This is a genomic window from Planobispora longispora (assembly GCF_016863135.1).
In the GTDB taxonomy this organism is placed as follows: Bacteria; Actinomycetota; Actinomycetes; order Streptosporangiales; family Streptosporangiaceae; genus Planobispora; species Planobispora longispora.
Genome location: NZ_BOOH01000061.1, coordinates 1 through 45,675, shown reverse-complemented (window position 1 = coordinate 45,675; position 45,675 = coordinate 1). Strand labels below are relative to the sequence as shown.

Annotated in this window: 45 protein-coding genes and 1 pseudogene; 26 read left to right on the top strand and 20 right to left on the bottom strand. The window is 71.4% G+C overall.

All coding sequences use genetic code 11. The features are described from left to right. Window positions 1-306 precede the first annotated feature (306 nt). Together Plo01_RS34850 and Plo01_RS34845 are read left to right on the top strand one after the other, a co-directional pair. Window positions 307-732, top strand: coding sequence for an ATP-binding protein (locus Plo01_RS34850; protein WP_373871752.1), 426 nt, complete (start codon window positions 307-309; stop codon window positions 730-732). Beyond that, window positions 729-1,529, top strand: a complete 801-nt coding sequence (locus Plo01_RS34845; RefSeq protein ID WP_373871751.1) for an RNA polymerase sigma factor SigF — start codon at window positions 729-731, stop codon at window positions 1,527-1,529. Before Plo01_RS34850 ends, Plo01_RS34845 begins: the two co-directional genes overlap by 4 nt. A gap of 10 nt (window positions 1,530-1,539) precedes the next feature. Here Plo01_RS34845 and Plo01_RS34840 read toward each other — a convergent pair whose 3' ends face one another. After that, complete coding sequence (locus Plo01_RS34840; RefSeq protein ID WP_203895030.1) at window positions 1,540-1,935, bottom strand: hypothetical protein; 396 nt, start codon at window positions 1,933-1,935, stop codon at window positions 1,540-1,542. A gap of 119 nt (window positions 1,936-2,054) precedes the next feature. Here Plo01_RS34840 and Plo01_RS34835 point away from each other — a divergent pair, with 119 nt between their 5' ends. Both Plo01_RS34835 and Plo01_RS34830 read left to right on the top strand, forming a co-directional pair. After that, window positions 2,055-3,008: a diacylglycerol/lipid kinase family protein gene (locus Plo01_RS34835; RefSeq protein WP_203895029.1), complete on the top strand. Its 954-nt coding sequence runs from the start codon at window positions 2,055-2,057 to the stop codon at window positions 3,006-3,008. A 280-nt stretch (window positions 3,009-3,288) separates the two neighbouring features. Beyond that, window positions 3,289-3,543: a WhiB family transcriptional regulator gene (locus Plo01_RS34830; RefSeq protein ID WP_203895028.1), complete on the top strand. Its 255-nt coding sequence runs from the start codon at window positions 3,289-3,291 to the stop codon at window positions 3,541-3,543. A gap of 60 nt (window positions 3,544-3,603) precedes the next feature. Here Plo01_RS34830 and Plo01_RS34825 read toward each other — a convergent pair whose 3' ends face one another. Then, complete coding sequence (locus tag Plo01_RS34825; RefSeq protein WP_203895027.1) at window positions 3,604-5,091, bottom strand: PAS domain-containing sensor histidine kinase; 1,488 nt, start codon at window positions 5,089-5,091, stop codon at window positions 3,604-3,606. A 68-nt stretch (window positions 5,092-5,159) separates the two neighbouring features. Here Plo01_RS34825 and Plo01_RS34820 point away from each other — a divergent pair, with 68 nt between their 5' ends. The 5 genes from Plo01_RS34820 (at window position 5,160) to bioB (ending at window position 9,491) form a co-directional block, all read left to right on the top strand. After that, window positions 5,160-6,314 carry an 8-amino-7-oxononanoate synthase gene (locus Plo01_RS34820; RefSeq protein ID WP_239317667.1) on the top strand — a complete coding sequence of 385 codons (1,155 nt, stop codon included), beginning with the start codon at window positions 5,160-5,162 and terminating at the stop codon, window positions 6,312-6,314. A gap of 81 nt (window positions 6,315-6,395) precedes the next feature. After that, a complete protein-coding gene (locus tag Plo01_RS34815) occupies window positions 6,396-7,115 on the top strand; it encodes a GntR family transcriptional regulator (RefSeq protein ID WP_203895025.1) in 720 nt (239 codons plus the stop codon). Window positions 7,116-7,189: 74 nt separating this feature from the next. Further along, a complete protein-coding gene (locus Plo01_RS34810; RefSeq protein ID WP_203895024.1) occupies window positions 7,190-7,525 on the top strand; it encodes a hypothetical protein in 336 nt (111 codons plus the stop codon). A gap of 94 nt (window positions 7,526-7,619) precedes the next feature. Beyond that, a complete protein-coding gene (gene bioD, locus Plo01_RS34805) occupies window positions 7,620-8,336 on the top strand; it encodes a dethiobiotin synthase (RefSeq protein WP_203895023.1) in 717 nt (238 codons plus the stop codon). A 159-nt stretch (window positions 8,337-8,495) separates the two neighbouring features. Continuing rightward, window positions 8,496-9,491 carry a biotin synthase BioB gene (gene bioB / locus Plo01_RS34800; RefSeq protein ID WP_203895022.1) on the top strand — a complete coding sequence of 332 codons (996 nt, stop codon included), beginning with the start codon at window positions 8,496-8,498 and terminating at the stop codon, window positions 9,489-9,491. 112 nt (window positions 9,492-9,603) lie between these two features. Here the strand turns inward: bioB and Plo01_RS34795 are convergent, their stop codons facing one another. Continuing rightward, on the bottom strand, window positions 9,604-10,215 hold the full coding sequence (locus Plo01_RS34795; protein ID WP_203895021.1) for a hypothetical protein: 612 nt from the start codon (window positions 10,213-10,215) through the stop codon (window positions 9,604-9,606). Window positions 10,216-10,348: 133 nt separating this feature from the next. Between Plo01_RS34795 and Plo01_RS34790 the strand changes: the two genes are divergently transcribed. Together Plo01_RS34790 and Plo01_RS34785 are read left to right on the top strand one after the other, a co-directional pair. Further along, window positions 10,349-11,317 carry a thermonuclease family protein gene (locus Plo01_RS34790; protein ID WP_203895020.1) on the top strand — a complete coding sequence of 323 codons (969 nt, stop codon included), beginning with the start codon at window positions 10,349-10,351 and terminating at the stop codon, window positions 11,315-11,317. Window positions 11,318-11,415: 98 nt separating this feature from the next. Beyond that, a pseudogene (locus tag Plo01_RS34785) lies at window positions 11,416-12,735 on the top strand (AfsR/SARP family transcriptional regulator); the annotation flags it as partial. A 201-nt stretch (window positions 12,736-12,936) separates the two neighbouring features. Here the strand turns inward: Plo01_RS34785 and Plo01_RS40690 are convergent. From Plo01_RS40690 to Plo01_RS34775, 3 genes are all read right to left on the bottom strand, one after another. Further along, window positions 12,937-13,812 (bottom strand): NAD(P)-dependent oxidoreductase, encoded by an 876-nt coding sequence (locus tag Plo01_RS40690; protein WP_239317665.1) that lies wholly within the window; start codon window positions 13,810-13,812, stop codon window positions 12,937-12,939. Between the two features lie 233 nt (window positions 13,813-14,045). Further along, a complete protein-coding gene (locus Plo01_RS34780; RefSeq protein ID WP_203895018.1) occupies window positions 14,046-15,734 on the bottom strand; it encodes a carotenoid oxygenase family protein in 1,689 nt (562 codons plus the stop codon). 128 nt (window positions 15,735-15,862) lie between these two features. Beyond that, window positions 15,863-17,047: an IS30 family transposase gene (locus tag Plo01_RS34775; protein ID WP_203895017.1), complete on the bottom strand. Its 1,185-nt coding sequence runs from the start codon at window positions 17,045-17,047 to the stop codon at window positions 15,863-15,865. Window positions 17,048-17,243: 196 nt separating this feature from the next. Here Plo01_RS34775 and Plo01_RS34770 point away from each other — a divergent pair, with 196 nt between their 5' ends. Next, a complete protein-coding gene (locus tag Plo01_RS34770; protein WP_203895016.1) occupies window positions 17,244-18,890 on the top strand; it encodes an acetolactate synthase in 1,647 nt (548 codons plus the stop codon). 141 nt (window positions 18,891-19,031) lie between these two features. Here the strand turns inward: Plo01_RS34770 and Plo01_RS34765 are convergent, their stop codons facing one another. After that, entirely contained in the window at window positions 19,032-20,792 is a 1,761-nt protein-coding gene (locus Plo01_RS34765; RefSeq protein ID WP_203895015.1) for a serine/threonine protein kinase, read from the bottom strand. 243 nt (window positions 20,793-21,035) lie between these two features. Beyond that, entirely contained in the window at window positions 21,036-21,218 is a 183-nt protein-coding gene (bsaP, locus tag Plo01_RS34760) for a biotin synthase auxiliary protein BsaP (protein ID WP_203895014.1), read from the bottom strand. Between the two features lie 23 nt (window positions 21,219-21,241). Between bsaP and Plo01_RS34755 the strand changes: the two genes are divergently transcribed. After that, a complete protein-coding gene (locus Plo01_RS34755; RefSeq protein WP_239317662.1) occupies window positions 21,242-21,622 on the top strand; it encodes a thioesterase family protein in 381 nt (126 codons plus the stop codon). 59 nt (window positions 21,623-21,681) lie between these two features. Here Plo01_RS34755 and Plo01_RS34750 read toward each other — a convergent pair whose 3' ends face one another. The 7 genes from Plo01_RS34750 to Plo01_RS34720 form a co-directional block, all read right to left on the bottom strand. Beyond that, complete coding sequence (locus Plo01_RS34750) at window positions 21,682-21,894, bottom strand: biotin/lipoyl-binding carrier protein (RefSeq protein WP_203895012.1); 213 nt, start codon at window positions 21,892-21,894, stop codon at window positions 21,682-21,684. 108 nt (window positions 21,895-22,002) lie between these two features. Next, complete coding sequence (locus Plo01_RS34745; RefSeq protein WP_203895011.1) at window positions 22,003-23,367, bottom strand: acetyl-CoA carboxylase biotin carboxylase subunit; 1,365 nt, start codon at window positions 23,365-23,367, stop codon at window positions 22,003-22,005. Window positions 23,368-23,506: 139 nt separating this feature from the next. Then, window positions 23,507-24,769, bottom strand: a complete 1,263-nt coding sequence (locus tag Plo01_RS34740) for an HD-GYP domain-containing protein (RefSeq protein WP_373871753.1) — start codon at window positions 24,767-24,769, stop codon at window positions 23,507-23,509. A 61-nt stretch (window positions 24,770-24,830) separates the two neighbouring features. Continuing rightward, window positions 24,831-26,174 carry an HD-GYP domain-containing protein gene (locus Plo01_RS34735; RefSeq protein WP_203895010.1) on the bottom strand — a complete coding sequence of 448 codons (1,344 nt, stop codon included), beginning with the start codon at window positions 26,172-26,174 and terminating at the stop codon, window positions 24,831-24,833. A gap of 247 nt (window positions 26,175-26,421) precedes the next feature. Beyond that, entirely contained in the window at window positions 26,422-27,366 is a 945-nt protein-coding gene (locus Plo01_RS34730; RefSeq protein ID WP_203895009.1) for an NAD-dependent epimerase/dehydratase family protein, read from the bottom strand. 74 nt (window positions 27,367-27,440) lie between these two features. Next, a complete protein-coding gene (gene rsrA / locus Plo01_RS34725) occupies window positions 27,441-27,707 on the bottom strand; it encodes a mycothiol system anti-sigma-R factor (RefSeq protein ID WP_203895008.1) in 267 nt (88 codons plus the stop codon). 67 nt (window positions 27,708-27,774) lie between these two features. Beyond that, complete coding sequence (locus tag Plo01_RS34720; RefSeq protein ID WP_239317656.1) at window positions 27,775-28,311, bottom strand: sigma-70 family RNA polymerase sigma factor; 537 nt, start codon at window positions 28,309-28,311, stop codon at window positions 27,775-27,777. A gap of 353 nt (window positions 28,312-28,664) precedes the next feature. Here Plo01_RS34720 and Plo01_RS34715 point away from each other — a divergent pair, with 353 nt between their 5' ends. Continuing rightward, the gene (locus Plo01_RS34715) at window positions 28,665-29,405 is read left to right on the top strand and encodes a class I SAM-dependent methyltransferase (RefSeq protein ID WP_203895006.1); all 741 of its coding nucleotides are present in this window, start codon (window positions 28,665-28,667) and stop codon (window positions 29,403-29,405) included. Between the two features lie 129 nt (window positions 29,406-29,534). Here the strand turns inward: Plo01_RS34715 and Plo01_RS34710 are convergent, their stop codons facing one another. Together Plo01_RS34710 and Plo01_RS34705 are read right to left on the bottom strand one after the other, a co-directional pair. After that, entirely contained in the window at window positions 29,535-29,867 is a 333-nt protein-coding gene (locus Plo01_RS34710) for a TraR/DksA family transcriptional regulator (RefSeq protein ID WP_203895005.1), read from the bottom strand. A gap of 165 nt (window positions 29,868-30,032) precedes the next feature. Continuing rightward, entirely contained in the window at window positions 30,033-30,803 is a 771-nt protein-coding gene (locus tag Plo01_RS34705) for an SOS response-associated peptidase (protein ID WP_203895004.1), read from the bottom strand. 111 nt (window positions 30,804-30,914) lie between these two features. On the opposite strand from Plo01_RS34705, the gene aroA reads away from it, so the two are divergent. Further along, window positions 30,915-32,201 (top strand): 3-phosphoshikimate 1-carboxyvinyltransferase, encoded by a 1,287-nt coding sequence (aroA, locus tag Plo01_RS34700; RefSeq protein ID WP_203895003.1) that lies wholly within the window; start codon window positions 30,915-30,917, stop codon window positions 32,199-32,201. After that, complete coding sequence (gene rsgA, locus Plo01_RS34695; RefSeq protein ID WP_373871750.1) at window positions 32,171-33,265, top strand: ribosome small subunit-dependent GTPase A; 1,095 nt, start codon at window positions 32,171-32,173, stop codon at window positions 33,263-33,265. Before aroA ends, rsgA begins: the two co-directional genes overlap by 31 nt. Window positions 33,266-33,271: 6 nt before the next feature. Here the strand turns inward: rsgA and Plo01_RS34690 are convergent, their stop codons facing one another. Then, window positions 33,272-33,715, bottom strand: coding sequence for a DUF4442 domain-containing protein (locus Plo01_RS34690; protein ID WP_203895002.1), 444 nt, complete (start codon window positions 33,713-33,715; stop codon window positions 33,272-33,274). Window positions 33,716-33,858: 143 nt separating this feature from the next. Here Plo01_RS34690 and hisN point away from each other — a divergent pair, with 143 nt between their 5' ends. Beyond that, window positions 33,859-34,662 (top strand): histidinol-phosphatase, encoded by an 804-nt coding sequence (gene hisN, locus Plo01_RS34685; protein ID WP_203895001.1) that lies wholly within the window; start codon window positions 33,859-33,861, stop codon window positions 34,660-34,662. A gap of 21 nt (window positions 34,663-34,683) precedes the next feature. Here the strand turns inward: hisN and Plo01_RS34680 are convergent, their stop codons facing one another. Then, complete coding sequence (locus Plo01_RS34680) at window positions 34,684-35,487, bottom strand: fructosamine kinase family protein (RefSeq protein ID WP_203895000.1); 804 nt, start codon at window positions 35,485-35,487, stop codon at window positions 34,684-34,686. Window positions 35,488-35,759: 272 nt separating this feature from the next. On the opposite strand from Plo01_RS34680, the gene Plo01_RS34675 reads away from it, so the two are divergent. From Plo01_RS34675 to Plo01_RS34640, 8 genes are all read left to right on the top strand, one after another. Beyond that, the gene (locus Plo01_RS34675; protein ID WP_203894999.1) at window positions 35,760-38,351 is read left to right on the top strand and encodes an ATP-binding protein; all 2,592 of its coding nucleotides are present in this window, start codon (window positions 35,760-35,762) and stop codon (window positions 38,349-38,351) included. 198 nt (window positions 38,352-38,549) lie between these two features. After that, a complete protein-coding gene (locus Plo01_RS34670; protein ID WP_203894998.1) occupies window positions 38,550-39,560 on the top strand; it encodes a PstS family phosphate ABC transporter substrate-binding protein in 1,011 nt (336 codons plus the stop codon). Further along, window positions 39,560-40,501: a phosphate ABC transporter permease subunit PstC gene (pstC, locus tag Plo01_RS34665; RefSeq protein ID WP_203894997.1), complete on the top strand. Its 942-nt coding sequence runs from the start codon at window positions 39,560-39,562 to the stop codon at window positions 40,499-40,501. The genes Plo01_RS34670 and pstC overlap by 1 nt, the downstream gene beginning before the upstream one ends. After that, window positions 40,501-41,391, top strand: a complete 891-nt coding sequence (gene pstA, locus Plo01_RS34660; protein WP_203894996.1) for a phosphate ABC transporter permease PstA — start codon at window positions 40,501-40,503, stop codon at window positions 41,389-41,391. Before pstC ends, pstA begins: the two co-directional genes overlap by 1 nt. A 29-nt stretch (window positions 41,392-41,420) precedes the next feature. After that, window positions 41,421-42,317, top strand: a complete 897-nt coding sequence (gene pstB, locus Plo01_RS34655) for a phosphate ABC transporter ATP-binding protein PstB (protein ID WP_203895032.1) — start codon at window positions 41,421-41,423, stop codon at window positions 42,315-42,317. A 119-nt stretch (window positions 42,318-42,436) separates the two neighbouring features. Beyond that, complete coding sequence (locus tag Plo01_RS34650; RefSeq protein WP_239317654.1) at window positions 42,437-43,099, top strand: response regulator transcription factor; 663 nt, start codon at window positions 42,437-42,439, stop codon at window positions 43,097-43,099. 211 nt (window positions 43,100-43,310) lie between these two features. Beyond that, window positions 43,311-43,565, top strand: coding sequence for a hypothetical protein (locus Plo01_RS34645; RefSeq protein ID WP_203894994.1), 255 nt, complete (start codon window positions 43,311-43,313; stop codon window positions 43,563-43,565). A 112-nt stretch (window positions 43,566-43,677) separates the two neighbouring features. Beyond that, a complete protein-coding gene (locus Plo01_RS34640) occupies window positions 43,678-43,872 on the top strand; it encodes a hypothetical protein (protein ID WP_203894993.1) in 195 nt (64 codons plus the stop codon). 246 nt (window positions 43,873-44,118) lie between these two features. Here Plo01_RS34640 and Plo01_RS34635 read toward each other — a convergent pair whose 3' ends face one another. Next, complete coding sequence (locus tag Plo01_RS34635) at window positions 44,119-45,006, bottom strand: phenylalanine 4-monooxygenase (RefSeq protein ID WP_203894992.1); 888 nt, start codon at window positions 45,004-45,006, stop codon at window positions 44,119-44,121. A 139-nt stretch (window positions 45,007-45,145) separates the two neighbouring features. On the opposite strand from Plo01_RS34635, the gene Plo01_RS34630 reads away from it, so the two are divergent. Beyond that, the gene (locus Plo01_RS34630; RefSeq protein ID WP_203894991.1) at window positions 45,146-45,613 is read left to right on the top strand and encodes an Lrp/AsnC family transcriptional regulator; all 468 of its coding nucleotides are present in this window, start codon (window positions 45,146-45,148) and stop codon (window positions 45,611-45,613) included. Window positions 45,614-45,675 lie beyond the last annotated feature (62 nt).

The following is a 45,675-nucleotide window of genomic DNA, read 5'->3' as shown; positions in this document are numbered from 1 at the left end:
CCGAGAAACGCCCGCAGCGAAGCGAGGACGTGACGAGGGCGGAAGCCGGTTACCAGCCCCCGAGCCGCCGTGCGCAGCACGGCCATCGACACAGCCGCCCTGTGAGGAGTGCGACCTCACAGGGCAGCTGTGTCTTCCGGCGTCACTCCTGCTTGGCCCGTCGTTGACCTGCGGCCGGGGCGTGCTTGACCCGCGCTTGGGGAGGCGGCTGTAAACCGGCTGGAAATCCCTCGCATCGCGCGTCCAACCGGGCCATGGACCGCTCCGGAGCGGTAGGTTGCAGTGAGCGACTCTGCGAGGAGGAACGTGACCGAGCACACCGAGGCGCCTACGGTCGGTATGGGCGGGATCCGCGACGTGGTGAGCATCCGGCTACCTGCCGTTAGTGCCTATCTGTCCGTGTTACGTACGGCCACTGCCGGTTTGGCCGCACGGCTGGACTTCACGCTCGACGAGATCGAGGATCTGCGGATCGCGGTCGACGAGGCGTGCGCGATGTTGTTGACCCAGGCCGTCCCCGGCACCGACCTGACTGCCGAGTTCGAACTCACCGGTCAGGAGATGCAGGTGCGGGTGGAGGTCAGCACGGTGGGGAGCTCCCCGCCGAAACGCGATGAGTTCGCCTGGATGGTGCTCACGGCCCTGGCCGACGACGTGGACGCGGTGACCGACTCCCCTGACCGTATGGCGATCGTCCTGCGCAAGCGTCGAGGCGCGGCGAGGCCGGCGTGACGGAAAGGACTCGTGCCATGGCCACCAGCGATCACGCGGTGCCCGACAGGGTTCGCGCGCGCACGCTCTTCGGTGAACTGGCGGAGTTGCCCCCCGACGATCCGCGACGCCAGCGCATCCGCGACGAGCTCGTCGAGCTCCATCTGCCCCTGGTCGAATATCTCGCCCGCCGGTTCCGCAACCGGGGCGAGTGGCTCGACGACCTGACCCAGGTCGCCACCATCGGCCTGATCAAGTCGATCGACCGCTTCGACCTCGGCCGGGGTGTGGAGTTCTCCACCTACGCCACGCCGACGATCGTGGGCGAGATCAAGCGTCACTTCCGCGACAAGGGCTGGGCGGTCCGTGTTCCGCGCCGCCTGCAGGAGCTGAAGCTCTCGCTCACCAAGGCGATCAGCGATCTGTCCCAGCGCGAGGGCCGCGCGCCCACGGTCGCCGAGCTGGCGGCCTATCTGAAGATGAGCGAGGAGGAGGTGCTGGAGGGTCTGGAGTCGGCCAACGCCTACTCCACGGTCTCCCTCGACGCCCCCGACTCCGGCGACGACGACGCGCCTGCGGTGGCCGACTCCCTCGGCATCGTGGACGACTCCCTGGAGGGCGTCGAGTACCGCGAGTCGCTCAAGCCGCTGCTCGAACGGCTCCCGCCGCGCGAGAAGCGGATCCTGCTGCTGCGGTTCTTCGGCAACATGACCCAGTCGCAGATCGCCACCGAGCTGGGCATCTCGCAGATGCACGTCTCGCGCCTGCTGGCCAGGACGCTGACCCAGCTCCGCGAGGGCCTGACCGCCGAAGACTGACGGCCGGCCCCTAAGCCCTGGCCGACGGCTCGTCCCCGTAGAGGGCGCGGGTCGTCGGCGGGGCGAGCAGCGCGACCAGTCCGGCCACGACCGCGGCGGCCAGAGGCACGCCGAGAAGGGCCTGGCCGGACTGGAACAGCGTGACGGTGACCGGGATCATGAAGATCTGCGTCAGCACGCCCGGGCTCCGGGCCCACTTCTCGGCCTTCAGCAGGCCCCAGGCCACCCGGAGCAGCAGGCCGCCGACGAGGAGCCCGAACCCGGCGACGAACAGGGAGCTCATCACGTCGTCCGGCTTCCCGATCACGGTCGCGACGCCCACGTAGCCGCCGAGCAGCAGCGCGGTGACACCCTCCAGGGCGAGGACGGCGGCGGCGACGACGAGGGTCGGCGGACGGTTCGGCACAGGCCAACCCTATAACCGCGGGCCGCCGGTCGGCCCGACCCGGCCGAGTTCTGCGGCCCCGTACCAGTTAGTCGGCTCTACGCCTCCTATGTACCGATATCGGTGGATACGCTGACGCTATGCGTGCGATGCTCCTGGTGAACCCGACGGCCACGACCACCAACCACCGGACGCGGGACGTGCTCATCAGGGCACTGGGCGCCACCATGGACCTGACCATCGAGGAGACGGGGTACCGGGGCCACGCGGCCCATCTCGCCCGTACGGCGCACTCCGCCGGATTCGACGTGGTCGCGGTGCTCGGCGGCGACGGCACGATCAACGAGACGGTGAACGGCCTGCTCGACGCCGAGGGCGCCGGGATCGGCGAGACGGCGGCCGACCGGCCGGCCCTGCTGGTGATCCCGGGCGGGAGCGCGAACGTCTTCGCGCGCGCGCTCGGCCTGCCCAACGACCCCGTCGAGGCGACCGGGATGATCCTGGAGGCGGTGACCCAGAACCGGCGGCGGACGGTCGGCCTCGGCCAGGCGGTCTGGAACGGCGAGAGCCGCTACTTCACGTTCTGCTGCGGCCTGGGCTACGACGCCGAGGTCATCCGGGCGGTCGAGGGGCTGCGCGGCACCGGGGTCAAGGCCACCCCCGCCCGCTACGTGAACACCGCGCTGCGCCACTACCTCTCGACCGACAAGAAGCATGCCGCGATATCCCTGGAGGGCCCCGGGGTGCCCGCGGCCGAGGGCATCTTCATGGCGGTCGTCTCCAACACCTCGCCCTGGTCCTACGTCGGCCCCCGGCCCGTCTGCCCGACCCCCTGGGCGAGCTTCGAGACCGGCCTCGACCTGCTGGGGCTGCAGCGGCTCGGCCTGCCCGCGATGGCCCGCCTGCTCTCCCAGATCATCGGCCTCCGGGAGACCCTGCCGACCGGGCGGAACCTGGTCCAGCTCCACGACGAGAAGGAGTTCACCCTTCACGCGGAGCGGCCGGTGGCGTTCCAGATCGACGGCGACTACCTGGGAGAAGTCGAGCGGGCGACATTCCGGTCTATCCCTAATGCGTTACAAGTATTGGTCTGAGCGGTTACATCCCGTCATGGTGTGACGCATCCGACACGGCCAACGAGAAAAACGTCGTTCCCACCCTCTTGCGTGCGCTCAGCGTGACTGACAATCTCAACATTGACGTCGGAACGTAGGACCTTTAAGCGGCCACCATCGCTTTCAGGCCACCGGCGATCAATCGAACGCACCCCGGACCGACCCCGGCCCGGGACACCGTTCGGTCTGGTTAGTGAAACTCTTCACAAAGTACGCCGATGGAGCCACAGCGAGGGCTCCTCTCCCGAAGGAGTGACGCATGGACTGGCGCCACCGAGCTGCCTGCCGTGACGTGGACCCCGAGCTGTTCTTCCCGATCGGCAACACCGGTCCGGCCCTCATGCAGATCGAGGAGGCCAAGCAGGTGTGCGGTACGTGCACCGTGAGCGAGGCCTGTCTGAAGTGGGCGCTGGAGTCCGGCCAGGACGCCGGCGTGTGGGGCGGTCTGAGCGAGGACGAGCGCCGCGCCTTCAAGCGCCGCACGGCCCGCGCCCGCGCCCGCGCCGCCGTCTGATCGACCTCCCGCCGCACCCCGCCGCCCGGCAGGGCACGGGTGCACCGCTCCCCCGGCCGGCTAGGCCGGGGGGAGGGGGATGCCCACGGTGACCTCGGTCCCCCCGCCCTCCCTGGGCTCGATCGACAGGCGCCCGGACAGCTCCCCCACGACCAGCGTGCGCACGATCTGCAGGCCGAGGCTCGTGGACGCGTCCAGGTCGAACCCCTCGGGCAGACCGGCCCCGTCGTCGGAGACGATCACGTCCAGCCGGTCCGCGCTCCGGCACACCTTCACCTGAAGCCTGCCCGGACGGTGCGCCAGCCCGTGCTGGACCGCGTTCTGCAGCAGCTCGGTGAGGACCATCGCCAGCGGGGTCGCGATCTCCGAGCGCAACACCCCGAAACTCCCGACCCGGTGCGGCACGACCTGCGCCTCCGGGGCCGACACCTCGCTCGCCATCGCGATCACCCGGTCCGCGATGTCGTCGAAGTCCACCTGCTCCTCGGGCGTGTGGGACAGGGTCTCGTGCACGATCGCGATCGACCCGACCCGGCGCACCGCCTCCTCCAGCGCCTCCCGGCCCTCCGGCACCCGCAGCCGCCGCGCCTGCAGACGCAGCAGCGCCGCCACGGTCTGCAGGTTGTTCTTCACCCGGTGATGGATCTCCCGGATCGTCGCGTCCTTGGTCATCAGCTCCCGCTCGCGCCGCCGCAGCTCGGTCACATCGCGGATGAGCACCAGCGCGCCGATCCGCCCGCCCCCGACGACCAGCGGGATCGCCCGCAGCTGCACGACCGTGCCGCCCGCCTCCACCTCGGTCTCCCGGGGCTCCTTGCCGCTCGCCACGACCATCAGGTTCTCGTTGATGGGCTCGTCCGAGTAGCAGAGCAGCGCCGTCGTACGGCCCAGCTCCGCGCCGACGAGGTCGGCGGTGAGCCCCAGCCGCCGGTAGGCCGAGAGCGCGTTCGGCGAGGCGTAGGTGACCCGGCCCGCCCGGTCCAGCCGGAGCAGCCCGTCACCGACGCGGGGCGAGCGGACCAGGATCGGCTCGGCGCCGGAGAACGGGAAACGCCCCTCGGCCACCATCTGCGCCAGGTCGGAGGCGCTCTGCAGGTAGGTGAGCTCCAGCCGGGACGGCGTGCGCGCCGACGACAGGTTCGTCGAGCGCTGGATCACCCCCAGGTAGCGCGGCTCGGACGACGATCCGCCGGGGTCCGCCCGCCGTACCGGGATCGTCTCCTCCCGCACCGGAACCCCGCTGGACCAGTCGGGATCTCCCTCGCGGCAGATGCGCCGCTCCGCCCACGCCGTGTCGATGAGCTCGCGCTCGCCCTTGGCGATGATCGTGCCCACGACGTCGTCGTGGTAGACGGTGGGACCGGTGGTGGGCCGCATCTGCGCGATGGCGATCCAGCCGTTCCCGTCCCTGAGCGGAATCCACAGGATCAGGTCGGCGAAGGACAGGTCCGCCAGGAGCTGCCAGTCGGAGACCAGCGAATGCATCCACTCGAGGTCGGCGTCGTCGAGGGCGGTGTGGCGGACCGCCAGGTCACTTAGAGTCGGCACCCGTGCATCATGCGTTCTTTGCTGGCCCGAACGCGAATCGGGGGAGGCTGACTGCAAAAATGCCCGGTATGGAGCAGACCCCGGATCCGCTGGCCCGGCTGCGCGCGGCGGCCCTCAAGCGCGAGGCGGCAGGGCTGAGGCGGACCCTGCGCCCCCGCACGCCCGACGACGACGGCCTGGTCGACCTCGCCTCCAACGACTACCTGGGGCTGGCCAGGGACGCGCGCCTGGCCGAGGCGGCGGCCGAGGCCACCCGGATCTGGGGCACCGGCTCCACCGGATCCCGCCTGGTCACCGGGTCCACCGAGCTCCACGCCCGGTTGGAGGACGCCCTGTGCGCCTTCACGGGTGCGCGGAGCGCGCTGGTGTTCTCCTCCGGCTACCTGGCCAACCTCGCGGCCGTCGCGGCCCTGGGTTCCGGCGCCCTGGTGGTCTCCGAGGCCGGCAACCACGCCTCGATCGTGGACGCCTGCCGGCTGTCGCGCTCCCGGGTGGTGGTCACCCCGCACAAGGACGTGACGGCCGTGGAGAAGGCGCTCGCCGACCGGAGCGAGGAGCACGCGATCGTGGTCACCGACGCGGTCTTCTCGGTCGACGGTGACCTGGCGCCGATCGAGGAGTTGCACGCGGCGGCCGTACGGCAGGGCGCGCTGCTGATCGTCGACGAGGCCCACGCGATCGGCGTGATCGGCGAGGACGGTCGCGGCGCGGTGCACGCGGCGGGCCTGGCGGGCGAGCCGGCGATTGTGAGAACCGTCACATTGTCGAAGTCGCTCGGAGCCCAGGGCGGGGCCGTTCTGGGCGCCCCTGAAGTGACCGAAACCCTTGTGGACACCGGCCGCTCGTTCATCTTCGACACCGGCCTGGCGCCCGGCAGCGTGGCCGCGGCACTCGCGGCTGTGGATATCCTTCGAACTCAGCCCGAACTGCCCGGATCTGTCCGGTCCAGAGCAAGGGAGCTGGCCTCGATGGCCCGCGATCTCGGCCTGGAAACCGGCGAACCGGCGGGTGCGGTCGTCCCCGTCGTGCTCGGCCCGCCCGAGGCCGCGCTGCGGGCCGCCGCGATCTGCGCGGAACACGGAGTGCGCGCCGGATGCTTCCGGCCGCCCTCGGTGCCGGTCGGCCGCTCTTGCCTGCGGTTGACCGCGCGGGCCAATCTGAGTTCCGATGATCTCGCGGTGATCCGGGGTGCGCTCACCGCCGTGGCCAAGATGAAAAGGTGAGCGTGTGAGCCAGCGCGGCGATGTGAGCAGGCACGGTGCTCCGTGTCCGGGAGGCTCCGAACCGACGGGCGAGGAGCTTCCATGACGGACGAGACCCCCCGCATCCCGAAATACTACGACGTGAAGCGGAGCCTCCTGGCGCTCACCAAGAGCCTCCCCGCCGGCAGCGCCCTGCCCCCCGAGCGCACCCTCGCCGTCCGCTTCGAGACGTCCCGCACCACCGTGCGCCAGGCGCTCTCCGAGCTCGTCGTCGAAGGCCGCCTGGTCCGCATCCAGGGCAAGGGCACGTTCGTCGCGCAGCCCAAGGTCGCCCAGGTCCTCCAGCTGACCTCCTACACCGGCGACCTGCGCACCGTCGGCCTGGAGCCGGACACCAAGATCCTCGACATCAGCTACGTCACCGCCGACGAGCCCCTGGCCCGCCGCCTGGCCATCAACCCGGGCGGCCGGGTGCTCCGCATCCACCGCCTCCGCCTGGCCAACGGCGAGCCGATGTCCATCGACACCACCCATCTGTCGGCCCGCCGCTTCCCCCGGCTCCGCCGCGAGCTGGAGGTCCACTCCTCTCTGTACGAGACGCTGCACAACGCCTACAACGTGCGGCTGATGGACGCCGAGGAGATCATCGAGACCGTGCTCGCGACGCCGTACGACGCGCAGGTCCTGAGCGTGGACGTGGGCCTGCCGATGCTGCTGCTGACCCGCCACGCCTTCGACGCCGACGGCAACCCCGTCGAGTGGGCCCAGTCCCTCTACCGCGGCGACCGCTACAAGTTCGTCACCCGCCTCCGCCGCCCCTGACCCCGGCCCGGTGGACCCGGGCGGTCAGCGCATTAATCTGGTTCCAGGCGACCCGGACGGAGGCGCGATCGCAGATGAGCGAGACCGATCCGCACATCCACGTCGAGCGGCAGGTGATGCGGGCCGGCGCCGCCTTCCGCAACGTGATCGCCTCGTCGCTGGGGCGCGTGCCCGACGCGCCGACCGTCGTCACCACCGGCTGCGGAGTCCAGACGCCCTACGCGATGACCTCCCCCCGTCCGGAAAGCGTCACCTGTCTCGCCTGCCGGGAACACGCCCGCCGGGAGTACCTGGGCTTCGCCGAGCAGGTGGAGGGCCTGAGCCGGATGCCCGGCGCGCCCGTCGCCGGCGATCAGGCGGTCGAAGTCGCGCAGTGGGCCCGGGACCTCGCGAAGAGGTTCTCCGGCTAGCACGACGATCACTCGGCGGCCGGGCGCGCGACGATCGCTCAGGGGACGACCCGCGGGCGGCGGCGGGGCGGCGGCGCGCCGTAGGGTGGGGCGGGTGAGCATTCTCGTGGTCACCGGGACCGACACCGGGGTGGGGAAGACGGTCGTCACGGCCGCGGTGGCGGCTCTGGCGCGGGAGCGGGGTTCGTCGGTCGCGGTGGTCAAGCCGGCGCAGACCGGGGTCGGGGAGAACGAGCCCGGCGATCTGGACGACGTCATCAGGCTCTCGGGGGTGACGACCACCTTCGAGTTCGCCAGGTTCCCCGACCCGCTGGCGCCGGCCGCGGCGGCCCGGGTGTCGGGGCGCGCGGCGGTGTCGCTGGCCGCGGCCGCCGCGCGGATCGAGGAGCTGGCCGAGTCCCACCGGCTCGTGGTCGTGGAGGGCGCGGGAGGGTTGCTCGTCCGGTTCGACGAGGAGGGCGGCACGATCGCGGATCTGGCCCGGATGCTCCGGGCGCCGGTGCTCGTGGTGGCCAGGGCGGCGCTGGGCACGCTCAATCACACCGCCCTGACGCTGGAGGCGATGGCCGGCCGGGGGCTGAGCCCGGCCGGAGTGGTGATCGGGTCGTGGCCGGCCGAGCCCGGCCTGGCCGAGCGGTGCAACGTGACGGACCTGGAGATGCTGGCGGCCCGGCCGCTGGCGGGGGCCCTGCCGGAGGGTGCGGGCGCGCTGGACCGGGAGACCTTCGCCGGTGTGGCCCGTGCCGGGCTGGGCCCGGTGCTCGGCGGCGGGTTCGACCCCGCGGCCTTCCGCACCGCGTTCCGCCTCTGAGCTCCCCGCCTCACCACTCCACGCACCGCGTTCCGGCTCCGAGCTCCCCGCCTCACCATTCAGCGCACCGCCCACCGGCCCCGAACTCCTCGCCCCGCCGTTCCCCGGGCCGCGTCTAGGCTTGGGCTCCGTAGCGACCCCGAAGAGCGGAGCCATCAGTTGAGCGACATCCTGGAGATCGCCCGGGTTCAGGTTCTGGCGGAGGGCCGGGGCCTCGACGCCGCCCAGGCGCTGGAGTGCCTCCGGCTGCCCGACGACCGCCTGCCGGACCTGCTCGCCCTCGCCCACGAGGTGCGCATGAAGTGGTGCGGCCCCGAGGTGGAGGTCGAGGGCATCGTCTCCCTCAAGACCGGCGGCTGCCCCGAAGACTGCCACTTCTGCTCGCAGTCCGGTCAGTTCTCCTCACCGGTGCGCGCGGTCTGGCTGGACATCCCCTCGCTGGTCAAGGCCGCCGAGGAGACCGCCGCGACCGGCGCGACGGAGTTCTGCATCGTGGCCGCCGTGCGCGGGCCCGACCGGCGGCTCATGGACCAGGTCCGCGAGGGCGTGAAGGCGATCCGCGAGGCGGTGGACATCAACGTCGCCTGCTCGCTGGGCATGCTGACCCAGGACCAGGTGGACGAGCTGGCCGAGATGGGCGTGCACCGCTACAACCACAACCTGGAGACCGCGAAGTCCCACTTCGGCCAGGTCGTCACCACCCACACGTGGGAGGAGCGCTGGGACACCTGCCTCATGGTCCGCGAGGCCGGGATGGAGCTGTGCTGCGGCGGCATCGTCGGCATGGGCGAGACGCTGGAGCAGCGGGCGGAGTTCGCCGGGCAGCTGGGCGAGCTCGCGCCCGACGAGGTCCCGCTCAACTTCCTCAACCCGCGCCCCGGCACCCCGTTCGAGACCTTCCCGCTGCTGGAGGGGGCCGAGGCGCTCAAGACGATCGCCACCTTCCGGCTGGCGCTGCCCCGCACGATCCTGCGCTACGCCGGAGGCCGCGAGCTGACCCTGGGCGATTTGGGCACCCGCGACGGCATGCTCGGCGGGATCAACGCGATCATCGTGGGCAACTACCTGACCACCCTCGGGCGCGCCGCGGACAAGGACCTGGAACTGCTGGCCGACCTGAAGATGCCGATCAAGGCCCTCTCCCAGACGCTCTGACGTCGGCGACGGGGGCTCGATCTCCCGGGCCCCCGCCGCGGCGGGCCGTCCCCGCGGCCGCCCATGCCGGTGGACGGCGACCGTCCGGGCCTGTGGACGGCGGCCGTCCGGATCAGCAGACTCCGGGCAGGCCGCAGACCTTCGCCGCCATCTTCCCGGCGTCGCGCTCCAGCCCGCGGAAGTGCCCGTTCGCCAGCTTCGAGGTGAAGTTGCCGTCCTCGCCGTAGACGACGACGGCCTTGCCGCGCCGGACCGCGACGTAGCGGAACCTGGACTCGAAGTACGACCCGCCGGCCCGCAGCGCCTCGTCGCCGATGCCCACGCTCTTCCAGCGGTAGGTGTAGGCGTTGTGGCCCTTGCCGACCTTCGCGCACCGCTTGAGCCGGGCGCGCAGCCCGGCCATCGCCGCGCGGGCCGCGCGCTCGCTGCGGTACACCACCACCTGCTCCTGGAACAGGTCGGTCTCGGCGACGTACTGGATGTACCGCGTCTTCGAACGGCCGCCGTCCCAGGCGCGCTCGGTCTCGCACGGGTTCAGCGCCAGCCGCGTGCGGAGGCTGTCGCTGATCTTCCACTCCTCCCAGGATTTCGCGGGCCCCTTGGCCTTGGCCTCGTACAGCAGGAACCCCTTGGGCAGCCCGGCCTCGGCCCCCACCGCCGTTGCGCCGCCGAGGACGAGCAGCGCCGCGGTCCCCAGCGCGACAGCGGCCTTTACCACCTTCATGGGTTCCTCCCTCATCTTCCGGATCTCACCGACAGATGATCAGACGCCGTGCCGCGGCGGTCGGTTCGCTCCGGCGATCACTATTCCGACGATCCCCCTGACGGGCCGCATATCGGCGTTCATGATGTGAGACATGGCCAAGGCGATCGAACAGCCCGTTCCCGGCATCACCGTCGGACACGCGCTCCTGGCGCGGTCCGCGGGGAGTCCCCAGCCCATCAGCAGGATCGTCCACGACGGCGACACGATCAACATCGCCGCCGACGGCAACTTCGGCGTGCGCCTGCTCGGCGTGGACGCCCCCGAGGTCAGCTTCGAGCTGCCCCGCAGCTCCGACTTCCCCGACTGGCCCAAGAGCTTCGTCAAGATCTCGCATCCGGCGTGGACGCAGTTCCTCGCCGACCCGTTCGCCCCGGGTCTCGAACCGCTGCCGCTGCGCTCGGCGCTCCACTCCTACCTGCTGGGAAAGCTGGACGCGACCACGGCCGCCAACCACGCCGCGCACGGCGGCCCGCCCACCCGGGCGCTCATGGACATGATCACCTCGGACATCGCCGAGCAGGGCCTGACCCCGGAGACCTTCAAGCTGCGCCTGGCCTTCGCGCACGAGATCCTCGACCGGTACGGCAGGCTGCTGTGCTACGTCAACCGGGACCAGAGGGAGAAGCCCCGGCCCGCGCCGTACAACGAGCGCCTGCTCGCGCACGGGCACGTCATGCCGTACTTCATCTGGCCCAACGTGGATCCCTTCGTCCGGCAGGAGAACCGGGTGGCGCAGGCCGTGCCGGAGCCGGGGTCGGCCCGGCAGCTGGCCGAGCGGGGCGCGCTGGGCCAGGCCCGCGAGTCGGTGCGGCAGGCGCGCGAGGCCGGCCGCGGGCTCTGGAACCCGGCGGACCCGCTGCGGCTGCACGCCTTCGAGCTGCGCTTCCTGGCCGGTCGCCGGGCCCCCGACCGGTACGTCCTGGACCTGTCCGACAGCTCCCGCGAGCTGCTCCACCCGCAGAGCTACCACCGCGTCCCGAACCCGGAGGACCGGCTGTTCGTCAACGCCGAGCACGCGCCGCTCTGGGCGGAGAAGGGCTGGTCGGTCCCGCCGCCGTAGACCCGGACCCGGGCCTCGCGCCTGTCCGGCGGATCGGGGGCCGTCCGGGCCGACGGGTACGATCAGGGCATGGCGGCCCCCGATCGCGGACAGGTGTGATGCGTTTTCGCATGCTGGGCCCGCTGGAGGTCCGGGACGGACAGCGGGTGGCCGTCCTCGGCGGCGCCAGGCGGCGTTCGGTGCTCGCCATGCTCCTGCTGCACGCCAACCGGGTCGTGGCGACGAGCAGGCTGCTGGACGCGCTCTGGCCCGCGGGCGAGGCCCCGGCCTCGGCGCGCAAGGTCCTGCAGAACGCCGTCTCGGGCCTGCGCGGGGAGCTGGCCGGCGGCGACCGGACGGCGGACGGAGCGGCGCTGGTCACCCGGCCTCCCGGATACATGCTCACGGTCGATCCCGAGCAGGTCGATCTCCACGTGTTCGAGCGGCTGACCGCCCGGGGCCGTTCCCACCTCGCCCGGGGCGAGTGCACGCAGGCCGCCGCGGCTCTCCGGGAAGCACTGGACCTGTGGCGCGGCCCCGTGCTCGCCGACCTCGTCGAGACCGGCGTCGCCTGGCCGGAGCTGGCGGCGGTGGAGATCGCCCGGCTCGACGCGATGGACGACTACTTCGAGGCGGCGCTCGCCTGTGGCCGGCATCGCGAGGCGGTGCGCGAGCTTGAGATCATGGTGGAGAACGACCCGCTGCGCGAGAGATCCTGCGGCCACCTCATGCTCGCCCTCTACCGGTGCGGACGCCAGGCGGACGCCCTGGAGGCGTACGGGCGCACGCGCACCGCGCTGGCCGAGGACCTGGGCGTCGACCCCGGTCACGACCTGCGATCGCTGCAGCGGGCGATCCTCAACCACGATCCCTCCCTCCGCCTCGCCGCGGCCGGCGGGCCCTCGACGGCGATCGGGGCACCGGCCGGAACGGCGGCGGGAGCCGCCCGGACCGGCACGGGCTCCGTGGAGGAGTGCCTGACCGGCCATGCCCTGCCCATCGTGGACCGGGAGTACGAACTCGCCGTCGTCCAGGGGATGCTGGAACGGACCGGGCACCGGCGCAGGCCGCACCTGGTGACGGTGCTGGGCGGTCCGGGGCTCGGCAAGACCCGGTTTCTGATCGAGGTCGAGCGCCGGCTCGTCAGCCAGGCCCGGACCGCCCGGTATCTCGTGAGCCGGTGCCCGGTCACCGGCGTCACGATCCAGAGCCTGGGCGGTGCCGCCCGGCTGCCGGCCGGGACTCTCTCCCGCCTCGGAGGCGTTCTCGCGGCGGACGGGGTCCAGGACGCCGCCCACATGGCGGCAGTGTGGAAGGAGTTCGTCGCCGAGCACCGTCTGGACCTGCCGCTGGTCATGGTCATCGATGATCTGCACCGGGCGCCGGACGCCCTGCTGGAGTTCGTGGACGGGCTGACCGCGGGCCCGGATCCGGTCCCCGTGCTGGTGGTCGCGGCGGCCCGCCCGGACCTGCTGGACCGCAGGCCCTGCTGGAGCGGCGGCAGGCCGGACTCCGCCGTGCTGACGCTGGACCGGCTCTCCGACACCGCGGTGGACCAGCTGCTCGACTTCCTGTGGCCCGCCGGCTCGGTGGAGCCGGTCGGCCCGCCCGATGAGCGGCGCGACCGCCTGCGCGGGCTCCTACCGCTCGCGCATCTGCTCGATCAGCCGCGCGTAGCCGTCGGAGGCGTGGCCGCCGGCGATCGCCCGCTCGACCAGGACCTTGGTGCGGCCGGGCAGATCGACGTCGACGCCCCGGACCCGGCTCTCGTGGATCAGGTGGCCGAGCGGTGACAGGTGGGTCTCCAGCGTCGCGTCGTGCGCCGCGTACTCACCCGTGTCGATCTGTTCGGCCATGGCGGGCAGGAACGAGGCCACCCCGCCCAGCCAGCCGGTGACGAACGGCAGGAACGCCGTCGCCCGGATCTTCTCGGTGCCGACCAGCGCGACGGCGTGCAGGAAGCCGTTGAGCGTCGCCCACATGATGTCCAGCAGGGCCACGTCGTACAGTGCCGGGATGCCGGTGTCGGGTCCCAGATAGGTGCCGCCGCCGCCCAGCCGGTCCAGCACCGGCCTGGTCTCCTCGAAGAGCTCCTGCTCCCCGCCGTAGAGGATGACCGCCTCCGGCGTGCCGATGCCCTGCGGGGTCATCATGATCGCCCCATCGAGGTAACGGATCCCGTGTCCGGCGGCCCAGCCGGCGAGGTCGCGCGCCTCCTGCGACGTCCCGGAGGTCAGGTTGACCACCACCCGGCCCGCCAGCGCCGCGCTCACCGGCTCCAGGGTCTCCCGTACCGCGTCGTAGTCGCGGACGCAGACGACCACCACCTGCCCGGCCCCGACCGCGTCGCCGACCGCGGCGGCGCGCACCGCGCCCCTGCCGACGAGGTCGTCTCCCCTGCCGGCGGAGCGGTTCCAGACGGTCGTCGGGTGGCCGCCCGCGAGGAAAGCGCCGGCCAGGGCGGTCCCCATCAGGCCGAGGCCGAGGACGGTGACCGCTGAGCGCTCGCTGCTCATATGCATGCTCCGAATCGCTGAGGTGGAACGCGGAAGTGAAGGGGAACGCGGAAGGACGAGCGTCCTGCCGGCGCTCACCGAGAACGGGCCGGCGATCCGGGCCGGTCCCGATGGCTCCACCCTGCACGGCCGCGTCCACCGGGCGTCCACCGCTCAAGCGCTCCGTCCCGGCGCCGTCCGGGCAGCCGATTACCGGTCCGTTACCGCGCCCGGCGCGACGACGGGAGCAGACCTCAGAGCTCGGCGGCGACGTCGCGGGCGAGGGCCTGGAGATCGGGGTCGAGCTGGGCGAGCCGGTCGTCGAGGTCGTCGGCGAAGCGGAGCCGTTCGATCGCGGGGTCGGCGGAGCGGGCGTCCGGCATCCAGGCAGAGTGGATCATGAAGGGGATGACGGTGCCCGGGGCCGGGGCGAGCGTGGCCACCGGGCCGCGCGAGACCGCCGCCGCGTCGAAGACCTCGATCCGGAAGCGGTCGTCGTTGTGCACGACCACGACGAGATGGCCGTCGTGCCCGCCGGGCTCGGTCCCCGCGTAGCGGCTGCGGCCGGGCCCGCCGGGGCTCCTGGGCACGAACACGGGCGAGGTCGGGTAGTCGTCCAGCGCCCAGGCCCACTCCGACAGCGGTTTGAGCGTGTCGCGCTCCAGGGAGGCGAGCACGGCCGGGGTCTGCTCGGCGGGGAACAGCGACCGGTCCACCCGCGCGCCGTAGTTGCGCAGCGCGCGCCGGTTGACCGCCTCGGGCTGGAAGCCCTGGAAGACCAGGTGGTGCCGGGTGGGGGCGAGCTGCCCCTCCAGGGACCAGTCGAGGGCCGACAGCTCGGCCTGCCAGTAGCGGTCCGGGTCGTACAGGCGCGCGACGTCGGCGACCGTCCCGGCGACGGGGTCGAACTCCAGGACGGTGGTGAGGGCGGGGGACATCGCGTGGCAGTACATGCCGCGCAGCGCGGGGTCGATCGGGCGGCCGTGCACGTCGACGTCGTCCTCCTTCAGGTACATCCCGATGTCGACGCCGGGGGTGTGCTCCATGACGACGCGGATCCCCGCGGAGTCGTCGTAGGCGGCGTAGAAGTGGTTGACCTCGGGGGCGATGCGGAAGACGGCCCCGCGCACCGGCGTGCCGTGCGGGGCGGCGTCCAGGGCGTCCTTGCGGACGAGCACCAGCGGGCCGTCGGGGTTGTTGGCCACCGTGCGGTCGCCCGCGCCGAGGACCTCGTCGAGATCGACCTTGTAGGCGGTGTCGGCCAGGACCAGCCAGTGGCGGGTCTGCGTGATGGTGTGGGTGGCCTGCGGGAACGCGACCCCCTCGACGGGCCAGCGCCGCACGTGCTTGCCCGCGCCGTCGTAGCGGACGACCGACAGCACGCCGGTGAGCGGGTCGCGCGTCACCGACCACAGACAGCCGCGCTCGGGGTCGATCACGGGGTGGGCGGTGCTCAGGATCGAGGGCAGGACGGGGGCGTCGAGGACGGGGGCCCAGTCGTCGCGGTGGCCGACCTCGCCGAGGAAGGCGAGGGTGACCGGGTCGACCTCGACGGGACGTCCGGCGTCCCAGGTGGCGAAGAGCCGGTCGCCCCAGGGCAGCGGGGCGGTGTTGGCGGCGTTGACGCTGCCGAGGGGCGAGGAGGTGCCGACCGGACCGGCCTGGAACAGGTCGGGGCGGCGGCGGCGGAGCCGTACGGAGGGAGAGTCGATCACCCGGGGACGCCAGGCGAACCGGCCCTCGGGCGCGCCGTCGGTCCCGGCTTCGAGGGCCAGGCGGACGAGGATGCCGTCGCCGAAGAAGGCGTGGACCGGGTGGGTGCGCTGATCGGAGGTGCTGATCAGGACATGTCCGGAGATGTCGAGGGGCCACGTCCCGCTGACGACGCTGAGATCCAGGTCGGGGAGGTCCGCCTTGGTGAGGATCGAACGCGGGATCGGCATGGCACCCCTCCACGGAAAACCGAATTGGATTCGCTGTCCATCAAGACCCCTCCCGCCGCTCCCGTCAAGACGCCGGGCCGGACGCCCCGGTTGGCGGATTCCAGCGATCGTCGCAACGGTGACGCTGATCATGATGGCAGACCGGAGGCGAATACCTCGGCCGGGCTGAGCCACCCCAGGGACTTGCGGGGCCGGTTGTTGAGCCGTTGCTCCACCGTGCGCAGGTCCTCGATGCCGTGGCGGGACAGATCGGTGCCTTTGGGAAAGTACTGGCGCAGCAGTCCATTGGTGTTCTCATTCGTACCGCGCTGCCAGGGGCTGGCCGGGTGGGCGAAGAACACCCCCTCGCGAAACAGGGGCGCCACCTGATGGTGCAAGGCCATCTCTGCGCCTTGATCCCAGGTCAGCGTCCAGCGTGCGTCCTCGGGGATGTCGGCGAAGGCAGCAAGCAGGCCGTCACGGACGTTCACGGCAGCGTGGCCGGTCGGCAGCGGAATCAGGCGAAGGTAGCGGCTGGTGCGATCCACCAGGGTGCCGATGGCGGACTGGTTGAGCCGACCAGTGATCAGATCGCCTTCCCAGTCGCCGACACGGACGCGCTGCTCGACGATCGGCGGACGGTGCTCGATAAGCACGGCCGGGGCGACAAAGCGAATCCGGCGCTGGTCGGAGCGGCGTCGTCGCCGCCGCAGCGCGCGCCCGGTACGCAGTTTGGCGGTGAGCCGGCGGCTCAGGCCACCGCGGCCGCCGTGGTAGATGGCCTGGTAGATCGTCTCGTGGCACAGATGCCAGTGCGGCCGGTCGGGAAAGCAGCGACGAAGGTGAGCGGCGATCTGCTCGGGGCTCCACTCCTGCTCCAGCCGGGCCTGGATCTGGGCACGCAGTTCGGCGTCCTGCAGCACCCGGCCGCGACGCGGGCGGCGCATGCGCTGGCGGGCACGCGCATGGGCGAGATCACCGTCGTAGGTGCGGTCGTGCGCGCTGGTGTTGCGCTGCAGCTCACGGCTGATGGTCGAGGGAGCGCGGCCGAGGCGTCGGGCGATCTCCCGTACGCCCAGGCCCTGTCCGCGCAGTGTGGCGATGCGCTGGCGCTCCAGCAGCGACAGGTAACGAGCCGAGCGTGCCGACTCGGTCAGGCGGGCCGGTGGCAGACCGCCGTTTTCTGCTCGCCATCGGTAGCCGGTCTTGCGGCCGATACCGACCTGCTTGCACGCCTCCACTGTGCCTACCCCGGCAAGGATCAGCCGCCAGTACTCCGACTCGAGTTCGAGTCGCCGCTTGGGTCCGCGAACAGCCATCAACACGCCCATCATGATCAGGTGTGTTGCGACAAACACTAGAACCCGCGGTTACGCTCCGGGTCAAGATTCGGTCGTCAGGCGGTCGCGGACCGTAAGGAGCGCGTTATGGTGCGCGCGTGTGACATGGGGGATTCGGGGGAGAGAGAAGACCCACGGACCCCCGGGCACTCCCCTGTCCGGCCAAGTGACTGACTGGTAGGTTTCGCGCATGGAGTCACCGAAGCACGCGGGCGACGTCGCCGTCGCCGTCTCCAAGACCTACGGCATCGAGACGATGTTCACCCTGTCCGGCGGGCACGTCTTCCCGCTCTACGACGGGGCGGTCCACGAAGACATGCGGATCCTCGACGTACGGCACGAGCAGAGCGCCGTCTTCGCCGCCGAGGCGACCGCCAGGCTCACCCGCAGGCCCGGCCTGGCCGTGCTGACCGCCGGCCCGGGCATCACCAACGGCGTCAGCGGCGTGGCCACCGCGCACTTCAACGGCTCCCCCGTGGTCGTCATGGGCGGCCGGGCGCCGCAGTCGCGCTGGGGCTCCGGCGCGCTGCAGGAGATGGACCACCCGCCGCTGTTCACCCCGATCACCAAGCTGGCCTTCACCGGCTCGGGCCCCGACTCCATCGGCCAGGACGTCGAGATGGCCTTCCGGACCGCCATCGCCCCGCACCGCGGCCCGGTCTTCCTCGACTTCCACATGGACCACCTGTTCGCCCCGGCGACGCCGCACGCCACCGAGACGCTGACCCCCTCGCCGCTGGAGCCCGACACCGACGCGCTGGCCGGCATCGCCCGCCTGCTCGCCGAGGCCGAGCGTCCGGTTCTGGTCCTCGGCTCCGACGTGTGGATGGACCGCGCCGAGGAGGTCGCCCGCAGCTTCGCCGAGGAGTACCGCCTGCCGGTCATCCCCAACGGCCAGGGCCGGGGCATCCTGCCCGCCGGGCACGAACTGCTGGTCAACCGGGCCCGGGGGATGGCCTTCGCCCAGGCCGACCTGGTGATCGTGGCGGGCACCCCGCTGGACTTCCGGCTCGGCTACGGCTGGTTCGGCGGCAAGGACGGCGCCCCGCTGGCCAAGGTGGTGCACCTGGCCGACGCGCCGTCCCAGATCTCCACGCACATGAAGCCCGCGGGCGCCGCGGCGGGCGACCTCTCCCTGGTCTTCTGGGGGCTCGGCACGGCCTGCGCCGAGGCGGGCGTGTCCCCCGCGCGCTACGCGCCGTGGCTGACGACGCTCGCCGAGGCCTCCGCGGCGGCCATCGCCGGGGACGCCGAGCTGCTCGCGGCCGACGCCGACCCGATCCACCCGATGCGGATCTACGGCGAGCTGGGGAAGATCCTCGCCGACGACGCCGTGGCGATCGGTGACGGCGGCGACTTCGTCTCCTACGCGGGCAAGTACGTCGAGCCCCGCCGCGCCGGCAACTGGCTCGACCCGGGCCCCTACGGCTGCCTGGGCACCGGCCTGGGCTACGCCATGGCCGCCCGCCTGGCCCGGCCCTCCTCCCAGGTGGTGCTGCTGCTGGGCGACGGCGCGGCCGGGTTCTCGCTGATGGACGTGGACACGCTGGTACGGCACCGCCTGCCGGTGGTGATGATCTGCGGCAACAACGGCATGTGGGGCCTGGAGAAGCACCCCATGCAGATGCTCTACGGCTACGACGTGGCCGCCGAGCTCCAGCCGCAGTGCCGCTACGACCAGGTCGTGACCGCCCTCGGCGGCGGCGGCGAGCTCGTCACCGACCCGTCGGAGATCGGCCCGGCGCTGCGCCGCGCCTTCGACTCCGGCGTGCCGTACATGGTGAACATCGCCACCGACCCGGCCGTCGCCTACCCCCGCACCACCACCGGAGTCTGACCGGGCCGGATCCCCGGCCCGCCGGGGATCGGCGCTCCGCACCGGTGCCGCCCTCTCGCGGCGCCGGTGCGGCGGAGCGCCGCGGAAGCCGTTCCGGCCCCGCCGCACGGCGCGGGCCCGCGGCGGCCGGAGCGCCGCGGGTCAGGACGACGACTTGGGCGTGGCGCTCGGAGTGGGAGTGACGCTGGGAGTGGGCTGCGCCGTCGGGCAGGCGTCGTTGTCCGCGGTGATCTCCACCGGCTTCTGGACGTCCTGCATCTCTCCCGCGCTCGGCCGCTGCCCGACCACCCCGGTGCACTTCGTGAGGTCGGTCTCCGGCTCGTACCCGACCTTCGCCTTCAGGCCCGCCTGCGCCAGCTTGACCTTCGCCTCCGCGGGGGTCAGGCCCAGGACGTTCGGGACCTTCTTCTTCACCGCGGGTGTCGGCGTGGGCGTGGGCGTCGGCGTGGGGGTGGGCGTGGGGGTCCTGGACGGTTTCGGCGTGGGGGACGGCTCCCTGGTGACCGTGGGCCTGGCCTCGATCGTGGGAGTCGGCGTGGGCGTCCGCCTGGGGGGGCGGGTCGTCCTCGGGGTCCTGGACGGCTCGGCGCGGGTGGGAAGCGGCTCGGCGCTCGCCATCGTCTTGTTGCTGGGCACCTTCTCCTCGGAGGCCGCCATCACGTTGACCGCCACCGCGGCGAGGCCGACGGAGACCACGACCGCCCCGGCGGAGGCGAGCAGGACGCCGCCCCGGCGCTTGGGACGCTGAGCCCCCCTGCGACCCCGGCCGCGGGGCGGGGACGCGGCGGGGATGCCGGGCGACACCGTCGGCGTGTCCGCCCGCCAGCCGGAGGTCGGCTCGGCGGCGATCCCGTGCGTGCCGGTGGGGTACGGACCCCCCGGTCCGCCGGCGGCGCCCTGGACGCTGGTCGGCTGCCCGCCGGCGGCGTCCTGCCGGCCGGTGGGCGGGACGGCTTCCTGCCGGCCCGGGGGCGGCGCCGTCTCCTGCCAGCCGGTCGGCGGCGCGACGGGCCCCGCCGGGCCCGGGGCGTATCCGGTCTCGGCGAAGGCGTGCGGGGACGCGCCGGACTCCGGGACGTGCAGCGCCTGCCGGGCCGCGGTGCTCATCGCCGCGGCGCTGGGGAAGCGCCGGGCCGGGTCCTTGGACAGGGCCCGCTCCACCAGGGCGCGCACCCCGGGCGGGATCGTCGCGGGCAGCGGCGGCGGGGCCTCGCGGATGTGCTTGAGCGCGATCGTGACCGGGGAGTCGCCGTCGAAGGGGCGCTGACCGGCCAGGCACTCGTAGGCGACCACGCCCAGCGCGTAGATGTCCACCGCCGGGGTGACCGGCGCGCCCTCGGCCTGCTCCGGCGCGCAGTAGGCGGCGGTGCCCAGGACCATGCCGGCGTCGGTCAGCCGGCTGGCCGAGTCGGACCTGGCGATGCCGAAGTCGGTGAGCACGAGCGTGCCGTCGGGCCGTACCAGCAGGTTGCCCGGCTTGATGTCCCGGTGGACGATGCCCTGGTCGTGCACGGCCTGCAGCGCGGAGGCGGCCTGGGCGATGAGCTCCATGGCGGCGCCGGGGGCGATGCTCCCCAGCCGCCCGAGCAGCCGGTCCAGCGGCTCGCCGTCCACGAACTTCATGACGAGGTAGACGGTCGCCCCCGCGCCGGGCACCTCGTGGGCTCCGTAGTCGTAGACGTCGACGACACCGGGGTGGTTGATCGTCGCCATCGCCCGGGCCTCGCCCTGGAAGCGGACCAGGAAGCCGGGGTCCTCGGTGCGGCCCGGGAGCAGCACTTTGACGGCGACGGTGCGGGCCAGCACGGTGTCCTCACCGCGCCACACCTCGCCCATGCCGCCTGCGCCGATGCGGGTATCCAAGCGATACCGCCCGGCCAGCATCGTGCCTTGGGCCACCATGACTATTCCCCCGTAACCCTCTCCACTCCCACCCCAGGGTTCTCCAACAAAGCGGATTTGTATCGCAACGGCGTCACGGGGCCATAACGAAGCCCTGCGCGTCGCGCGGCCCGCAATCTGGGGACGAGCGGCAGCATGACACAAAATCTGAAACTTTGGCTGATTTTGTATGGTTCGCGGCGGTGGAGCGCTCGCCCCCGCCGGACATCACCGCCCCCGTCTCCCCTTCGACCGTACCCGCGATCAGCCGCTCATCGTGCCGTGTTCCACGCACCGGGCGGACCAGCCCAGCGGTGTCACCTGTACCACCATCCGGCGGGCGCAGCGGGCGCAGTGGCGCGGCGGCTCCATCGCCCGCGCGGCGAGGCAGGCCGCGTGGTCGCCCTCGCCGGCGGGGCGACCGCAGTGATCGCAGTAGGAGGTCACGGGAAGACCCTATGCTGACACGCATGACGCTCGCGCCCGGTCTGCACGCCCGGATCCTCATCATGGTCGAGACAGAGGACACCGCGGTGAAGGTCGGCAGCGGGGACGTCCCCGTGCTGGGCACGCCCCGCCTGCTCGCCCTCGCCGAACAGGCCACCGTCCAGGCCGTCGCGGAGGCCCTGGCCCCCGGCGAGACGTCCGTCGGCACCAGGGTCGCGCTGGAGCACCTGGCGGCCAGCCCGGTCGGCGCGCACGTCGAGATCTCCACGGAGCTCACCGAGGTGGACGGCCGCCGCCTGGTCTTCGCCTTCACCGCCCGGGACCGGCGGGCCACCGTCGCGACCGGCACGATCGAACGCGTCGTCGTCGACCGCGAGCGCTTCCTGGCCCGTCTCACCCGCTGACCCGCCCGTTTCTCCTCCGGACCCGGCCCGCCCCGAGACGGCGCCGGTTCGGCGCGGGGTCACTCGATGACGGCGATGAGGTCGCCCTCCTGGATGACATCGCCCTCGGCGACCTTCAGCTGGGCCACCACACCGTCGTCCTCGGCGAGCACCGGGATCTCCATCTTCATGGATTCGAGGATGACCAGCGTGTCGCCGTCCTCCACGCTGTCGCCCTCGGCGACGAGGACCTTCCAGACGTTCGCCACCATCTCCGCGCGTACTTCAGCCACCGGGAACTCCCATCACTACTCGCCTGCCACCGATCACGCCCGCGCGGATCTCCGCCGGTCGTACGTCACACTTCGCCGCTGCCGTCCGCCTGCCATTCAACTGCCCGTTCAGGCGCGCATGCGCGCCACCAGCCCCGTGTCGTAGTCACCGTTGACGAACTCGATACGGTCCAGCAGCTCCACGCAGAACGGGAGATTGTTCTTCGGTCCCTCGATCCGGAAACCCGCCACGGCCTCCCGGGCGCGCTCCAGAGCCTCGGCACGGGTCCGGCCGTACACGCACAGCTTGGCCATCAGCGGATCGTAGAACGGCGTGACCGTGTTACCACCGGCGTAGCCGGAGTCGACCCGCACGCCCTCACCGGACGGCTCCTCCCACACGTCGATCTTCCCCGGCCCCGGGAAGAACCGCTTGGGGTCCTCCGCGTAGACCCGGAACTCGATCGCGTGGCCCGTCACCTCCGCCGGGACGACGGTCTTCTCCCCCGCCGCGACGCGCAGCTGCTGCTCCACCAGGTCCACCCCGGTGACCAGCTCGGTGACCGGGTGCTCCACCTGGAGCCGGGTGTTCATCTCCAGGAAGACGAAGTCCTGCTCGTCGGCGTCGACGAGGCACTCCACGGTGCCGGCCCCGAGGTATCCCACCGCCTCCCCCGCCCGCACGGCCGCCGCCAGCATGCGCTCGCGCAGCTCCGGGCTGATGCCGGGCGACGGCGACTCCTCCACGACCTTCTGGTGGCGGCGCTGCACCGAGCAGTCGCGCTCGCCCAGCGCCACGACCGTGCCGTCCGCCAGGCCGAGGATCTGCACCTCGACGTGGCGGGCCCGCTCGATGTAACGCTCGAGCAGGATCGCCGGTCCCTCGGCCGCCCCTGCGGAACCGTCCCCTCCCGCGCTTCCGAACCTGGCCGCGGCCCGCGAGGCCGTCTCGAACGCCTTGGTCAGCTCGGCCTCGTCGCGGGCGACGCCCATGCCGATGCCGCCGCCCCCGCCGGCCGTCTTCACCATGACCGGGTAGCCCATCTCGGCCGCGGCCGCCGCCGCCTTCTCCAGGTCGGTGACCGGCTCGCGCGTCCCGGCCGCGACCGGCACGCCCGCGGCCTCCATCAGGTTCCGGGCGTTGATCTTGTCGCCCATCCGCTCGATCGCCTCGGGCGAGGGGCCGATCCAGACGAGCCCCGCCTCGATCACGGCGCGCGCGAACCCGGCGTTCTCCGAGAAGAAGCCGTAGCCCGGGTGGATCGCCTGCGCGCCCGTCTCCCGGGCCGCCCGGAGGACCCGCTCCGCGTCGAGGTAGCTCTGCGCCGGGTTGGCGGGTCCCAGCAGGACCGCCTCGTCGGCCTCCTTCACGAACGGCAGGTCGGCGTCGGCCTCGGAGTACACCGCGATGGCCCGCAGCCCCATGCGCCGGACCGTGCGGATGATTCGCCGGGCGATCTCGCCTCGGTTTGCGACCAGAACGGAATCGAACACGTGCTGGACCCCCTTTCGACCGCTCCACCATATGACCGGGATCTCGGCACAGCCTTTCGCCCTAAACCACCGATCACGGCAAGACGATCTGTAGGAAACCCACAACAGCCCTGGACGGAAGGCGCGCCCGGCGGCGCGGTCAGTGACGAGTCAGGCGGCCGACGACCAGGGTCGTCGCCTCGACCACCGAGGGGTCGAACTCCCCGCCCACCCCCAGGCGGAGCCGCTCCATGGCGGCCCCCGCCCGATCCCGGTCGGTGGACCCGCCGACCAGGTCGTCATAGGCGTTGGCGACCTTGATGATGCGGCTCGCCAGGGGAGGCATCTCCACGCAGGGGTCGCACTGACGGCGGACGATCTCCGCCACCCGCTCCAGGACCCCCGTCTGCCGGATCACCTCGGCGCCCAGCTCGGCGATGCGCCGCGCCTGCTCGCCGTCGACGTGCACGGTCGCGCCGCCGGGGATCGGGTCGCGGAGCGAGAGCTGCCCGATGTCGTGCATGAGCGCGGCGTACTCCAGCTCCAGCAGCTCGGGCTCGGCCATCCCCAGCTCCCGGCCGACGGCGACCGCCAGGCGGCTCACCCGCCGCGAATGGCCCGGCTCGACGTACCCGGCGACCTCGGTGACCTGCGACAGCGCCCGGACCGTCTGCAGGTAGGTGGCCCGGATCCCGGCGTACTTGCGGAAGGCGACCTGCGTGACCAGCAGCGGCGCGGCGAAGACCAGCAGCGCCGCCATGTCCATGCTGTGCGAGGCGAGCGCGAGCAGGACGCCGGAGGCGGCCACCGCCACGCCCAGCGGAGCGGCCATCCGCAGCTCGTCGTGGACGGCCACACTGAACGCGGCCCGCACCCGCTCCGCCCGGAGCACCGAGGCCAGCAGCACGTCGAGGTGGAGCGTCACCATGGTCAACGCGGCCATCACGCCCAGCACGGGCGTCCAGTTCTCCTCGGTCATCTCACGCAGCGGACCGGCCAGCGGCCGGTAGGCGAAGGCCAGCAACGCCCCGGTGACCAGCCTCCGGGCCATCGCGTCCAGCTGCGGAGGACGCCCCACCGCCAGATGCGGCAACGCCCCGGCGATCATGCCGACCGCCAGCACGGCGACCACCTGGAGCGCCGGATGGTTCGCCGGGGCCCGGCCCATGTCGAGCAGGAGCGTGTAGCCCAGCGCGGCGGCGGCCCCGATCGGCGCCACCTCCCGGTTGCCGGGCATGGTCAGCCTGGCCAGCTCCCCGGCGGCGATCAACGCGCCGAACCCGATCGCGAAGTCCGGATCCTCCAGCCCGGCCACCGCGGTGTACGCGATCCCGGCCACCGTCATCAGACCCGCCACGGCGATGAGCAGGAGCTGCCCGGAGTCGAGCCGCTGGAAGGCACGCGGGCTCCGCACGGCCGTCACGGTCACCGCCCACCGCCCACGACCGCGTCCGCCTTCTCGCTCGCTCCACTCGCCCGCCGGCTCACCGCTCCGCCACCACCTGGATGGGCATGGTCGGGTCGTCGTGGTCCTTGATGGTGGTCTCGGCGTCGTCCGCCGGCGGCGGGACGACCTTGCGGGGCGGCTCCCAGCCGTCGCGCTCCAGGGCCTTGACGAACGCGCTGACCATGACCGGGTCGAACTGGGTGCCCGCGCCCTTGCGCAGCTCGGCCGTGGCGACCTCGATCGGGCGGGCGTTGCGGTAGGAGCGGTCGGAGGTCATCGCGTCGAAGGCGTCGGCCACCGCGATGATCCGGGCGAACTCCGGGATCTCGTCACCGGCCAGCCCCATCGGGTAGCCCTTGCCGTCGACGCGCTCGTGATGGTGCATGATCCCGGCGAACGCCTCGTCCAGGAAGTCGATGCCGCGGACGATCTCCAGCCCGCGCATCGGGTGCAGCTGGATCGCCGCGAACTCCTCCTCGGTGAGCGGCCCCTCCTTCTGCAGCACCTTGGTCGGCACGCCCAGCTTGCCCACGTCGTGGAGCATCCCGGCGTAGCGGATCGCCCGCAGGCGCTCCGGCCCCATCCCGATCTCCTCGGCGATCATGCCGGAGGCCTGGGACACGCGGGTGCAGTGGCCCCGGGTGTAGTAGTCCTTGGTCTCCACCGCCTGGCAGAGCGCGGCGATCGTGGCGTCGTAGGAACGCTGCTGCGCGAGGTACTGGCCGAAGGCCCAGCGGGCGACGAACAGCGGGATCAGCACCAGCACCGCGGAGATCGAGCTGACCGTCGCCCAGAGCCCGGCGATCAGCAGCCCGAACGTGGCGTATCCCAGGTAGGAGACCATGAACTGGGCCAGCCCGCGCAGCGGCACCTGGTCGGCCTGGCCGGTCGCGACGAGGATGACCGCGATCAGGGCGAAGTTGAGCGGCACGAACACCGCCGCCGCGCCCGCGAACGGCAGGATCAGGTCGTCGAAGCCGGCGACGTCGGGGACGTGGGGAGTGCCGCCCAGCCACTGGTAGACCCCGCCGGCGGCGTAGCCGCAGATGGCGAACTGGGAGCCGTTGAACAGCCGCTTCACCGGCGAGAGACCCGGATGCACGCTCAGCATCGCCGTCATCCCGACCAGCGCGGCGCCGTCGGCGCCGAGGAGGACCACCGCGGCGAGCGCGGCCGAGAAGCTGACCGAGACCGCGGCCTGCCGGACGCTCAGCAGCGTCGGCATCGACTCGCACACCAGGAACAGCAGCGCCAGGACCAGCAGCGTGGACCAGTCCAGAGGCGCGAAGCGGCCACTGACCACGCCGTGCCCGAGCAGCCCGAGGGCGGCCCCGATCACGGCGACAAGGTAGACCTTGGCAAACCATGGCAGTCCACGCAAAGCGACCACCTAGAGGGTCTATGGGGCGGCGGTGCTCATGTCCAGGAGATCCCGGCGTGGACCCGGCCTGCCTTTTCCTTCAACATGTGCTGCCTCCACGTCGGTTTCGCCTCTCAGGCTACAGAAGCACACCCGGATCAGGAGGACAGACCACTAATCGCAAGCAAAGTGTAATCAAGTGAGCACTCCGAGTGCGCCCGGGGGCGGCCGGGCGAGCGGCGCCCCGGGAGGGAGCCGGGCGGAGACCCTACAGGGAGTTCAGCCGGGCCCTGGCCCACTCGACGGTCGCCTTCAGCCCCGTGGCCAGGTCCGTCCGGGGCCGCCAGTCCAGCGCCTCCAGGGCGGGGGCCGGGTCGACCGCCATCGCGGGCAGGTCGCCCAGGCGCGCCGGGGCGCCGCCCGGCTCGTCGGGCGCCCCCGCGGCCTGCGCGACGAGGGTGTGCAGCTCCCGGTCCGTCGTCTCCACCCCGGTCCCCAGGTTGAACCGGCCCCCGTTGCCCGCGTCGCCGCAGGCGCGGGCGAAGCCGTCCACCACGTCGTCGACGAAGACGTAGTCGCGGGTCTGCGCGCCCTCGCCGTACACCACGGTGGGGGTGCCGTTGAGCAGCCCGTCGGTGAAGATGGCCACCACCCCGGCCTCGCCCTCGGGCGACTGGCGCGGGCCGTAGACGTTGGAGAGCACGAGCGTGGTGTAGTCGATGCCGTAGAGCGCCTTGAAGGTCGCCAGATAGATCTCCCCACTCAGCTTCGAGGCGGCGTACGGCGAGCGCGGGTCGGTGGCCGCGCCCCGGGGGACGGGGATGACCTCGGGCCTGCCGTACACGGCGACGGAGGAGGCGAAGACGACCTTGCGGGCGCCGCCGCGCTGGGCGGCGGTCAGGACCGAGGCCGTGCCCTCCACGTTGAGCCGGGCGTCGTGGACCGGGTCGGCCACGCTCTTGCGCACGCTGATCTGCGCGGCGAGGTGGCAGACGACCTCCGGCCGCCACTCCGCGGCCAGGCCGATCAGAGCGGGGTCGCGGATGTCCGTCTCGTGCAGGACGAAGCGCGGGCTGCGCGCCGCGAGGGCGAGGTTGTCCCGGCTCCCCGAGGACAGGTCGTCCACGGCCATGACCTCGTGGCCGTCCTGAAGCAACCGGTCCACCAGCGTGGACCCGATGAACCCGGCTCCCCCGGTGACGAGCACCCGCATGCCGATCCCCCGTTCTCGTCGCGGCGTTGCGACCGGCGACCGAGCGGTCGCCGTACGGGAACGATCCTAGGAGCTCAGGTCGCCATCTCGCTGCGCACCTGGTCGATCCTGTTCAGGATCTTGGCACGCAGATCGTCGGGGACCGGGTCGCAGCCGCAGTGCTTGGCCACCAGCTGCTTGACGACCTGCTCCAGGCCGTACTCCTTCAGGCAGGGGCTGCATTCGTCCAGGTGATGCCGTATGTCGACGCAGTTGCCCTCGTCGAGCTCTCCGTCGAGGTAGGCGTAGACCTTATCCAGAACCTCGCGACAGTCCGTGTCGTGGGGGTCTCCACAGCTCATACGATCACCTCGCCCAAGAGCTCGGGGCTCGCCTGCGCGAGCCCGCGGTGCGTGCCGGATCGCCCGCTCACTTCGCATCCTCCGCCGGGATCAGGCCACGGTCACGGGCGTAGTCCTCCAGCTGCGTCCGCAGCTGACGGCGGCCGCGGTGCAGTCGCGACATCACGGTCCCGATGGGGGTCCCCATGATCTCGGCGATCTCCTTGTAGGGGAAGCCCTCGACGTCGGCGAGATAGACCGCGATGCGGAACTCCTCGGGGAGCGCGGCGAGCGCGTCCTTGACGTCGCTGTCGGGGAGGTGTTCCAGCGCCTCGATCTCGGCGGACTTCAGCCCGGTCGAGGTGTGGGACTCGGCCCTGGCGAGCTGCCAGTCCTCGATCTCCTCCGTGCCCGCCTGCTTGGGCTCCCGCTGCTTCTTGCGGTAATTGTTGATGAAAGTGTTGGTGAGGATGCGGTAAAGCCAGGCCTTGAGGTTCGTGCCCTCCTGGAACTGGTGGAAGGACCCGAACGCCTTGGCGAAGGTCTCCTGGAGGAGGTCTTCGGCGTCCGCCGGGTTCCGGGTCATCCGGAGCGCGGCGGAGTAGAGCTGCTCGAGATAGGGCATCACATCCCGCTCGAACCGTGCGCTCCGCTGCTCCAGAGTTTCCGTGTCTGTCGCAGGGACCGGACCCACCCCCTTAAGATCTCCGGAGCCCGGCTGGCGCGGGACACCGTACAGAGCGGAGGATACCCGCTCAACAGGGAAAGACCGATCACCGGGGTGGGCGACGGGTTCGATCAACGCGAGCATTCGCTTGCCAACCTCCCGAAAGGATCGTTCGCTGTCCGTTGGCAACACCCTCGGCACCTCGTCTGTTCCCCCAAGATAGAAGGTGACGAACAAACCGGTACGGGGAAAAAGATACGTACCGGCAGGTAGCTGTAGACCACCGGAAACCCCGACGCCAGGAGCCGCTTGTGCTGCCCATCCCGGCCGAAGAGCTGAACGGCTCAGGAACCCTCGGGCCGTACTGGACCTTTTACCGCGCGGTCGCCGCCGAGCAGCTGAACCGGTGGCTCCCCCGGAGTCCCTCCACCATCCTCGACCTCTCCCGCGGCCAGGGACGCTGGGCCGCGCAGGCGGCGCGGGCCGGGCACCGGGTGGTGGAGGTGATCGACTTCCGCAAGGCGGTGGACGGCCAGCCGGCCCTGCGGGACGCCGGCAAGATCGGTCAGGTCCGCGCCGACGACCTGCGGTTCCTGCCCGACGGCAGCGTGGACGCGGTGCTCGCCGAGGACCGCGCGATGTCGCTGGAGCTCATGGCGGAGTCCGCGGTCGCCGACATCGCCCGGGTGCTGCGCCCCGGCGGCCGGGCCCTGATCTGCGTCGACTCCCTGGTGCTGGGGATGGCGATCCTGGCCGAGCAGAACTACTGGGCCCACCTGCGCCAGACCGGGGAGGTCATGCTCGTCCCGTGGCCCGACGGGAGCATCACCCGCTGCTTCAGCAGCGGCCAGCTCCGCGAGCTGCTCACCGAGGCCGGGCTGGAGGTCGAGTGGATACGACCCCGCACGGTGCTGTCCCCCTCCACGGTCGACCACGTGCTCGCGACCGACTCCCGCGCGCTCACGTGGCTGGTCCGCACCGAGCTCGAGGCCCACCCGGACGACGACGACACCGTGGGGATCCATCTGGTGGCCAGCGCCCGCCGGGTCTGAGTCGCCGCCCGGAGCGGCCGGCGCCCCCGGGTCCGGGTCCCCGCCCGGAGCGGCCGGTGCCTCCGGGTCCGGGTCCCGCCGGAGCCGTTCTCCGGGCCGCCCCTCCCGTCCGGCGGGCCCGGCCCGCGATCAGCGCCTGCGCTCCCTCCTGGACTGGCACTCCACACACCGGGAGGCCTCGGGACGCGCCTCCAGCCTGCCTTCCGGCACGGGCTTGCCGCAGTCCACGCAGAGACCGTAAAGCCCTTCGTCGAGCCTTTTGAGGGCCTCGACGACCGAGCGGCGGTGCTGGGCGGCCACGTCCAGCATGGCCCGGTTGCGGTCGGCGTCGGTGAGGTCGGATCCGGCGTCGGCGGCCGACCTGTCCCGCTCGGCCTGCGGGTCCCCCCGCAGGACTCCGATGGACCGGTCGAGCTCAAGAAGCATGTTCTGCAGGCGCATACGCGCGGTCGCGTCGTCCACGGCTTGCGCACCTCCGGGATGTGCGGGGCGGCCTGCGGCGGGTTCCCCGGACGTCCCACCAGGCTCGAAAAGGGTAAGTTTTTACCGCGTGGCCCCAGAATGAGGTCTCGCTTTCATCACCGGATGCCCGCTGAGCGTGGTTTCTACACCGGTTGAGGGGCGTTTTTAGAAGAGCGCTTTACCCTCGCCCGCCTCCGCCAGAGGCGCGATCAACTCCGGCCCGTTGTTGCGCACCGAGTTCACCGCGGTGGAGACGGGATAGACGGTGAGCCCGGTGGAACCGGCGGGGATCAGGAACTCCTGCGCGTCGGCGACCCCGGGGTCGAGCCAGTCGGCCCACCGGTCGCGCTCGATCAGCATCGGCATGCGGTCGTGCACGGCGCCCGCCTCGTCGACCGCGGTGGTGGTGATGATCGTGCAGGTGACCAGCCACGCCTGCGGGTCGTCGTCGGGCCGGCCCCGGTCGCGCCAGAACTCGTACAGCCCCGCCATGGCCATGACCTCGTCGCCGGCCGGCCGGATGAAGTAGGGCTGCTTCTTCGGCCTGCCCTTGGGACCGGTCTCCTCCAGCGTGGCCCACTCGTAGTAGCCGTCGGCCGGGATCAGGCACCTGCGCTCGGCGAACGCCTTGCGGAAGGAGGGCTTCTCCGCCACCGTCTCCACCCGGGCGTTGATCATCTTGGAGCCGATCGAGGGGTCCTTCGCCCAGCCCGGCACCAGCCCCCAGCGCATGACCCGCAGCTGCCGCACCGGCCTGCCCTCGGCGTCGGTCTTGGGACCGGCCTTGGGCGTCCTGCTCACCACCGCGTAGACCGGCTTGGTCGGCGCGATGTTGTAGTCGGGCCTCAGCTCCTCGTCGGCGGCCCCGTCGACCTCGACCTCGAACTCCTCGAGCAGCTCGTGCTTGTCGCGCCCGAACGCGTATCTCCCGCACATGCTTCCACTCTGCCACTTCCGGCACTTGTCGGTCATCGGCTGCGCCGAGGAGCCTTCGTTCCCGTCCCGGCACTTTTCCGTCCGGTGAGGCGGGCTCGATAGGCTTCGGGCATGTCCTCGCCGTCCACTCCGCTCTGGCCCGCCCCGACCGCGACCGGCCCGGTGCGCGCGACCGTCCCCCTGCCCGGCTCCAAGTCGGTGACCAACCGCGCGCTGCTGCTCGCCGCGCTGGCCGACGGTCCCGGCACGGTACGGCTGGCGCTGCGCAGCCGCGACTCCGATCTGATGGCGGACGCCCTGCGCGCGCTCGGCGCCGCGATGGTCCCGTCCGGCGAGAGCGCGTCCAGCCTCGACTGGACGATCACTCCCGGTCCGGTCACCGGCGGGTCGCGCATCGACGTGGGGCTGGCGGGCACCGTCATGCGCTTCGTGCCGCCGATGGCCGCGCTGGCCGACGGCGAGGTCTCCTTCGACGGCGATCCGCACGCGCGCAAGCGCCCGATGGGCGTGATCCTGGGCGCGCTGCGCGCCCTCGGGGCGGAGGTGACGGGCGACGCGCTGCCGTTCACCGTCCGCGGCCCGCTGACCGGCGGGGAGGTCACGCTCGACGCGTCCGGCTCCTCCCAGTTCCTGTCCGGCCTGCTCCTGACCGGCGCCCGCTTCCCCAAGGGCGTGACGGTCCGGCACGAGGGCCCGCCCGTCCCGTCGCAGCCGCACATCCGGATGACCGTCCAGATGTTGCGGGAGTACGGCGTGCGGGTCGACGACTCCGAGCGCGACGTCTGGCGGGTCGAGCCCGGCCCGATCGCGGCCAGGGATTTCACCGTGGAGCCCGACCTGTCCAACGCGGCGCCGTTCCTGTCGGCCGCGATGGTCACCGGCGGCACGGTCGTCATCCCCGGCTGGCCGGCCGAGACCACCCAGCCCGGCGACCAGCTCCGGCAGCTGCTGGCGGGCATGGGCGCCGAGGTGGAGCTCACGCCCGCGGGGCTGGCGGTCACCGGCACCGGCCGGATCTCCGGCATCGAGGCCGACCTGCGCGACGTCGCCGAGCTGACCCCGACGATCGCCGCCCTGGCCGCGCTGGCCGACTCCCCCAGCCGGATCAGCGGCGTCGCCCACATCCGTGGGCACGAGACGGACCGGCTGGCCGCGCTGGTCACCGAGATCAACCGCCTCGGCGGCGACGCGAACGAGACCGAGGACGGCCTGGAGATCCGGCCGCGCCCGCTCACCGGCGGGGTGTTCCGCTCCTACGCCGACCACCGCATGGCCACGGCCGGCGCGGTGATCGGCCTGGCCGTTCCCGGGGTCGAGGTGGAGGACATCGCGACCACGGGTAAGACCCTGCCGGAGTTCGCCTCGATGTGGGCGCGGATGCTGGGGGAGGACCGCTGAGAAAGCGGGAGTACGACGAGGACGACGTCCGGATCCGGCCGGGGAAGGGTTCCCGGCCGCGGACCCGCATCCGTCCGGCGCACGAGGAGGCCGTCGCGGGCTTCGTCGTGGCCGTCGACCGGGGGCGCTACACCTGCCTGGTCGAGTCCGCCGGGGAGAAGAGCCGTCACCGCACGAAGAACCGGGCCGAGGGCGCCATGCTGAGCGGCCGGCTCGTGGTGGCGATGAAGGCCCGCGAGCTCGGGCGCAAGGGGATCGTGGTCGGCGACCGGGTGGCGCTGGTGGGCGACGTCTCCGGCAAGCCCGACACGCTGGCCCGGGTCGTCCGGGTGGAGCCCCGCGCCTCGATGCTGCGCCGTTCCGCCGACGACACCGACGACACCGACGGCATCGAGCGTCCCGTGGTCGCCAACGCCGACCAGCTGGTGATCGTCACGGCGCTGGCCGACCCGCCGCCCCGCCCCCGCATGATCGACCGGATGCTCGTGGCGGCCTTCGACGCCGACATCGAGCCCCTGCTCTGCCTGACCAAGCCCGACCTCGCCCCGCCGGACGAGCTGGTCGCGCACTACGCGCCGCTCGGCGTGCCGTACGTCGTGATCCGCAGGGGCGGCGAGCTGGACGAGCTGCGGGAGCGGCTGACGGACCGGATCAGCGTGCTCGTCGGCCACTCGGGGGTGGGCAAGTCGACCCTGGTGAACGCGCTGGTCCCGGACGCCAACCGGGCCGTCTCCCACGTCAACTCGGTGACCGGCCGGGGCCGCCACACCTCGACCTCGGCGGTGGCCCTGGAGCTCCCCGGGGGCGGCTGGATCATCGACACCCCGGGCGTGCGCAGCTTCGGCCTGGCGCACGTCTCGGTCGAGACCGTCCTGGCCGGTTTCCCCGACCTCGTCGAGGGGACGGTCGACTGCCCCAAGGGCTGCACCCACCGGGGCGAGGAGTGCGCCCTGGACGCCCTGGTCGCCGCGGGCCAGGCGGACCCGGCCCGCCTGGCCTCCCTGCGCCGGCTGCTCGCCAGCCGCGAGGGCTCCGCCGACGACGACCGCCCCGCCGCCCCCTGACCGCCCCTACCGGTTGGGGCGCAGGGTCCAGGCGACGGTCATCTCGGAGACCAGGGTGCCGTCGGCGGTCTTGATCTCGACGGTGACGTCGAACTCGGGGCGCCCCCCCGCGTCCAGTGTGGCCACGACCTCCTCGCGCGACGCCTGGAGGCGGGCCTCGGCGACGACCTCGCCCATCGCGAGCTTCACGTAGCGGATCGCCGCGTTCGCCGCCAGCGGGGTCGCCCGCGAGAGCTGGTCGCCGAAGGCGGACAGCATCGCGGCGCCCGAGGCGGACTCGGCCAGGGTGAACAGCGCTCCGGCGTGCGGGCCGCCCAGGTGGTTGTGCAGGTCCGCGCGGTCGGGCATGCGGCAGACCGCGAAGCCCGGCTCCACCTTGTCGAAGGAGATGTCCAGCGCCCGCGCGAACGGCACGCTCTGCAGCATGAAGGCACCCACGTCAAAGGTCATGGCCCGATGCTACTCGCCAGTAACACAGCCATCCACCACCGGTTCATCCGTCCTGTTCCGCGAACGGAGACGACACGAGGCGATCCACCACTTTGGCCACCGCACTCCTATGACCGACCACTGACGCGATAGCGTTTCCCTCCGTGACGGGTTACAACGACGACTTGCGCCTCGCGCACGTCATGGCCGACGCCGCCGACGACCTGACCATGCGCCGCTTCAAGGCGGTGGACCTGCGCGTCGAGACCAAGCCCGATCTCACCCCGGTGAGCGACGCCGACCGCGCCGTCGAGGAGTCGATCCGGGGCACCCTCCGCCGGGCCCGCCCGCGCGACGCGGTCATCGGCGAGGAGTTCGGCACCACCGGGTACGGCGCGCGCTCCTGGATCGTCGACCCCATCGACGGCACGAAGAACTACGTGCGCGGCGTCCCGATCTGGGCCACGCTCATCGCGCTGATGGAGCACGGCCGCGTCGTCGTCGGCCTCGTCTCCGCCCCGGCGCTGGGCCGCCGCTGGTGGGCCGCCCGCGACACCGGCGCCTGGACCGGCAAGAGCCTGGCCAGGGCCAGCCGCTGCGCCGTCTCCTCCGTCACCCGCCTGGAGGACGCCTCCTTCTCCTACTCCAGCCTCGGCGGCTGGGAGGAGAGCGGCAGGCTCGACAACTTCCTCGACCTCAACCGGTCGGTCTGGCGCAGCCGCGCCTACGGCGACTTCTGGTCGCACATGCTGGTCGCCGAGGGCGCGGTGGACCTGTCCGCCGAGCCCGAGCTCTCCCCCTGGGACATCGCGGCCCTGACCGTGATCATCGAGGAGGCCGGCGGCATCTGGACCGACCTGTCCGGCGTGCCCGGCCTCGACGGCGGCAGCCTGGTCTGCACCAACGGCTCCCTGCACGGCGAGGTCCTCAAGCGCCTGGGCGGCGGCCCGCTCACCCTCCCCGTCTAGCCCCCCTCTGGCCCCGACCCCCTAGATCGCCCGGACCCGCTCGGCGGCGGCCATCAGCCCGTCCCGGTAGGCCCCGCCGTACAGGCAGACGTGCACGAGCAGCGGGTGCAGCTGGTGCAGGGGCACGCGCTCGCGCCAGCCGGCGGCCGGCGGAGACTCCTCCTCGTAGGCGGCGAGGATCCGCTCCAGGTACGGGGCGCCGAACAGCGCGAGCATCGCCAGGTCGGTCTCGCGGTGCCCGCCGTGCGCGGCCGGATCCACCAGTACGGCGCCGTCCGCCGACCACAGCACGTTCCCGCTCCACAGGTCGCCGTGGATCCGGCTGGGCGGCTCGTCGGGACCCGCGACGTCCGCCAGGCGGGAGCAGATTCCGTCGAGGATCGCGGCGTCCCGGGCGTCGAGCCACCCGCCGTCCCGCGCGCGCCGTACGAAGGGAAGGAGACGGCGGGAGGCGTAGAACGACGGCCAGCCGGTGGCGGGCGCGTTGTCCATGGGAAGCTCCGCGATGAACCCGGGCCACGGCGCGCCGAACCCGGCGGCGCCGGAGGCGTGCAGCCGGGCCAGCTCGCGGCCGAAGCGCTCGGCGGCCACGGGAGTGGGCCGGGCGGTCTCCACCCACGCGAGCACGAGCCGCTCGTCGGTCGCCTCGACGACCTCGGGCACGGCCACCGCCCCGGCCTCCCCGAGCCAGCGGAGCCCGGCCGCCTCCGAGGCGAGCAACCGGCCGCTCCCGCCCGTCTTCACGAAGACGTGACGTCCGTCGGGGAGCTCCGCCCGGTGCAGCCGCCAGGCGTGCGAGGCGCCGAGGTCCTCGACGATCCTCACCGGGCCCGCCGGCTTCCGGGAGAGCGGCGGCCGTCCCCCGCGGGGACGGCGAGCGTGCGAAAGCCCATGGCCGAAGGATGCCAGCCCGCCCGGCCCGGAGCGAGCCACGGCGGCCCGCCGAACGTCTTTCTCGCTCTCCCCTAAAGAGGGGAACGAGTTTTCAAAGGCACAGAAGTCCTGGCCAAGGCGGGGAAGGAGGAATATATGACCACACCTCGGTCCCAGCCGGCTCGCGGCACCGGACGGCCAGCCCCCCGCCCGGGTCGCGGGTGATGCGCTGGACCGCGGGCCGGCTGCTCGGAATCGGTTACGCGCTGGCGCTCGGCACGATCGCGGTCGTCGGGGTCGGGTCCTACCTGCGGATCGGCGATCTGGTGGAGGAGCACGACTCCATCGAGCGCACCTACCGGACCCTCAGCCGGATCGAGGACGTGCGCAACACGCTCAAGGACGCGGAGAGGAACCAGCGCAGCTACATCGTCATCGGCAGGGACGACCACCTCCACCGCTACCGGCAGGCGGCCTCCGCCGTCGACGAGCATCTCACGGCGCTGCGCCAGGCGGTCGGCGCCGACCTGTTCCAGCAGGCGTCCGTCACACGGCTGCAGCGGCTCGTCCGGGACAGGCTCGACGAACTCTCCGAGACGATCCGCCTGCGCGGCACGCGGGACTTCGAGACCGCCGCGATGACCGCCCTGGTCGACCGCGGCACGCGGCGGATGACCGAGGCCGGGGCCCTGCTGGACCGGCTGGAGCGCGAGACGGAGCAGCTGCTGGTTCGGCAGTGGCGCGAGGGCGAGGCCGGCGCCGAGGCCCGGGGCCTGGTCCTGTGGGGTTCGCTGCTGGCGGCGCTGACGGTGGCGGCGGGCGCGCGGTGGCTCACCCGCATGGTGACCGTCCCGATCCGCCAGGTGGCGGGCGCCGCCACGCGCGTCGCGGTCGGCGATCTGACGCCCCCTCCCCGTGTGTCCCGGCCGGTGGAGGCCGTGCTGATGGCCGAGGCCGTCACCGCCTCGATCCAGGTCGTCTCCCGGGCGAGAGAGGAGTCACAGGCCGCGGCCGCGGCGAAGTCGGCGTTCCTGGCGACCATGAGCCACGAGGTCCGGACCCCCATGAACGCGATCATCGGGATGACCGAGCTGCTGCTGGACACCGATCTCGACGCCGACCAGCGCGAGCTCTCCAGGGCGGTCTACGACAGCGGCAAGGCCCTTCTGGAGATCATCAACGACATCCTGATCTTCGCGATGATCGAGGCGGGCGAGCTCAAGCTCGACAGCGAACCGTTCGACGTGCGGGAATGCCTCAACAGCGCGCTCGCCACCGTGTCCGCCGCCGCCGCGGACAAGAACCTCAGGCTGACCGGGGACATCTCACCGGGCTGTCCCCGGATGTTGTGCGGCGACGCCGCGCAGATCAGGCAGGCGATCACGAAGCTGCTCGACAACGCCGTCAAGTTCACCCAGCAGGGCGAGGTCGCCGTGACCGTGGACGCGCAGCGCCTGCCCGAGCCGCAGGACGACCTGTTCCGCTTCCGGGTGAGCGTCAAGGACACCGGGATCGGCATCCCCTCCGACCGGATGAGCCGGCTGTTCCGGGCGTTCAGCCAGGTGGACTCCTCGAGGACCCGCGTATACGGCGGCACCGGCCTCGGCCTGGTGATCAGCCGCCGTCTCGCCCGGGCCATGGGCGGCGACCTGACGGCCGACAGCACGATCGGCACCGGCTCCACCTTCACCATGACCGCGATCCTCACCGGCTACCCCGCGGCCGGGGAGTCCGCGGCGCCGTCCCCCGGAGGTCCGCCGCGGGCCGCCGTCCCCTTCCGGCGGGTCCTGCGCATCCTCCTCGCCGAGGACAACCCGATCAACCAGAAGGTCGCGGAGCTCATGCTCTCCCGGCTCGGCCACCGGGTCGACACGGTCGACGACGGCCGCAAGGCGCTGGAGGCCGTGCGGCGCACGCCGTACGACGTGATCCTCATGGACATGCACATGCCGGCGATGGACGGGCTGGAGGCGACGCGGCTGATCCGCGCCGAGCCGCTGGCGGCCCAGCCGTACATCGTGGCGCTGACCGCCAGCGTCCTGGCCGAGGACCGGGCGGCCTGCCGCGCGGCCGGCATGAACGCCTACCTGGCCAAGCCGGTCCACATCGAGGAGCTGGAGGCGGTGCTGGTCCCGCTGTCGGGACCGTCGGGCACGGAGGAGCACGCGCTGACCGGGACCGGGAGCGAGACCGGCGATCGGCTCGGGGATCGTGAACGCGCCGGGGATCGTGAACGCGCCGGAGGAGGTGAGCGGGCCGGAGGGCATGAGCGGGCCGGGGAAGATGAACAACCGGAGAACGGGAACCGACCCCGGGAAGATGAACGGCGGGAGAACGGCGGACGGGCCGACGCCGGGGACGCGGCCCGGACGCCCGGCGCCGCCGCACGGCCCGCCGGGGAGACGGCCGTACGGCACTCCCGCGAGGCGACCATCAGAAGCCGCCTGGAGGAGCTGACCGGACCGGACGCCCTGGAGGGCGAACGCGCCATCGTCGCCCGGATCATGACCTCCTTCGCCGAGCGCGCCCCGCGTGCCCTCGACGATCTCCTGCAGGCCATCAGCCGAGGTGAGGCGCCGCAGGTGGAGCAGAAAGCGCACAGTCTGAAGGGCTCGGCCTCCAACCTCGGCGCCACGGCCCTGATGGAGCTGTGCGGCACCCTGGAGGCCCAGGGCAGGGCCGGGGACCTGGTGGCCGCCGGGGAGACGGCGGAGATGGTGCGGCAGGAGCTCGACCTCGTCTGCCGCACGCTCACCGGGCTGGCGCCGGAGTTCGCCCGGCCACCGGAGGGCGGCGCACCGGACGGTTCCGGCTGAACCCGGCAGCCGGCCGCATGTCACGTTCCATAACGGTAAAACCCCACGTAGTGACCGTGGAGGCCCCCTTGGGGCGGCATTCACACGAGCATGCCCACTCTTCCGGCTCCGGTCATGGCTCGTTTCATTTCCGTTCACTTTCGGCCGGTTACATCGGGGTCATCGAGAACGGATCTCACGACGGAGAAGGAACATACCGTGACCAGTGGACAGCGCCGCCTCAGCGCGGTTGCGACGGCCGCGCTCGTCGTCTCGCTCGCGGCGGCCTGCGGCGGCGACGCCAAGCCCGGCAGCAGTGACAGCACCTCCTCTGCCGCCGCCGCGTCCGGCGAGACCCAGGCCGCGGGCGGCCAGCTCAGCGGCGAGATCAAGGTTGACGGCTCCAGCACCGTGGCGCCCCTGACCCAGGCCGCGTCCGAGCTGTTCGGCGAGGAGCAGCCGCAGGTCAAGGTCCCGGTCGGCACCTCGGGCACCGGCGGTGGCTTCGAGAAGTTCTGCGCCGGCGAGACCGACATCTCCAACGCCTCCCGCCCGATCAAGGACGAGGAGAAGGCGGCCTGCGAGGCCAAGGGCATCAAGTTCACCGAGCTGACGGTGGCCACCGACGCCCTGACCGTGGTCGTCCCCAAGGAGAACGACTGGGCCACCTGCCTGACCACCGACCAGCTCAAGAAGATGTGGGAGCCGGCGGCCGAGGGCAAGGTCAAGACCTGGAAGGACGTCGACGCCAAGTTCCCGGCCGAGGAGCTCAAGCTCTACGGCCCGGGCACCGACTCCGGCACGTTCGACTACTTCACCGACGAGATCAACGGTGAGGAGGGCGCGAGCCGCAAGGACTACAGCCCCTCCGAGAACGACAACGACATCGTCACCGGCGTCGCCGGCGCCAAGGGCGGCCTGGGCTACTTCGGCTTCACCTACTTCGAGGAGAACGCCGACAAGCTGAAGGCCGTCGAGATCGACTCCGGCAGCGGCTGCGTCGCCCCGAGCGTCGAGGCGGCCCAGGGCGGCAAGTACACCCCGCTCGCCCGCCCGCTGTTCGTCTACGTGTCGGCCACCGCGGCGAAGCGGCCCGAGGTCGGCGCCTTCCTCGACTACTACGCCGGCAACATCGGCGCCATCGCCAAGGACGCGAAGTTCATCCCGCTCAACCCCGAGCAGGAGGCCAAGCTCAAGACCGACCTCACCAGCCTGAAGAGCCAGGGCTGATGTCGGCACAGCACCGTACGACCGCGTCAGGGGCCTCCCGGTCCCTGGCGCGGTCGCGCCCGCGTTACGGCGAGGTCATCGTCAAGGTCGTCCTCATGGCGGCGGCCCTGGTGTCGGTGGCGACCACCGTCGGCATCGTCTTCGCCCTGCTGGAGCCGACCATCGAGTTCTTCGGCGAGATCAGTCTCGGCGAGTTCTTCGGCTCCACCACCTGGGGACCGCTGTTCAAGCCCCCGGCCTTCGGCGTCTGGCCGATCATCGTGGCGACCCTGGAGATCACGCTGATCGCGATCGTGGTCGCCGTGCCGCTCGGCCTGGCCACCGCGATCTACCTGTCGGAGTACGCCACCCCGCGCGTCCGCAAGATCTTCAAGCCGGTCCTGGAGGTCCTGGCCGGCGTCCCCACCGTGGTCTTCGGCTTCTTCGCCCTGACCTTCGTCACCCCGCTGCTGCGGGACGTGTTCCCGTTCCTGGAGCTGGAGGCCAAGAACGGCCTCAGCGCGGGCCTCCTGGTCGGAGTGATGATCATCCCGATCGTGGCGTCGCTGTCGGAGGACTCGATGGCCGCGGTCCCGAACGGCCTGCGCGAGGGCTCCTACGCGCTCGGCGCCTCCAAGATGCTCACCTCGGTCCGGGTCGTCGTCCCCGCCGCGTTCTCCGGCATCGTCGCCGCCATCATCCTGGCGATCTCCCGGGCCGCCGGCGAGACGATGATCGTCGCGATCGCGGGCGGCTTCAAGTCCGTGTTCACGCTCTACCCCGGTGACGAGATGGCCACCATGGCGGCGTTCATCGCCCAGGCCGGCTCGGGCGACGCGCCGGTCGGCACGATCGCCTACAAGACCATCTTCGCCGTGGGCTCACTGCTGTTCATCATGACCTTCGCCATGAACTACGTCAGCGCCCGCATGGTCCAGAAGTATCGCGAGGTCTACGACTGATGGCCATCCTGTCCACACCCAAGTCCGCCGTACAGCTGGCGAGCAGGGGACGCCCGCTCAAGGAGCACCTGTTCCGCGTCGCTCTGCTGGCCAGCCTGGCGATCGCGCTCATCTTCCTCGCCATGCTGATCGTCTACGTGGTCGAGGAGGGCTGGCCCCGGCTCGACTCGACGCTCTGGGAGAACCAGCCGTCGATCCGTCGCCCGGAGACCGCCGGCATTCAGTCCGGCATCTTCGGCACCCTCTGGATCATCGGCCTGACCGCGCTGATGGCGCTGCCCACCGGGATCCTGGCCGCGATCTACCTTGAGGAGTACGCGGACAAGACCAAGTGGTACAACCGGCTGATCGAGCTGAACATCTCCAACCTGGCCGCGGTGCCCTCGATCGTCTACGGCATCCTCGGCCTGGGCATCATCGCCCGCTGGATGCAGTTCGGCTTCACCGTCATGACCGGCGCGATGACCATCTCGCTGCTGGTTCTGCCCATCGTGATCATCTCCGCGCGCGAGGCCATCCGCGCGGTCCCGCCGTCGATCCGCGAGGGCTCGCTGGCGCTGGGCGCCACCCAGTGGCAGACGATCTACCGCCAGGTGCTCCCCGCCTCCATCCCCGGCATCGCGACCGGCTCGATCCTGGCGCTCTCCCGCGCGATCGGCGAGGCCGCCCCGTTCCTGATGCTGGGCGCGGCGACGCTCGTCCGGTTCAACCCGGAGGGCGTCTGGAGCAACTTCAGCGTGCTGCCGCTGCAGATCTACAGCTTCATCACCCGCCCGCAGGAGGAGTTCGCCGTCCTGGCGGCCGCCGCGATCGTGATCCTGCTCGCGATCCTGCTGCTGATGAACTCCGTCGCCATCTGGCTCCGTAACCGCTACCAGAAGCGCTGGTAAGGAACGCAATGAACGACTCCCGCAACCCCATGCCGGCCTCCCGGACGGCTGATCCCCGCAACCTGCCGGCTTCCGGGCACGCTCAGATTGGAGTCTCCGTGCCGAACGTGACCGTGCGCGGCCCCGAGGTGCCCCGCACCATCGAAGCCCTCGACCCGGTCTTCACCGTCTCCGGCCTCAGCGTCTTCTACGGTGACTACGAAGCGGTGCGCGGGGTCGACATGACCATCGGCAACCGCGAGATCACCGCCATGATCGGCCCGTCGGGTTGCGGCAAGAGCACCGTGCTGCGCTGCTTCAACCGGATGAACGACCTCATCCCCGGCGCCCGCGCGGCCGGCAAGATCCTCTACCACGACGAGGACCTGTACGGCGACCACGTCGACCCCATCGAGGTCCGCCGCCGGATCGGCATGGTCTTCCAGAAGCCCAACCCCTTCCCCAAGTCGATCTACGACAACATCGCCTACGGCCCCCGGGTCAACGGCATGAAGGGGAAGATGGACGACATCGTCGAGGAGGCGCTCACCAAGGCCGCCCTGTGGGACGAGGTCAAGGACAAGATCAAGCAGAACGCCCTGTCCCTGTCCGGCGGTCAGCAGCAGCGCCTGTGCATCGCCCGGGCGATCGCGGTGAAGCCCGACGTGATCCTGATGGACGAGCCCTGCTCGGCCCTGGACCCGATCGCGACCACCAAGATCGAGGACCTGATGCAGGAGCTGTCGCGCGACTACACGATCGTCATCGTCACGCACAACATGCAGCAGGCCGCCCGCGTCTCCGACCGCACCGCCTTCTTCACCGCCGAGGTGGACGCCGAGGGCGTGCGGCACGGCCGCCTGGTCGAGTTCGACGAGACCAGCCGCATCTTCACCAACCCCAGCGACAAGCGAACCGAGGACTACATCACTGGTCGTTTCGGCTAAAGCTGGGCTGCTTACCTGCTTGTCATCGTAAGCCCCACAATTTCATCCCTACTTGGAGGATCCGGGTGATCCAGCCGCAGACGGCACCCGAAGTGGACGGGGACACACGGACAGCGCCCATGCTGCTGGTGGCCGATCCGGAGTCGGCCCTGGTCGAGGAGCTCTCCGCAGTCCTCCAACGAGAGGGGGTCGAAGTGCTGGGCGTCGCCGACGGCGCCCAGGCTCTTTTGCAGGCCGGGGCTCTCCGGCCTGACGTCGTACTCGTCAGCGCGACGCTGCCGGTCATCGGCGCGGTGGAGTTCATCCGAGCGGTACGGCTGACGCGGGCGATCCCCGTCCTGCTCGGGGTGGGCGACGGCCACGCCGAGCAGGCCGTGCAGGCGCTCGCGGCCGGAGCCACCGCGTGCGTGGCGCGGCCGTACCGGGTGCCCGAGCTCCTCCCGCTCGTGCAGGCCGCGATCGAGGGCGACTCGGGGGTTCGCCGCACGCTCGTGGTCGGCAACGTGGAGCTCGACGTCAACGCCTACCAGGTGAAGGTGGACGGCCGGATCGTCCACCTTCCGCTGCGCGAGTTCGAGCTCCTGCACTACCTGATGCGCAACGCGCACCGCACGGTCACACGCGAGCAGATCATGCGGCACGTGTGGAACTCCACCGACACCACCTCGACCAACACGATCGCGGTGCACGTCAAGCGGTTGCGCGCCCGCCTCGGAGACACCGACGACCGTCTCATCCAGACCGTGCGCGGCGTGGGTTACCGCATGGTCGACCGTCTCTGAGAGACGGCGGACCTTCCCGGTCACCCTTCTCCGCGAACTGGACACATGCCGGCGGCTCTTCCTCCCGCCGGCATGCCGGACCCGGCGTGACCCGCCTTCCGAGGCCCGTATGACCCGTGCCGCCGGCCCGCGTGACCCGCCTCCCGGGGCCGTATGACCCGTGCCGCCGACCCGCATGACCCGCCTCCCGGGGCCGTACGACCCGTGCCGCATGGCCGGCACGACCGGCGTGGCGCGCCAGGCACGCCGTAGCGCGCCCAGTTCACTTGATATGTCTGGTGTATTCGATATGTCAGACGCGTTCGGTATATCCATCGCATCCAGCAAAAACGATCTCTTCCCCGCGTTGCGAAAGAGCCGAACCATATCCCTCAGGGAAAGCAACGGACTTCCCGAGATGAATGCGACTTCACCGCCAAAGAAGCGCCATGAGCCTTTGACCGAAACGTGGCGCGATGACGTTTGAATCACTGCCGCCGGTGCGAGATTGTTATTCGCGACAACGAGCAGTCAGCCGGTTACGGCTTACAGCAGGAGTCTCCAGAAGTTCCCCGTTTCGTTTCCATGGAGGAAGCATCATGATCCGTCGCATTCTCACCGGTGCAGCCATCGTCGGCTTCCTGGGCGCCGCCGGCATGGCCGCGGCCACCACCGCCTCCGCCGAGGACTGGCACAAGCCCAGCACCACCTACGTCGTCGACGACAGCAACCACAACGAGATCCTGAACGACCTCATCGACCTCGCGCTGCTGGGTCTGATCGAGAACGAGTAAGACGTATCTCGGCTCAACGATGACGGGCCGTCGGTTCCGCGGACCGGGCCCCGCCATCAAGGGATAGTTCACGGCCGTCCCTTCCCATCCGGATGGGAAGCGCGATGACGTGAACCGCTCCCAAGCAGGAAGAAAGCCCCTGGCGTGAATGTCGTTTGGCCGACGACCACACGCCAGGGGCTTTCTCTTTGCCTGACGCCTCCGGACGTTGCCGAGCGGGAGGCGTCCTGATCCGTTTTTTTGCCCTCAGCGGGCGTTGCCCATAATCCGGAACACGGCCTCGTCGTCGCACCCGGACCAGAATTCCCCGACGACGTCCTCCAGGTGGTCCAGGGATTCCGCTCTGAACAGCACATCCTGATATTTCGTGATGTCGTAGTGCGTGGTGCCCATCGCGACGAGGTCCAGCGGACGGATGTCCATCCCGCGGAACTCCTCGATCTCCCCGTAGGACGACAGGATGCCGGCGCCGTACGCCCGCAGCTCTCCCTGGTCGGTCATCACGCCGAACTCCAGCGTGAACCAGAAGATCTTGGAGATGAACTCCAGCGCCTCCTCGCTCTCCACCCTGCGCGCCGCGTTCCCCGCCAGACGGTAAAGCCGCGCGTACCGATCCGAGGCGAGGGCGTTGGCGTGCCCGATCACCTCGTGGATCACGTCCGGCTCGGGCGTGTAGAGCGGCGTGGAGTGGTGCCGGATGTACTGCGTGGAGTGGAAGAAGCCATCCGCCAGAACCCCGTAGAAATCGCGGAGCGGCACCAGGCCCGCGGCCGGGAGGTATCGGAAGCCGGTCAGCGGCTCCAGCAGGTCGCCGACCTCCTGGAGCTGCGGGATGCGCTCGCCGGGCAGCCCCAGGCGCTCGGTCGCGTCCTGATATTCCGCGGTCGCGTACTTGCGGTGCTTGATCGCCAGCTCCCTGCTGACGATGCGCCACACCTCGTGCTCCTGCTCGGTGTAGTCGACCGTCGGGACCGGCGTGCCGGGCGTGTATCCGACCGCGAGCGCGGCGATCGCGTTGCGCCGGGAACGGTAGACCGGGTCGGCGAAACCGGGGTGGCTCGCGGCGAGCTCAACCTCGACCGTGCCGTCGTCACGGGTCGCCACCGGTGCGAAGTACTGTGCTTCCTCGAACATGTATGAAATGACAGCAATTCTCCGAATCGTTGACAAGAGTGAGCAGTCTGAGTGAGCGAATCGCCCATGATCGCACGGTATTTGCTGCGAACCGCTGGTCATATCGCACAGGAGGGAGGCGGGGCACTAATCTGATCTCGTGGCGATCGATGAGCTGGACAGCCGCCTTCTCGTGACCATGCGCGCCAACCCGCGGATCGGTCTCACCGAGCTCGCCCGCCTCCTCGGTGTGGCGCGAGGCACCGTACAGGCCCGCGTGGAGAAACTCACCGCCCGCGGCGTCATCGCCGACTTCGGGCCGTCGATCTCTCCCGAGGCCGTCGGTTACCCCATCCTGGCCTTCGTCTCCCTGCAGATCGCCCAGGGCCGTCTCACGGAGGCCGTCCAGGCGCTGGGCACGGTCCCGGAGATTCTCGAGGTGTACGGCACCAGCGGCCAGGCCGACCTGCTCTGCCGGGTGGTCGCCCGCAGCACCCCGGACCTTCAGGAAATCATCGCGCGCATCCTGGCCTCGCCGGCCGTCCAGCGGACCGACACCACGATCGCCCTGTCGGTCCAGATTCCCTTCAGGGTCGACCCCCTGCTCACCGCCGCGCCGCAGCGCTGACGGCCCTCGCCGCCGACAGCACCCGTGACAGACGATGAACACAAAAAAAGGGGCCGCCCCAC

Bases quoted from the DNA above. Each gene is read 5' to 3' on its own strand.
- Plo01_RS34755 (WP_239317662.1), top strand. From the start codon at position 21,242: ATGACGCTCGCGCCCGGTCTGCACGCCCGGATCCTCATCATGGTCGAG.
- aroA (WP_203895003.1), top strand. From the start codon at position 30,915: ATGTCCTCGCCGTCCACTCCGCTCTGGCCCGCCCCGACCGCGACCGGC.
- rsrA (WP_203895008.1), bottom strand. From the start codon at position 27,707: ATGAGCTGTGGAGACCCCCACGACACGGACTGTCGCGAGGTTCTGGAT.
- Plo01_RS34720 (WP_239317656.1), bottom strand. From the start codon at position 28,311: ATGCCCTATCTCGAGCAGCTCTACTCCGCCGCGCTCCGGATGACCCGG.
- Plo01_RS34705 (WP_203895004.1), bottom strand. From the start codon at position 30,803: ATGTGCGGGAGATACGCGTTCGGGCGCGACAAGCACGAGCTGCTCGAG.
- Plo01_RS40690 (WP_239317665.1), bottom strand. From the start codon at position 13,812: ATGAGCAGCGAGCGCTCAGCGGTCACCGTCCTCGGCCTCGGCCTGATG.
- Plo01_RS34690 (WP_203895002.1), bottom strand. From the start codon at position 33,715: ATGACCTTTGACGTGGGTGCCTTCATGCTGCAGAGCGTGCCGTTCGCG.
- Plo01_RS34635 (WP_203894992.1), bottom strand. From the start codon at position 45,006: ATGTTCGAGGAAGCACAGTACTTCGCACCGGTGGCGACCCGTGACGAC.
- Plo01_RS34675 (WP_203894999.1), top strand. From the start codon at position 35,760: ATGCGCTGGACCGCGGGCCGGCTGCTCGGAATCGGTTACGCGCTGGCG.
- Plo01_RS34835 (WP_203895029.1), top strand. From the start codon at position 2,055: ATGCGTGCGATGCTCCTGGTGAACCCGACGGCCACGACCACCAACCAC.
- Plo01_RS34830 (WP_203895028.1), top strand. From the start codon at position 3,289: ATGGACTGGCGCCACCGAGCTGCCTGCCGTGACGTGGACCCCGAGCTG.
- Plo01_RS34730 (WP_203895009.1), bottom strand. From the start codon at position 27,366: ATGCGGGTGCTCGTCACCGGGGGAGCCGGGTTCATCGGGTCCACGCTG.
- Plo01_RS34815 (WP_203895025.1), top strand. From the start codon at position 6,396: ATGACGGACGAGACCCCCCGCATCCCGAAATACTACGACGTGAAGCGG.
- Plo01_RS34820 (WP_239317667.1), top strand. From the start codon at position 5,160: ATGGAGCAGACCCCGGATCCGCTGGCCCGGCTGCGCGCGGCGGCCCTC.
- Plo01_RS34645 (WP_203894994.1), top strand. From the start codon at position 43,311: ATGGCCGGCACGACCGGCGTGGCGCGCCAGGCACGCCGTAGCGCGCCC.
- pstA (WP_203894996.1), top strand. From the start codon at position 40,501: ATGGCCATCCTGTCCACACCCAAGTCCGCCGTACAGCTGGCGAGCAGG.
- pstB (WP_203895032.1), top strand. From the start codon at position 41,421: ATGCCGGCCTCCCGGACGGCTGATCCCCGCAACCTGCCGGCTTCCGGG.
- Plo01_RS34775 (WP_203895017.1), bottom strand. From the start codon at position 17,047: ATGATGGGCGTGTTGATGGCTGTTCGCGGACCCAAGCGGCGACTCGAA.
- Plo01_RS34780 (WP_203895018.1), bottom strand. From the start codon at position 15,734: ATGCCGATCCCGCGTTCGATCCTCACCAAGGCGGACCTCCCCGACCTG.
- Plo01_RS34770 (WP_203895016.1), top strand. From the start codon at position 17,244: ATGGAGTCACCGAAGCACGCGGGCGACGTCGCCGTCGCCGTCTCCAAG.
- Plo01_RS34810 (WP_203895024.1), top strand. From the start codon at position 7,190: ATGAGCGAGACCGATCCGCACATCCACGTCGAGCGGCAGGTGATGCGG.
- Plo01_RS34765 (WP_203895015.1), bottom strand. From the start codon at position 20,792: ATGGTGGCCCAAGGCACGATGCTGGCCGGGCGGTATCGCTTGGATACC.
- Plo01_RS34790 (WP_203895020.1), top strand. From the start codon at position 10,349: ATGGCCAAGGCGATCGAACAGCCCGTTCCCGGCATCACCGTCGGACAC.
- Plo01_RS34650 (WP_239317654.1), top strand. From the start codon at position 42,437: ATGCTGCTGGTGGCCGATCCGGAGTCGGCCCTGGTCGAGGAGCTCTCC.
- Plo01_RS34640 (WP_203894993.1), top strand. From the start codon at position 43,678: ATGATCCGTCGCATTCTCACCGGTGCAGCCATCGTCGGCTTCCTGGGC.
- Plo01_RS34795 (WP_203895021.1), bottom strand. From the start codon at position 10,215: ATGAAGGTGGTAAAGGCCGCTGTCGCGCTGGGGACCGCGGCGCTGCTC.
- pstC (WP_203894997.1), top strand. From the start codon at position 39,560: ATGTCGGCACAGCACCGTACGACCGCGTCAGGGGCCTCCCGGTCCCTG.